This is a genomic window from Ectothiorhodospira marina, assembly GCF_900109495.1.
Lineage (GTDB): Bacteria > Pseudomonadota > Gammaproteobacteria > Ectothiorhodospirales > Ectothiorhodospiraceae > Ectothiorhodospira > Ectothiorhodospira marina.
The window spans coordinates 115344-173014 of sequence record NZ_FOAA01000004.1 but is presented as its reverse complement, the minus strand read 5'-3'; the positions used below and the strand labels follow the sequence as shown (position 1 = coordinate 173014).

Sequence of the window (57671 nt, the reverse complement as noted above, 5' to 3'; positions counted from 1 at the left end):
GTACTCCAGGCGCCTGAGGCCTTCGATGAGGATGGGTTGGACGTCACGTTGGGCGATGGCGCCGATGATTCCGCACATGGTGAATCCTTCTGTTTATGTCATGAGGGCGAGTATCTGGGCCGGGGCTTCGTGCCCGCCGCGCCCCTCATCCCCGGCCCTTCTCCCCCGAGGGGAGAAGGGAGCTGTAGCCCCTGTGCCCTGGGGTAGAAGAGTATTGAGCCCCTCTCCCGCCAGCGGGAGAGGGGTTGGGGTGAGGGCCCGTATGGCACCCCACGTCCCTCAACCGCCTTTCTTCGTCGGTCGCTGCCAGTCCGCGCGGGTTTCCAGCGGCGCGCGGGTCAGCGTGAGTTGCCCTGCCGGGGCATCGGCGTTGATGGTGGAACCGGCACCGATGGTGGCACCCTCCCCTACCGTGACCGGGGCCACCAGGGCCGTGTTGGAGCCGATGAAGGCCCCATCGCCGATCACGGTGAGGTGCTTGTTGGCACCATCATAGTTACAGGTGATGGTCCCGGCGCCCACGTTCACACCTCGGCCTACCTGGCTGTCGCCCAGGTAGCTCAGGTGATTCACCTTGGAGCCTTCACCCACCCGGCTCTTCTTGATCTCGACAAAGTTGCCCACGTGCACCCCAGCGGCCAGTTCCGTACCGGGCCGGATGCGGGCAAAGGGCCCGATTCGGGCATCGGCGCCGATGGTGGCGTCCTCCAGGATGCAATGGGGCTGGATGATCGTGCCCGGTCCCACGCTGACGTTGCGCAGCACGCAATGGGCACCCACCGAAACGCCCTCCCCTAGAGTGACATCGCCTTCCAGGATCACGTTCACGTCCAGGGTGACGTCCTGCCCGGCGGTGACAGCACCACGGATATCCAGACGCGCCGGATCACGCACCGAGACGCCAGCACGCATCAGGATTTCCGCCTGGCGACGCTGATAGGCACGCTCCAAAGCCGCCAGTTGAACCCGGTCGTTGACACCCTGGAACTGTTCGGGATCATCGGCTACCACCGCAGCCACACGGGCACCATCCCCGGCGGCCAGCGCGATGCAGTCGGTGAGGTAATACTCGCCCTGGGCATTGTTACGGTCCACGCGCCCCAGCCAGTCTTCCAGATGGCGCCGATGGGCGGCCATGAAGCCGGTGTTCACCTCGCGAATGGCCCGTTCTTCGGTGGACGCATCCTTCTGTTCCACGATGCGTTGCGGTTGTCCCTTTGGATCGCGCAGGATGCGACCGTAGCCAGTGGGATCCTCCAGCATCATGGTCTGCACGGACAGATCATGGTCATCCAGGGCCTGCAGCAGGCGCTCCAGGCTCTCTTTGCCCACCAGGGGCACATCTCCATACAGCACCAGGACGCGGTCGTCGGGTCCGGCCTCAGGCAATGCCTGAGTGACGGCGTGGCCTGTACCCAGTTGCTCGGTCTGCTCTACCCACATGACCGGGGCCTGGGACAAGGCCGCGCGGACCTGATCGCCGCCATGTCCGTGGACGACAATGATCCGATCAGGTGACAGTGTCTGTGCGGTCTGGATGACATGGGCCAGCAGAGGTTGCCCGCCCAGGGGATGCAGGACCTTGGGCAAGGCGGAGCGCATGCGCGTTCCCTGGCCGGCGGCGAGGATGATGACAGTGGTTGGGGTGCTCACCTGGGGGCCTTCCCGATCTATGTTCCAATGAAGGGGAAAGTCTACCGGAATGGAGCGCGGCGAGGGAACCGACGGCGCCCCGGAGCCAGGTACCACGACTGGCGCAGAACGACAAAAGGCCCCTCTCCCGAAGGCGAGGGGCCCTTGTCTCGAACAGGAATCTCTCCCCGTTCGGCCTGACTACCTGTTACTGCTGTTGCGCAGCTTCTGGATCATGCGCAGGCGGGCAGCCGCCTCGATGAGTTCCGACTGGGCCTTGGCGTAGTCGAAATCCGCCCTGCTGTTGGCCAGGGCATCCTCGGCGCGCTGCTTCGCTTCCAGGGCCTCGGCCTCGTCCAGATCCTTGGCCCGGATGGCGGTATCCGCCAGCACGGTCACTACATGGGGCTGCACTTCCAGCAGACCACCGGAGATGAAGATGTTGTGCTCCTCACCGGAGTCCGACACCCTCACCCGGATCTCGCCCGGCTTGAGCAGCGAGATGTACTGGGAGTGACGCGGCATGATCCCTACCTCGCCATGCTCTGCCGGTGCCACCAGCATGTGAGCTGTACCGGAGTAGATAGACTCCTCCGCGCTCACAATATCGACGTGAAACGTCATGGACATGGTTGCTCCCGCTTACTTGTTGAGCTTCTCCGCCTTTTCAGCGGCCTCGTCAATACTCCCCACCATGTAGAAAGCCTGCTCGGGCAGGTGATCGTACTCGCCGTCGACGATGGCCTGGAAGCCGTTGATCGTGTCCTTGAGAGACACGTACTTGCCGGGGGCACCGGTGAACACTTCCGCCACGAAGAAGGGCTGGGACAGGAAGCGCTGGATCTTACGCGCACGGGACACAGCCAGCTTGTCATCCTCGGACAGTTCGTCCATCCCAAGGATCGCGATGATGTCCTTGAGCTCCTTATAGCGCTGCAGGGTATTCTGCACGGCGCGGGCCGTGTCGTAGTGCTCCTGACCGATGATCAGCGGGTCCAACTGACGGGACGTGGAATCCAGGGGATCCACAGCCGGGTAGATGCCCAGCTCGGCAATCTGACGGGACAGCACCACCGTGGCATCCAGGTGAGCAAAGGTGGTGGCCGGAGAGGGGTCGGTCAAGTCATCCGCGGGCACGTACACGGCCTGGATGGAGGTGATCGAACCCTTCTTGGTGGAGGTGATGCGTTCCTGCAGCACACCCATTTCCTCGGCCAGGGTGGGCTGGTAGCCCACTGCGGAGGGCATACGGCCCAGCAGTGCGGATACCTCGGTACCGGCCAGGGTGTAACGGTAGATGTTGTCGATGAACATCAGCACGTCGCGGCCTTCGTCGCGGAAGTATTCCGCCATGGTCAGGCCGGTCAGGGCCACGCGCAGACGGTTACCCGGGGGCTCGTTCATCTGGCCATAGACCAAGGCCACCTTGTCCAGCACGTTGGAGTCCTTCATCTCGTGGTAAAAGTCGTTGCCCTCACGGGTACGCTCCCCCACACCCGCAAACACGGAGTAACCGGAGTGCTCGATGGCGATGTTGCGGATCAGTTCCATCATGTTCACGGTCTTGCCCACGCCGGCACCACCGAACAGACCCACCTTACCGCCCTTGGCGAACGGGCACAGCAGGTCAATCACCTTGATGCCGGTCTCCAGCAGTTCGGTGGAGCCCGCCTGCTCCTCGTAGCTGGGAGCCGGACGGTGGATGGACCAGGTCTCCTCGGCCTTCACGTCGCCGGCGTTGTCCACCGGCTTGCCCAGCACGTCCATGATGCGACCCAGCGTGGCCTTGCCCACAGGGACGGAGATGGGCTTGCCATTGTTGGACACCTTGATCCCACGGCGCAGGCCGTCGGAAGAACCCATGGCGATGGTCCGCACCACACCGTCACCCAGCTGCTGCTGAACTTCCAGGGTGAGGCCGACCTCTTCCACCATGAGGGCATCGTAGATCTTGGGCACGGCATCACGGGGGAACTCTACGTCCACCACCGCGCCGATAATTTCAACGATGTTTCCAGCACTCATGTTGATAATCCTCTAGTCTTCGAATCTTGAACCGGGGTCGGCCTAGACCGCGGCGGCGCCGCCGACGATCTCGGAGATCTCCTGGGTGATGGCCGCCTGACGGGCCTTGTTGTAGACCAGCTGCAGTTCATCGATGAGGTCCCCGGCGTTGTCGGAGGCGGATTTCATCGCCACCATCCGGGCAGCCATCTCGCACGCGACGTTCTCGACCACCGCCTGATAGATCACCGACTCGATGTAGCGGGTCAGCAGGGTGTCCAGCACGGGCACGGTGTCCGGCTCGTAGATGTAGTCCCAGTGGTGCTTGAGCTGATCCTCGCCAGTGGGCTCGATCGGTAACAGGGTCGTCACCTTGGGCGTCTGGCTCATGGTGTTGACGAACTCGTTTTCCACCAGCAACAGCCGGTCGATACGCCCCTCGTCATAGGCCTCCAGCATCACCTTGATGGTGCCGATCAGGTCATTGAGTCGAGGCTTATCGCCCAGATTGGCCGTATTGGCCACCACATTGCCACCCATGCGGCGGAAGAACCCGAGGGCCTTGCTGCCGATCAGGCACAAATCGATCTCCACGCCCTGTTCCTGCCACTCGCGCATGTTCTGCACGGTCTTTTTGAACAGATTCATGTTCAGACCACCGCACAGCCCCCGGTCGGTGGACACCACGATGATGCCCACCCGCTTGACGTCCCGTTCTTCCAGATACGGGTGCCGGTATTCCGCGTTGGCCATGGCCACATGACCGATCACCTGCCGGATCTTTTCCGCGTAGGGGCGGGTTTCCAGCATGCGATCCTGCGCCTTGCGCATCTTGCTGGCGGCCACCATTTCCATGGCTTTGGTGATCTTCTGAGTATTCTTGATACTCTTGATCTGGCCGCGGATCTCTTTTGCGCCTGCCATAAGTCAGCCCCCGATTACCAGCTGTGATTTGCCTTGAAGTCATCAAGGGCGGACTTCATGCCGGCCTTGATCTCGTCGCCGAAATCACCCGTCTCGTTGATCTTGTCCAGCAGTTCCTTCTGGCTCGAGCGCAGGTAATCGTGCAGGGCGTGTTCAAAATCCACGACCTTCTTCTCTTCCACGTCGTCCAGGTAACCCTCTTCGGCGGCAAACAGCGAGAAGGCCATTTCCCCGATGGAAAGCGGCGCGTACTGCTTCTGCTTCATGAGTTCCATGACGCGCTGGCCACGTTCCAGCTGCTTGCGGGTGGCCTCGTCCAGGTCGGAAGCAAACTGGGAGAAGGCTGCCAATTCGCGATACTGAGCCAGGGCCAGACGCACACCACCACCGAGCTTCTTGATGATCTTGGTCTGGGCCGCACCACCCACACGAGACACCGACAGACCGGCATTGATGGCCGGACGGATACCCGAGTTGAACAGGTCGGTTTCCAGGAAGATCTGACCGTCGGTGATGGAGATCACGTTGGTGGGCACGAAGGCGGACACGTCACCGGCCTGTGTCTCGATGATGGGCAGGGCGGTCAGCGAGCCGGTCTGGCCCTTTACCTTGCCATTGGTGAATTTCTCCACGTAGTCGGCATTCACGCGGGAAGCGCGCTCCAGCAGACGGGAATGCAGGTAGAAGACATCACCAGGATAGGCTTCACGACCCGGCGGACGACGCAGCAACAGGGAAACCTGGCGATAGGCCCAGGCCTGCTTGGTGAGGTCGTCATAGATGATCAGGGCGTCCTGACCGCGGTCACGGAAGTACTCACCCATGGCGCAACCGGCATAGGGGGCGATGTACTGCATGGCAGCGGATTCGGAGGCGGTCGCGGCAACGATGATGGTGTGTTCCAGCGCACCATGCTCTTCCAGCTTGCGTACCACGCTGGCAATGGAAGAGGCCTTCTGCCCCACGGCCACGTAGACACACTTAATGCCGGTGCCCTTCTGGTTGATGATGGCGTCCACGGCCACGGCGGTCTTGCCGGTCTGGCGGTCGCCGATGATCAGCTCACGCTGACCACGACCGATCGGCACCATGGCGTCCACAGCCTTCAGACCGGTCTGCACCGGCTGATCCACGGACTGACGCTCGATCACGCCCGGGGCGATTTTCTCGATGGGAGCGGTCCCATCGGAGTCGATGGCGCCCTTGCCATCGATCGGCATGCCCAGGGAGTTGACCACACGGCCCAGCAGGGCCTCGCCCACGGGCACTTCCAGGATGCGACCGGTGCACTTGGCGGTATCGCCTTCCGTGATGTGCTTGTAATCACCCAGGATCACGGCGCCGACGGAATCACGCTCCAGGTTGAGCGCCAGCCCATAGGTATCACCGGGGAATTCGATCATTTCGCCCTGCATGACATCGTCCAGACCGTGCAGTCGGCAGATACCATCGGACAGACTGACCACGGTGCCCTCGGTGCGTGCCTCGGCCGCCGATTCGTAGCTTTTGATACGCTGGCTGATCAGTTCACTGATTTCAGATGGGTTGAGTTGCATAGTTCGAAATCCTCTTAGCTCGAATCCTCTTAGCGGCTCAGACTACTGGCCAGGCGCGTTAGACGCCCTCGGACCGAGCCATCGATGACCAGGTCTCCCGCGCGGATGATGGCGCCGCCGATGAGGCTGTCGTCCACCTTGCAGATCAGATCCACGTCCAGGCCGAGGCGCTTTTTGAGCGCGTCGGCGATCGCTTTCTTCTGATCCGCGTCCACGTCCTGCGCGGAGAACACCGTGGCTTCCACCTTGCGTTCAGCTTCCGCCTTCATGCCCTCGAAGAGCCGGGCGATCTCGGGCAGTAGCGGCAACCTGTCATTATCCGCCAACAGGCGAATGAAGTTGCGTCCACCATCATCCACCTTGCCTTCGCAGGTCTCGAGGAAGGCCTTGGCCATCGTCTCGCGGGTGACTTTGGGGCTATCGAGAAACTCGTCCATCCTCGCGTCGCTGGCGACTGCGGACATGAAAGCGAGTTGATCGGACCAACCGGCCAGATTGCCGGCGTCCTTTGCGACCTCGAACGCCGCCTTGGCGTAGGGCCTTGCGGCCGTGGTTTGTTCAGACATGGCGGCTCACCTAGATCTGGCTCACCAGGTCTTTGATCACCTGATTGTGAGCTTTGGCGTCGACTTCCTTCTTCAGGATTCGCTCGGCACCGTTGACCGCCAACGTCCCCACCTGCTTGCGCAGTTCCTCGCGGGCACGGTTGACTTCCTGCTCGATCTCGGACTGAGCGGATGCCTTGATACGGTCGGCTTCCTGGCGAGCGGTATCCTTGGAGGATTCAACGATTTCGTTGGCGCGCTTCTGAGCCGTGGCGACGATCTCCGCGGCCTGCTGCTTGGCTTCCTGAAGGACCTTCTTGGCCTTCTCTTCGGCAAGCTGCTGTTCATGCTTGCCCCGCTCGGCGGCCGCCAGGCCATCGGCGATCTCTTTCTGACGCTCTTTCATCGCCTTGATGATGGGGGGCCACACATACTTCATGGTGACCCACACCAACAGGGCGAAGGTGATCATCTGACCGAGCAGCGTGAGATTGATATTCACGTTGCTACCTCCCCTAGAGACGGTTGTATCGGGTGAACTGCGCGGGAATGCATCCGCGCCTTAACCGGTCACCGCGCCCAGGAAGGGGTTAGCAAAGGTGAAGAACAGGGCCAGACCCACACCGATCATGGTCACGGCGTCAAGCAGACCAGCAACAATGAACATCTTCACCTGCAGCATGGGGACCATCTCGGGCTGACGCGCGGCGCCTTCCAGGAAACGGCCGCCCAGCAGGCCGAAGCCGATGGCGGTACCAAGAGCGCCCAGACCCAGAATCAGGCCGACAGCAATGGCGGTCATGCCCTGAACGTTAGCGATGGCGAGTTCCATAACTTCCTCCAGAAAGTTGAAAAGTCAAAGGTTACAAAGAACAGCTTGGGGTGAATCCATCCCGGGCCGCCAACGGCGACCGGGATGCCGTTCGTCAATGATCTTCGTGGGCCATGCTCAGGTACACGATGGTGAGCACCATGAAGATGAACGCCTGCAAGGTGATGATCAGCAACTTGAACAGCGACCAGGGTAACCCCAGCGACCACTGGATGTACCAGGGCAGCAGGGCGATCAGGGTGAAGATCAGGCCACCGGCATACATATTGCCGAAGAGTCGCAGTGAGAGCGAGACCGGCTTGGCGATCTCTTCCACCACCTTGAGGACCAGATTGAAGGGCATCAGCCATTTGCCGAAGGGGTGAAGGAGCATTTCCTTGGCGAAACCGGCACCCCCCTTGATGTGGATGCTGTAGAAGATGATCAGACCGAACACTGCCAGGGACATGCCGAAGGTGGCATTGATGTCCGAGGTGGGGTTGATGCGCATGTACTCGATCCCCACCGAATGGGCCAGATAGGGGATCAGATCATAGGGGAGCAGCTTGAGCAGGTTCATGAGGAAGATCCACACGAACAGGGTCAGCGCCAGCGGCGCGATCAGATTGCTGCGACCATGGAAGGTGTCCTTCACCTGTTGATCCACGAAGCCTACGATGATCTCCACGAGATTCTGCAGGTTGCCCGGCACGCCCTGAGTGACATATTTGGCGGCTTGCATGAAGATGAAGAGGAACAAACCACCCATGGCCAGGGAGAAGAACATGGTATCCAGATGGATGGACCAGAACGATTCCGGGTTGCCCAGAGTCAAATGACTCAGGTGGTGTTTGATGTAGTCTCCAGCAGACTCGTATTCCATTGACATGGTGTTCGCTCGCTTTTACTCGTTTGCGCCGGACATCACCGGCAGCAGGGCCAGCCAAAAGGCCATGAGTCCGGCCATGTAAGTCAGAAACATGGGCAGGAACTCAACCTCCAGCCACACGATTGCGACCACAAACAGGGCCACAGTCAGGAAGATTTTCTGGGTCTCCCCGACATAGAAACTTCTTACGATGGTTTTCGCCGGCCGCCCCCTGCGGCCAGAAAAGACGCGGAACGCAAAATACGCTGTCGAGATGAAACTGATCAAGCCACCCATCAGGGCCGCCCACGCCGTCTCCGGCCCGCCTGCCAAGTATCCCCCCAGGTAACCCAGGGCCGCGACCAGCAATTGCAGGCCAAGGATGAACTTGGTCGCCCGGTTCCAGAGTCTTGCCTGGGCGAGCGGGTGTTGGGTCATGTCGTCGATCGGTGCTTCACCTTGTTTTTTCGGCGCTCCGGAAGACCGCTGCACCGATGACAGCAGCGCGGCATTATAAGAGTCCGCTAACGGGTGGTCAACGCTGGAATTGACAAACACGAGGTTTGATGACCCACTAATTGATGTGGCCAAGGATGCCATCCAGCTCATCCAGGCTATTGTACTGGATGACGAGCTTGCCCCGCCCGCGGGTGTTGTACTGGATGTTCACCCGCGCCCCGAGGCGGTCGGAAAGCTCGGATTCCAGGCGCTCCACGTCCGGGTTGCGCGGGGGGTTGGCGGTCTCGGGGGGCTTTTCCTGCGCATTGAGCAGGGACTGCACCAGACGCTCGGTCTCGCGCACGGACAGCCCCTTATCGGCCACGCGGCGTGCGGCGTCCACCTGCACCGACCCCATCAGGGAGAGCAGCGCCCGGGCGTGCCCCATCTCCAGACGCCCCTCATCCACCAGGGTCTTGACCGGATCCTCCAGTTCCTGCAGGCGCAGCAGGTTGGTGACACTGGTGCGGGAACGCCCTACGGAGTCTGCCGCCTGCTGGTGCGTGAGGCCGAACTCCTCGATAAGACGATGCAGTGCATTGGCCTCTTCCAGGGGATTGAGGTCTTCCCGCTGGATATTCTCGATCAGCGCCATGGCCGCGGCGGCCCGGTCGGGCACATCGCGCACCACGGCGGGGATCTCGTGCAGACCCACCATCTGCGCGGCCCGCCAGCGACGCTCACCGGCCACCAGTTCAAACCCCTCCCCCACCGGCCGAATGACCACCGGCTGCACCATGCCCTGGGCACGGATGGAGCTGGCCAACTCCTCCAGCGCCTCCGGCTGGATGTTCACACGAGGCTGATAGCGCCCACGGCGAATCTGCTCCACCGGCACCTGCCGCAGATCGGAAGGGTCATCCCGTTCATGTCCGGCCTGGCTGGCGCTGGAAAGCAACACGTCCAGGCCGCGACCCAGTCCCGATTTTCTTCTTGCCATGATGCTGTTTACCCGAAAGTAAGGGGCTGCAAAGCGGATGGGGCGCGCCGCGGGACGGGCAACCCAGTCGCGGTCGGCGAATGGACTCAGGCCACGCCCGGGACATTCTCAGGGGTCGTGGCCCGGCCTTCGCGACGCAGGATCTCGCCGGCCAGGGCCAGGTAGGCCAGAGCACCGCGGGAAGACTTATCATACAGGATGACCGGCAGCCCATGGCTGGGGGCTTCCGCCAGACGGATATTGCGCGGAATCACAGTGCGATAGACCCGCTCCCCGAAGTGCTGGGTGAGCTGTTCGCTCACCTCGGTGGACAGGTTGTTGCGCGGATCGAACATGGTGCGCAACAAACCGTGAATCTGCAATTCATGATTGACCGACTCACGGATGCTGTCGATGGTCTGCACCAGCGCCGAGAGCCCCTCCAGGGCGTAATACTCGCACTGCATGGGGATGATGACCCCATGGGCCGCCACCAGGGCATTGACGGTCAGCATGTTCAGTGCGGGCGGACAATCGATGATGATGAAGTCGTAGTCTTCCTGGACACCAGCCAGCGCCTCCTGCAGACGGTATTCCCGGCGCAGGGCAGTCATCAGGTTCACCTCGGCCACAGTGAGGTCGCTGTTGGCGGGCATCAGACTGTAACCCACGGCCTCCATTTTCATAATGGTGTCGGCGGCCGTGGTGCGCTTCATGAGTACGTCACAGGCGCTGTGTTCCAGGTCGTACTTGTCGGCACCACTGCCCATGGTGGCGTTGCCCTGCGGGTCCAGGTCGATCAGGAGCACGCGCCGCCGGGCAGCCGCCAGGGAGGCGGCCAGGTTAATGCTGGTGGTGGTCTTGCCGACTCCACCCTTCTGGTTGGCCACGGCGATGATTCTGACCATGTCTCAGGAATCCTTTGTGATTTCGACCAGGTGGCGCACGGCGGATAGGCCGGGCACCCGGAGCGAATGGGTCGCCACCACGGACCAGCCGGCAGGCAGCCCTTCGGGGTCGTTGTCGGCGTCACGGCCCTTCATGGCGAGCAACTGCCCGCTGGGGCCGCACAGGTGGCCGGCCACACGCGTGAATGTGCCGGTGGCGGAGAATGCGCGGCTGATGACTGTATCAAAGCCCTGCTCCATACGGTAGTTTTCCACCCGGGCATGGACCACTTCAACGTTCTCGAGACCCAACTCCATGGCCACCTGACGCAGAAACCGGGTCTTCTTGATCCCTGAGTCCAGCAGCACAAACTGCCACTCGGGCCTGGCCAGGGCCAGGGGGATGCCCGGCAGACCCGGCCCGGTCCCTACATCCAGGATACGCGGACCCCGCACATGGGGCAGTGCGGCCAGCGAATCCAGCAGGTGGACATTGACCATGTCCCGAGGATCGCGCACGGCGGTGAGGTTGTAGGCCTTATTCCAGCGGGAGAGCAGGGAGACGTAGGCCAGCAGCGGCGCCTTCAGTTCGGCGTTGAGCCCCAGCTGGCCCAGTCCCCGGGCCAGGCGCTCACCCACGTGGGGCGGAAAGGGATGAGGGGCATCGGACAGGTGGGTGGAATCAGGCACTGCGCTTGAGACTCATGGATTGTTTCTTCAGATGCACCAGCAGCAGGGAGACGGCCGCCGGCGTCACACCGGGGATACGCGACGCCTGCCCCACGGTGGCTGGACGGTGTTCGGCCAGTTTCTGGCGTACTTCATGGGACAGACCGGCCACGGCGTGGTAGTCCAGGTGATCAGGCAAACCGGCATCCTCCAGGCGACGGGCGCGTTCCACGTCGTCCTTCTGGCGCTGGATATAGCCGGCGTATTTGACCTGGATCTCCACCTGCTCGGCCACCCGCGGGTCAGCCACCGGCGGCCCGGCATCCGGCAGGGCGGTGAGTTCGGCGTAGCCAACGCCGGGACGGCGCAAAAGCTCCAGCAGTGAGCAGTCCCGGGTCAGTGGCCCATCGAACAGGGCCCGTGCCTGGTCCTCGGGCACGCGTCCAGGCTTGAGCATCACACTGTCCAGCCGGGCAGTTTCCCGCTCGATGGCCTCACGCTTGGCGGTGAAGGCTGCCCAGCGTGCGTCGTCCACCACGCCCAGCTCACGCCCCGCCGGGGTGAGTCGCAGATCGGCGTTGTCCTCACGCAGGGTGAGCCGGTACTCGGCGCGACTGGTGAACATGCGATAGGGCTCGCCGGTACCGCGGGTGATGAGGTCGTCGATCATCACGCCGATGTAGGCCTCGTCCCGGCGCGGGCACCAGGCGTCCTGGTCCTGCACGCGCCGGGCGGCGTTGATACCGGCCACCAGCCCCTGGGCTCCGGCCTCTTCGTAGCCGGTGGTGCCGTTGATCTGGCCCGCGAAGAACAGCCCCGGCACGGCCCGGGTTTCCAGGCTCGGCTTGAGGTCGCGGGGATCGAAGAAGTCATATTCGATGGCATAGCCAGGCCGGGTGATATGGGCCTGCTCGAAGCCTTCGATGGAGCGCACCACCTGGACCTGCACATCGAACGGCAGGCTGGTGGAGATGCCATTGGGATAGATCTCGTGGGTGTCCAGGCCTTCGGGCTCGATGAAGATCTGGTGGCGTTCCTTGTCGGCGAAGCGGACGACCTTGTCCTCGATGGACGGGCAGTAGCGTGGGCCGACGCCCTCGATCAGACCGCTGTACAAGGGGGAACGGTGCAGGTTCTCGCGGATGATCTCCAGGGTGCGTGGTGTGGTCCAGCTGATGTGGCAGCTGATCTGGCGCGGGTGCTCGGCGACACTCCCCATATAGGAGAACACGGGCGTGGGGCTGTCGCCAGGCTGTTCGCTGACCCGGTCGAAGTCGATGCTGCGGGCGTCCAGGCGTGGCGGGGTGCCGGTCTTGAGGCGACCCACCCGCGGTGCCAGTTCCCGGAGGCGTTCGGCCAGGCGGATGGCTGGGGGGTCGCCGGCGCGGCCTCCTGCGTGGTTGGCCTCGCCCACGTGGATGCGGCCAGCCAGGAAGGTGCCCACGGTGAGCACGACGGCGGGGGCCATGAAGTGCAGGCCGGCCTGGGTGATGACGCCGGTGACGCGTTCGCCTTCGATGATGAGGTCATCCACGGCCTGCTGGAAGAGTTGCAGGTGGGGCTGGTTCTCCACGGCATGGCGCACGGCGGCCTTGTAGAGGCTGCGGTCGGCCTGAGCCCGGGTGGCGCGCACGGCGGGGCCCTTGCGGCTGTTGAGGGTGCGGAACTGGATGCCGCCCCGGTCGGCGGCCCGGGCCATGAGGCCGCCCAGGGCGTCGATTTCCTTGACCAAATGGCCTTTGCCGATGCCGCCGATGGCGGGATTGCAGCTCATCTGGCCGATGGTGTCGATGTTGTGGGTGAGCAGCAGGGTGTTGCAGCCCATGCGCGCGGCCGCCAGGGCCGCCTCGGTCCCGGCATGTCCGCCGCCGACGACGATGACGTCGTAGTGAGCCTGGTAGTGCATGGTGTGGGCCGGGGTTGGAATATCTCAGTAGTTTAACCGGTTAAGGGACGGGTTGCAGGGGGATCGTGAGAGGGTTGCTTGGGCATCGGTTGGTATCTTTTGGCACCGCCCCCTGGCTTGGCATCGGGAGAAACCCCTCTGGGAGAGATGGGCAGGGTGTCAGCGTCGGTTGCCATGGGTGAGTACCGCTCCCTGGGCTTGGCATTGGAGGGAACCCCTTTGGGGCGGGTAAGCCTGTCCGCGGGACGCCGTGAATACCTCCCTGTAGGCTTGGGCGCCGCTTCCATGCGGCGCACACCCGCGCACAGGCTTCCCCTCCCCAAAGGGGCTTGGATGCATTCGTGGCTTCGCGCTGAATGTGTCCTCCGCAGGTGATCGCCGGCCTTGATGTGAAAGAACCCTGGTTCAGCTACAAACCCTCCCTTCTCCCCCTCGGGGGAGAAGGGTCGGGGATGAGGGGGTGAAACAGGCACGGTGCCGGCCCTTTCCCCTCACCCCAACCCCTCTCCCCTTGGGGAGAGGGGCTTGTCACTTTCGTCATCGGGGATGACTCACCACCGTGATGCATCCGGGTTGGTATGCGTGTCGGGTCTCAGTTGTCGCCTTCGCTTTGCAGGATGCGGATGTCCAGGCCGTCGAGGCCCCGTTGGCCTACCTTGTGGCCGGCCAGGCGGGTGGCATTGGCGAGGGCCTCGGGGACGGTGCCGCCGTTGGCGAAGGTATGGATGAGGCCGGCGTTGTAGGTGTCGCCGGCGCCCAGGGTGTCGATGACTTCGGGGGGTGGGCAGGCGGGGGCGTGGTAGAGGCCGTCGCGGCTGGCCCAGGCCCAGGAGCCTTGATCGCCCCAGGTGCAGATGAGGATGGCCCCGGGTACGCGCTTGTGGATACCGCGCAGGAAGGCTTCGGGTTCGTCGTAGCCGCGGCCGAGGACGAAGGGGCGGGAGAAGACGATGACGTCGGGTTGGCCGAAGAGCATGTCGATGCCGTCGCGGTCTTTTTCCACTTCCAGGGAGATGGGGCGGTGGGTGGGCTGGCGGCTGCGCAGGGTTTGCAGTATGCGGCTGGTGGCGTGGGTCTCGCGTGCCTGGAGGTGGACCCAGTCGTAGCGGTCCAGGGATAGGCCGGCGACGTGGCGGGCGTCCAGTTCTGGCAGGTCGCGGTGGTGGATGATGGTGCGGGAGCCGTTGGTGGTGTTGAGGGTGATGTAGGAGGTGGGGGTGCGGCCGCTGCGGCGTTGGCAGGTGTCGACGCCGATGCCGCGCTGGGCCAGGAGGCTTTGCAGGCGGTCGCCGTCGGGTTCGTCGGCCAGGACGGTGGCCAGGTCGCAGTGGTGGCCCAGTTGTTTGAGGACGTGGAGGGTGTTGGCGGCGTTGCCGCCGGGGCAGGCGCGTTGTTGGAGGGCGCGGATTTCTTCGTCTTCCGCGGGGTAGTGGTCGACGATGTTGATGATGTCCAGCGTGGCAACGCCGATGCCGAGGATGTGGGCCATGGTGGGGTGCCTGTGGGCGGGTGAAGGCGGGTGGGGATAGGATAGAGGGTGGGGGTGTGGGGGTAAAGGAACCCCGCTTGGGCTACGCCCTCTCTGCACCCGTACGGGTCGTTCGCGAACGACCCCGGCGAAAGGATCAGGCGCCACGGGCCTATCGGGCAAGGCAGGGGGATGCGGAGGCAAACCACCCCCGTTTGGGATACGCCCCCTCTGCACCCGTACGGGTCGTTCGCGAACGACCCGGCGATAAGGATCAGGCACCACGGGCCTATCGGGCAAGGCAGGGGAATGCGGAGGAAACCACCCCCGTTTGGGATACGCCCCCTCTGCACCCGTACGGGTCGTTCGCGAACGACCCGGCGATAAGGATCAGGCACCACGGGCCTATCGGGCAAGGCAGGGGAATGCGGAGGCAAGCCACCCCCGTTTGGGATACGCCCCCCCTCTGCACCCGTACGGGTCGTTCGCGAACGACCCGGCGATAGGATCAGGCGCCACGGGCCTACCGGGTAAGGCAGGGGGATGCGGAGGAAACCACCCCCGTTTGGGATACGCCCCCTCTGCACCCGTACGGGTCGTTCGCGAACGACCCGGCGATAGGATCAGGCGCCACGGGCCTATCGGGTAAGGCAGGGGGATGCGGAGGCAGCGGCGGGGCCGTTCGCGAACGGCCCGTACGGGTGACCCGGCGGGTAGCGCCACCCTGACACGACAAAGGGGGCCAACGGCCCCCTTTGTCTCTTAGGCATCGGCGCCCCGACTGGAGAGCCGTGCCAGATCACGCGATCGACTTAGAAGTCGTAGCGCACGCCGGCGGTGAAGACTTGGCCACCCTCGTAGTCGCCAGTAACATCGTCAGGCTTGGCGCCACGCTCACTATCGATAGCCGCGGTCTCTTCCTCGTTGTAATACTCAGCGAACAGCATCAGCGCATCAGTCATCTGGTAGTCGTACCCAAGATGAACCACCGTTTCACCGTAGCCCTCCACTTCTGCCACCATGGCCTTGAAGGTGTTGTTACCCATGGAATAAGCCGCATAGGCATTGATAGCCGTATTACCGTCCACGGCGTTGTCATCGCTGGAACGGCGCTCGTACTTGGCGCCGATGTATAGATTGCCCATGGTATGAGCCAGCGAAGCACCAACACTTGTATCGTCGTTTGCGCCACGGCGATCGTCCATACCCAAGGCCAAAGTGGTATTGCCGAAGCTGTAGCTACCGGTCAGCTGAACCCGGTTGTCAGCTGAACCGGAGGATTTTTCCGCACCACCGCCATCGGACCAGGAGAATCCCATGGAGAATCCGTTCATGTCAGGGCTGTAGTAGGCAACCGTATCACTGATGCGGAAAGCGGACTGGGTCGCGAAGCCACTGTAGTAAGAACTGAACATGTCCACCGGATAGGCGATGGCATTGTAGTAAGGGACCCACATCTGCCCCACAGTCAGGGTACCCATATCACCCTGCACGCCGATCTTGGCGACGCGGATGTCTTCATCCTGATCCCAAGGATCCTGCACCGCCTTGTTGGCGATATCGAAGGGCACTTCGAACTTACCGATCAGGGTCAGGCCTTCAGCGAGCGGGTAGTCGGCATTGAAGCCGATGCGGGAGTACGCATCGCGAACGCCGGTGTAGGAATCCAGCACATCGTCGTTATCCGGGTGCACGGATTCCACCCCAACCCGAGCGGAGCCGTAGAAATCAAAGTTCAGGTCATTGGCCTGAGCGTAAGCCGGCACGGCCAGGGCGGCGGTGACGGCGGTGGCGATCAAGGTCTTTCTGTTCATGGCGTGTGTGTTCACTCTTTTCCCGTCTGAGCGGGGTTTGATCGAGAGCACGTTCAGACCCGCTGAGCGTGCCGGTTTTGAAGGTTTTGCACGGCTAAGGTGATGCCTTGGGCCCCGCCAGGGCCTTCGGCATCAGCGGGTGCCCGGCATGATGCCGGGCACCCCAGGGACTTACGGCAGCCAGGTGTCCACCAGGTCGCGGTTCTGTTCGACCCAGCGCTTGGCGTTGTCGTAAGGATCGCCCCCCTCTTCGTTCATCACCATGACCGCGGCCATGTCTGCCGGGGTCCAGTTGAAGTTGTCGAGGATGGCGTAGGCTTCGGGCATGTCGTCCTTGAGTCCGGCCCGAACGATGGTGTGGATGGATTCTTCACCACCGTAGATGCCCTTGGGATCTTCCAGGTACTTGAGATCCCAGCGGGCTTCCTTCCAGTGAGGGGTCCAGCCGGTGACCACCACCCAGTCGTTGCTGCGGATGGCGTTGGCCAGTACGCCGGTCATGGTGGCACCGGAGCCTTCCACCAGGCGCAGGTTGAGGTCATATTCTTCGATGGCTTCCTCGGTGGTGCTCATGATGCCGGCACCCGGGTCGATGCCGATGATCTGACGCCCGAACTTCCGGCGATGATCATTGAGCTCTTCAATGGAGTCGATCTCCACGTAGGCGGGCACGACCAGGCCGATGCGGGTGCCTTCCAGATTAGGGCCCAGGTCTTCCACGCTGCCCTCGACTCGTTCCAGATAATGGCCGTGGGTGGTGGGCAACCAGGCGGCGACGAAGGCGTCCTGGTCGCCGGTGGCGACGGACTGCCACATGGCGGCGGCACTCACCGAGACCATACGCACGTCGTAGCCGGCCTCTTCCAGCACCACGCGCAACACATTGGTGCTGGCCACTTCGCTTGCCCATTCCACGTAGGGCAGTTTGATACGACCCTTGTCATCAGCGGTTGCGCTCATGGGGAGCACCACCAGTGCGACGATCATGATGATGCCCACCCAACGGGCGGCTCGTGTCTGTTGTCTGCTATTCATCGGCATGTCTCCGGTTAGGGGGCTACTGCTGCTTCTTTTTGGGCTGCCCGATCTTCTGGGTCACCCGGTCGAGGATCATGGCGAGGATCACGATGGCGATGCCGGCCTCGAAGCCGTTGCCCGGCTGCAGGCGCTGGATGGCCCGCCAGACTTCGCCGCCCAGGCCGCCGGCACCGATCATGGCGGCGATCACCACCATGGAAAGCGCGAGCATGATGGTCTGGTTGATGCCCGCCATGATGGTGGGTATGGCCAGGGGCATCTGCACCTTGAAAAGCTTTTGTCGCCAATTGGCACCAAAGGCGTCCGAGGCCTCCACGAGTTCCGCGGGCACCTGGCGGATGCCCAGGATGGTCAGGCGGATGGCCGGGGGCATGGAGAAGATGACGGTAGCAAACATGGCAGACACCTGCCCCAATCCGAAGAAGGGAATGGCCGGGATCAGGTAGACGAAGGCCGGCATGGTCTGCATGAAGTCCAGCACTGGCATCACTGCCGTCTTGAAGCGATCCGAAAGTCCGCCGAGTATCCCCAGCGGTAAGGCGATGGCCACGGCCACGGCGGTGGCAAACAGCACCAGGGTGAAGGTTTCAACGGTGGCCTCCCACAGCTGCAGATTCCACAGGAACAACAGGCCGGCCGCCGTACCAATGCCCACACGCCGTCCAGCCAGATACCAGGCGAGGGCAGCGAAACAGAGGATGACCACCCAGGGGGGCGGGAAGCTGAGGGCGGTCACCACGGCTTCCACGCCGGTGCCGAGCACATTACTGATCGCACGGGTGACACCCGAGAAGGCGTTGGTCAGCCAGTCCAGGCCGTCGTCGATGTAATCCGATAACGGGAACTTGCCTACAAAGGGAAAATCCTGACTCATGATAGTGTGATCCGGGCTTGAACGGGGGTCATGGGAGTGGCCGTGCCATCCGGGCGTGGAGCCACGGAGGCTCGCGCCGGAGGACGAATGCCGTTAGGCGCCGACCTTGGCATCGGGGGCCTCCTGGGTCTGGGCGGGCTCACCCTCCTCTTCGTTGGTATTCTCCCTGTCCGGTTGGGCATCCGCGAGTGCGGCCAGCACCTGGGTCTTGACGATGGTGCCCAGCAACTTGCCATGATCATCCACGACGGCAAGCGGAATGCGCGTGTCCACCAACATCTGGAACAGCGTGCCCAGACTCTCGTCGGGCTTGACTGCGTAGTGGTCGCGCTGGATGAGACCTTCCAGGGTCTTTTCCTTACGCTTGACCGCCTCGGCGGCATCTTCGGCCCAGACGTAACCTTCCAGAGTGCCATCGCGCTGGGTGACGAACACGCTGTAGAAACTCTCCTGGTCCATCTTGTGCAGGGCAGTGCGCGGCCCATCGTTGGGCGTGACCCGAATCTTGGGGTCATGCATGAGGGCGCCCGCCGTGAGCACCTGGGTCTTGTCCACATCCTCGACGAACCGCTCCACATAGCGCGTGGCGGGGGACGTAAGGATGTCTTCGGGAGTGCCGATCTGCACCACGTAGCCATCCTTCATGAGCACGATGCGATCCCCCAGCCTCAGGGCCTCATCCAGATCGTGGGTGATGAAGACAATGGTCTTTTTCACGCGGGACTGAAGGGCCAGCAACTCATCCTGCATGTCGCGACGGATCAAGGGGTCCAGGGCGCTGAAGGCCTCATCCATGAGCAGGATATCCGGATCCACCGCCAGTGCACGGGCCAGGCCTACACGCTGCTGCATGCCGCCGGAGAGCTGTGAGGGATAGGACTGTTCCCAGCCATCCAGGCCCACCAACTTCAGCGCCTCGGTGGCCTTGGCGTCGCGAGTGGCCTTGTCGGCACCCCCAATTTCCAGGCCGAATCCGGCGTTATCAAGGATGGTGCGGTGGGGAAACAGGGCGAAGTTCTGGAACACCATGCCGAACTTGCGCCGCCGCCGCTCCAGCACTTTTTCGTTGGACAGCTTGAGGATGTCTTCACCGTCGATCACCACCTCTCCGGAGGTGGGTTCGATGAGGCGATTGAGGCATCGAATGAGGGTGGACTTACCGCAGCCACTGAGCCCCATGACCACGAGGATCTCGCCCTGTGCCACATCGAAACAGACATTCTGAATCCCCACCGTCTGCCCGGTGCGCTGGAGGATTTCCTTTCTGCCCAAGCCCTCATCCAGGAGTTCCAAGGCGCGTTCGGGATGGTCACCAAACACCTTGGTGACATTCTTTACCTGGATTTTCGGTTGCAAGGTCTTGTCCTGCCTGGGCCCGGCGATGGGCCCGTGAAAGTTCGGAAAAACGAAAACACCGCGCCCCAGTCCCTGTTCAGGTTTGGGGCGCAGTGAGCTTCAAGACCGGACCCGGCGCTACAAGGCGCCCCGGTCCGGTGTCATACCATGACCTCAACGCACGGCGTCGAGGAAGTGCATGTGCCGCTCGTAATGCTCCAGCACATCGTTGATGAGCGCTTCCTGGCTCCAGCCCACCACGTCGTAGTCCTGACCACCCTCGCTCAGGTGCACCTCGGCCCGGAAGTATTTGAGGGACTCAGCCCGCTTCGAACCCGTGTCACGCATGACGAAGGTGGGGGGGTCATAGGCCCGGGGACGCACGGAGTAGAAGAAATCGATCTCCTCACCGTGTCGTACTTCCACCCAGCAACGACCATCCTCATGCTCCCCAACCACGGCATCCAGGTTCTGCTTGCGCAGCTCCTCGGACACCGCATTCAGTGCGGGCTTGACCGTCTCCTGAATATAGCGGATCACCTCATTGCGCCGTGGCTGATGCACGATGGACCGCAGACGCCGCTGCCAGCTCACCGCCGCGTGCGGACCCACCGGCGACACCCGGGCCTCCAGCAGGCTGACCTTCTTCATCCGGTCGATGCGCAGTGCCTTGAGCAGGCCCCAGCACATGATGATCATGATGATGGTGAAGGGCAGTGCACTGGCAATGGTGGCCGTCTGGAGGGCCGTCAGACCACCGGCCAGCAGCAGGGCCGCCGCGATCACCCCTTCAAGAGTGGCCCAGAAAATACGTTGCCATGTGGGGGAGTCCTCTTTACCCCCGGAGGTGAGGATATCCACCACCAGTGAACCGGAGTCTGAGGAAGTGACAAAAAAGGTCACGATCAGGATGGTGGCCAGCAAAGCGGTAATGGTGGAAAACGGCAGGTGCTCAAAGAACTGGAACAGCGCCACGGAGGTATCCGCCGACACCTGCTCTGCCAGGTCGCTGATGCCCTGCTCCCTGATCATGTTCAGGGCGGTGTTACCAAAGAAGGTCATCCACATGATGGTGAAGCCTACCGGCACCAACAGCACACCAAAAGTGAACTCACGAATGGTGCGCCCCCGGGAAACACGGGCGATGAACATGCCCACAAAGGGTGCCCAGGCGATCCACCAGCCCCAGTAGAACAGCGTCCAGCCACCGATCCAGTCCGTGGGTTCGTAGGCATAGAGGTTGAAAGTCATGCTGAACACACTGGAGATGTAATTCCCCGTGTTCTGTACCACCGTCTGAAGGAGATAAACGGTGGGGCCAGCCACCAGCACGAAGACCAACAGGGCCACCGCCAGGATGATGTTGAACTCGGAGACCCTGCGGATGCCCCCATCCAAACCCAGCACCACGGAGACCGTGGCCATCATGGTCACGATGGCGATCAGAACCACCTGCACAATGGGTGTATTGGGTACACCAAACAGGTATTCCAGACCGGAGTTTATCTGCATGGCCCCAAGCCCCAGGGAGGTGGCCACGCCGAACAGCGTGCCCAACACGGCGAAAGTATCCACCGTATGGCCAATACTGCCATGGATGCGGTCACCGATCAGGGGGTAAAGAGAGGAACGAATGGTCAGGGGAAGGCCCTGACGGAAGGCGAAATAGGCCAGTGTAAGCGCCACCACCCCATAGATGGCCCAGGCATGCAGCCCCCAATGGAAGAACGTGATGCTCATGGCATCGCGCGCGGCCTGAACCGTTTCCGGGTCACCGGTGGGCGGGGATACGTAGTGCATCACCGGCTCGGCCACACCGAAAAACATCAGGCCAATCCCCATGCCCGCGGAGAACAGCATGGCGAACCAGGAAATATAGCTGTAATCCGGCTCACTATGGTCGGGCCCGAGCTTGATCCCTCCGTAACTGGATATGGCCACGGCGAACATGAACACCACAAACCCGGCCACCGCCAGCACATAGAACCAGCCCACCTTGTCAGTGATCCAGCCCAGCACGGCACTGAATACATCCCCTGCCACATCGGTGAACACCGTGGCGAACACCACCAGGAAAAAGGCCATCAAGGCCGAGGCGATGAACACCGGCGGATTGATCTGTATCCGCGGCGGGCGCGTTGAGGCATCATTTTTTTCGGCCATGGACCCTCCTGTTGCACTTGGCTCTGCACACCGGCCATCAGGCCGGACATTCATACCAGATGGTAGCCCAGCCACGGGAGATGATCGGAAAACGCCGCCCGATCCGGGCGCTACGCGCTGACCATTCCGACCACGATACGCCGCAGGGAATACCACTCATCATCTGGCCCCAAACCCCTGCCCGACGGCCGTTCTAGTCGTGATGTCATTGCCGGCGCCTTGAGGCGAACTCAGCGCTTTCGGGAGGGTCATGAAAGGATATTAGCCCAGGAACCTAACATAAATGCCCCCACTCAGGCGACCCGGTAGCCTTCAGCAGGAGGCGGGCCACTCATAGTCCATGATCACCGGGGCGTGATCGGAAAAACGATCTTCACGGTGCACGCTGGCTGCGCGCACGCTGCCCGCCACCCCCGGTGTCGCTACCTGGTAATCCAGGCGCCAACCCACGTTCTTGGCCCAGGCCTGACCCCGATGCGACCACCAGGTGTATTCATCGGGCTGCAAATTCACCCGTCGAAAGGTATCCACCCAGCCCACCGTGTCGAAGAGTTGATCCAGCCAGGCCCGCTCCTCGGGGAGAAAACCGGAGTTCTTCTGGTTGCTGCGCCAGTTGCGCAGGTCGATGGCCTTGTGGGCAATGTTCCAGTCGCCGCACAGGATGTACTCGCGGCCATCCTGACGGGCCGCCCGCAGACGCGCCATGAAGGCATCCATGAAACGATACTTGGCCTGCTGCCGGGCCTCGCCGGAGGACCCGGATGGCAAATACACGGAGGCCACCGACAGGCCGCCAAAACGCGCCTCGATATAGCGGGCTTCCGGATCGAACTCCTTCGAATCCATGCCGATCACCACTCTGTCGGGCGCCTGGCGAGTGTACAGGGCCACCCCACTGTAGCCCTTCTTCTCGGCATCGAAGTAGTGGCAGTGATAACCCCGGGGATGAAAGGTCTCATCAGTGAGCTGATGCACCTGGGCCTTGGTCTCCTGAATGCACACCACATCCGCCTCGCGGGCTTCGAGCCATTGGAAAAAACCCTTGCGAGCGGCGGAACGGATACCATTGGCGTTAAAATTGATAATGCGCATCACTGAGTCAGGTCGATGAGGTTTCGGGCCGGACCGACGAACTTACCACAGCGGCCGCCCATCGGCCTTGTGAAGCCCAGGGGAACCTTGTAACTTCAAGCCCATGAACACATTCCGCACTGAATTCCTGCAATTTTGCCTGGAGCGAGGCGTACTGCGCTTTGGCGAGTTCACCCTCAAGTCCGGGCGAATCAGCCCCTACTTCTTCAATGCCGGCCTGTTCAGTACCGGCCGGGACCTGTCACGGCTGGGGGCGTTCTATGCCCGCACCCTGGTGGATGCCGGCGCCCAGATCGACATGCTCTTCGGTCCCGCCTACAAGGGTATCCCGCTGGCGGCCGCCACGACCATCGCGCTGGCGCAGCAGCATGACCGGGATTACCCCTACTGCTTCAATCGCAAGGAGGCCAAGGACCATGGCGAGGGGGGCAATCTGGTAGGCGCACCACTGCAGGGCCGCGTGCTCATTGTGGATGACGTGATCACTGCCGGCACCGCCATTCGTGAGTCCGTGGAGGTCATCCGCGCCGCCGGCGCCGAACCTGCCGGCGTGCTGATCGCGCTCGACCGTCAGGAACGGGGCCAGGGCGAACTGTCTGCCATCCAGGAGGTGGAGCGTGATTTCGGTCTCAAGGTACACGCCATTGCCACCCTCTCGGATCTGGTGGAATTTCTGCACGAACTGCCCGACATGACCAGACACCGGGATGCTGTCGAAGCCTATCGAAAGGAATTCGGGATCCGGACTTAAGGACGGACGAGCGTCGTGATCCGCCTCACCACGCGATGGTCGCCCCGCCTGCTGGCGAGTGCCCTGCTGTTGGTCTTGGCCGCGGGAGCCGGGGCACAGATGTACCGATGGGTGGACGAAGACGGTCAGGTCCACTTCAGCGACACGCCTCCCGCAGATGCGGGCCGCTATGACCGGGAGGTCCTGGACCGGCGCGGACTGGTGGTGGAGCGGTTGGAGCGGGCCCCGACCGCCGAGGAACGACGGCAGGCGCAGACCCGCGAGGCCGAAGAGGCGGAAAAGGCACACCGCGAGGCCGAGCAGGCACGCGCGGATCGTATCCTGCTGCAGTCCTTCGGCTCGGAACGGGAGTTGCTGCACGCCCGGGATGACCGCCTGGACATCGTGGACGGCAATCTGAACCTGATGCGTAACAAGCTCTCATCCCTGCAGGAGCAGCACCAGGAAGCCCTGGGCCGAGCACAGCGCCTGGCGGCTCAGGATCGCGAACTGCCGGAAAACCTGCAGCGACGCCTGGACTCCCTGGAAAGGCAGATCCTTCTCCAGGAAGAGCAACTGGCCACACGCAGCCAGGAACGCGAGGCCCTGGTGGAGCGTTTCAACCGCGATTTGCAGCGGCTGCGGGAATTGCGCCAGGCGCAATGAGCCCCGAGCCGGTCACCCTCGGATCAGCGTTCCCACCCCCTTGTCGGTCAGCAATTCCAGCATCACCGCATGAGCCACGCGCCCATCAATGATATGGGCGCTCTTGACCCCCGACTTGACCGCATCCAGCGCACATTGAATCTTGGGAATCATGCCCCCGTGGATGACACCCGAGCCAATCAACTCATCCACCTCACGCGCCGTCAGCCCGGTCAGCAGATTGCCCGCGTCATCCAGCACGCCCGGGGTGTTCGTGAGCAGGATCAGTTTTTCGGCCGCCAGCACCGAGGCCATCTTGCCCGCCACCAGATCCGCGTTGATGTTGTAGGCCACGCCATCCTCGCCCACCCCCACCGGCGCGATCACCGGGATGAAGTCACCGGAATCCAGCATGTGCACCACCGCCGGATCAATGGAGGCCACCTCCCCCACATGCCCAAGATCAATGATCTCCGAGGCATCGGGATCGGCCTTCACGCGCCGATGGTGCAAGCGCTTGGCCCGGATCAAGCCGCCATCCTTGCCGGTCAGACCCACGGCGCGCCCGCCGAACTGGTTGATGAGGCTGACGATCTCCTTGTTCACCAACCCCCCCAGGACCATCTGCACCACATCCATGGTCTCTCGATCCGTCACCCGCAGGCCGTCGATGAAGCGGGACTCCTTGCCCAGCTGGTCCAGCATCTTGCCGATCTGCGGCCCCCCCCCATGGACCACCACCGGATTCATGCCCACCTGCTTGAGCAGGACGATATCCCGGGCGAACCCCCGCTTGAGTTCCTCGTCCACCATGGCGTTGCCGCCGTACTTGATCACCAGGGTCTTGCGGGAAAACCGCTGGATGTAGGGCAGCGCCTCGGTCAGCACCCGGGCAATGGTGTGCACACTGATTTGGTCCATGGCGGTGGACTCGGACATGGGGCATTTCTCCGGTTTTACAGATCAGGACAATACGATGAATCATGGCATCAGAATGGTCGCCCGTTTCAGAACGGCAATCCCAGCGCGGCATCCACCTGATGCACCAGCGCACGGAATCGGGCCTGAATCCGGGCCAGGGCCTCGGGGGTATCTCCCTCAAAGCGCAGGGTCAGGCAGGGGGTGGTATTGGAGGCGCGCACCAAGCCCCACCCATCGGGAAAATCCACCCGCAGGCCATCAATGCGGGTGATCGCGCCGCCGTCCAGCGTGTCCCGACCCTCCACCGCCTCCAGCAGGCGGGCCATGAACACATCATGGGCCTCTTCAACGCCCTCGGGGCTCACCAGGATTTCCGGGGTATGGCACCCCTGGGGCAGGTCATCCAGCACCCGTGCCGGTGGACGCTCATCCCGCGACAGCCATTCCAGTAGGCGGGCTCCGGCGTAGAGGGCATCATCCACCCCCAGCCAGCGATCCCGAAAGAATATATGGCCGCTCATCTCTCCCGCCAGCAGCGCTCCTGTCTCTTCCATGCGCGCCTTGAGTAGCGAGTGCCCGGTACACCACATCTCCGGCACCCCCCCCAGGCGCCGCACCTCATCGGTCAGGTGACGGGTGCATTTCACATCAAACACCACGCCGGCACCGGGGTGACAGGCCAGGACATCATCGGCAAAACACATCATCAGACGATCCGGCCAGTGGATGCGTCCCTCACCGTCCACCACACCCAGGCGATCCCCGTCACCGTCAAAGGCCAGCCCCAGGTCCAGCCCCTGGCGCTGCACGATATCAGCCAGGTGGGCCAGGTTCTCGGGGCGCGAGGGGTCCGGATGATGATTGGGAAAATGCCCGTCCACCCGGCAAAACAGGGGTTCCACGCGGCAGCCCAGGCGCCGATAAACCTCCGGGGCCACATCCGAGGCGGCGCCGTTACCACAATCCACGGCAACAGCCAGGGGGCGCTGCAGATGAATATCCTTGCACAGCCGTTGCAGGTAGGCCTGGGTCACCTCCGCCCCGGAACAGCGACCACCCGGACCTTTGGGCAAGCGATCATCAGCAATGCGGCGGCGCAGCCGTTGCACGGTTTCCCGGTGCAGGGTGCGCCCCCCCAGCATGAGCTTGAAGCCATTATAACGGGGCGGATTATGACTCCCGGTCACCATCACGCCATTGCCATCGGCACGCTCCAGCGCAGCGAAATAAGTCACCGGCGTGGGCACGCAGCCCAGCAGGATCACTTCCAGCCCGGCAGCCATCAGCCCTTCCACCAAGGCAGCCTCCAGTGCCGGGCTGGAGAGACGACCATCACGGCCCACGGCCACCCGCGTGCCGCCTTGCTCACGGGCCTCCGCCCCGTAGGCCCGCCCCACCGCCCTGGCCACGCCCGGGTCCAGGCCAGCCTCCACCACCCCGCGGATATCGTAGGCCCGGAAGATGGAAGGCGACACCTGAAAACTCATGTGGGTACTCCCTGTTAACTCTCATGCATCACGGTGGTGAGTCACCCCAGATGATGAAAGATACGTTACAAGCCTCAGGTTCGCCCCGAGGAGCCAAAACCTCCGGTTCCCCGTTGCGTGGCCTCGAACGCCTCCACCACCTGGAAGTGGGGCTGCACCACGGGCACTACCACCATCTGGGCAATGCGCTCCCCCGGAGAGATCACAAAGGGCTCTTCTCCCCGATTCCAGCAGGAGACCATCAGCGGCCCCTGGTAATCGGAGTCGATCAAGCCGACAAGATTGCCCAGCACAATCCCCTGTTTATGGCCCAACCCCGAGCGGGGCAGGATCATGGCGGCCAGGCCCGGATCGGCGATGTGCATGGCCAGGCCCGTGGGGATGAGTTCAGCCTGACCGGCAAGCAGCGTTAACGGCTCGTCCAGGCAGGCGCGCAGATCCACCCCGGCGGAGCCCTCCGTGGCCGGAGTGGGCAGGGGAAACTCTCGACCCAGGCGGGCATCGAGGATCTTGATCTGTACGGTCTGCATGTTCGGCTCAGTCCTGTTCTCGTGCCATTTCAAAACGGTCTGCGATCACCCGCACCAGCGCCCGCGCCAGGGTGACCTTGGATTGTCGCGGCAGCGAACAGTCTCCATCGACCCAGAATACCCTCAGGGCATTGTCGTCCACATCGAACCCCTGGCCGCCGGACACGTCATTGGCGGCGATCATGTCCAGGTGCTTGTTCTCCAGCTTGGCGCGGGCATGCGACTCCAGGGAGTCGGTCTCGGCGGCAAACCCCACGGTGAAGGGGCGATCCCCGGAGGCGGCCACCTCGGCGAGGATGTCCGGGTTCTTCACCAGTTGCAGGTCCAGGGTGTCACCCTGTTTCTTGATCTTTTGCTGCGCCGGTTGCGCCACGCGGTAATCGGCCACGGCAGCGGTGGCGATGAAGATGTCGGCATCCGGCAAGTGGGTCATCACTGACTCGCGCATCTGCCCTGCGGTCTCGACCATCAGGCGTTCGACGCCTGCGGGCGCCTCCAGAGCGACCGGGCCGCTCACCAGGGTGACCCGGGCGCCCGCCAGGGCAGCCGCAGCGGCCACGGCATACCCCATGCGTCCGGAACTGCGGTTGGTGATGTAACGCACGGGGTCCATGGGCTCCCGGGTGGGGCCGGCGGTGATCAGCACATGGCGCCCGTCAAGACGCGGGGCTTCGAACAGGGACTGAAGTGCCTGCACCAGCTCGGCGGGCTCAAGCATGCGCCCTGCCCCGGTCTCTCCGCAGGCCTGTCCGCCGGTGCCCGGCCCGAAGAGGTATACGCCGTGGGAGGCCAGCAGGCGGGCATTCTCCTGAGTGGCCTCATGACCCCACATCACCCGGTTCATGGCCGGGGCCAGGCAGACGGGGGCCTCGGTGGCCAGGCACAGGGTGCTGAGCAGGTCGTCTGCCATGCCGTGGGCGAGGCGGGCCATGACATCCGCCGTGGCCGGCGCCACCAGGATGGCGTCGGCCCAGCGGGCCAGGCTGATATGGTCCATTCCGGCCTCTGCCTCGGCGTCGAACACTGCCGTGCGCACAGGATGCCCGGACAGGGCCTGGAAGGTGAGTGGCGCGACAAATTCCGTGGCTCGGGGGGTCATCACCACCCGCACCCGAGCCCCGGCCCCGGTGAGCAGGCGCACCAGTTCGCAACTCTTGTAAGCGGCAATGCCGGCGCTGACGCCCAGCAGGATGTTTTTTTGCGTGAGTGACATGGGGGGATTCTACCTTGTCGGCAAGGGCAAGTCCTGCAAGGAGGGCAGTATCTCCCTGCCCTGTGCCCGCCCCCCCCTCACCCCAACCCCTCTCCCCTTGATGAGTGGGGCACAATGCGTGACGTCCACCCCACGGGGACGGTAACGTAACACCCTGGATGAACCCTCCCAGACCAAGGACTCCCCATGCCCCAAGCCTACGACCCCGCCCGCTTCGAACGGGCACGCTGGACCATCTACAGCGTGCTCATCGCCGCCTACATGCTGGTGTTCTTCCACCGCTTCGCGCCAGCCATGGTCTCTGGTGAACTCACCGAGGCCTTCGGAATCACCGCGGCGGCGCTGGGCTCGCTATCCGCCATGTATTTCTACATCTACACCGCCATGCAGATGCCTGCGGGTGTGCTGGCGGATACCCTGGGCTCGCGCTTTGCCGTGATGCTGGGCAACGCGGTGGCCGGTTGCGGCTCCATCGTCTTTGGCCTGGCCGAGACCCTGGCCACCGCCAGTATCGGGCGCTTTCTGGTGGGCCTGGGGGTTTCGGTGGTGTTTGTGGGGCTCATGAAGAGCAACTCCGTGTGGTTCAGCGCCAAGCGCTACGGCACCATCAGCGGCCTGACCCTGCTGCTGGGCAATCTGGGCGCCATCGCCGCCACCGGCCCCCTGGCACTGATGCTGTTGCTGGTGGACTGGCGCAGCCTGTTCGTGGCCCTGGGGCTGATCGCCATTGGCCTGGCCCTGCTCTCCTGGTGGCTGGTGCGTGACAAGCCCGAACAGATGGGCTTTCCCTCGGTGCGTGCGATGGAAGGCCTGCCGCCATCGACACCGCGCCAGCAGCACTGGATCCAGGATCTCAAATTGGTGATGAAGAACCGGCGCCTCTGGCCCGGCTTCATCTACGACTTCGGTATCACCGGCAGCCTGTTCGGCATGCTGGGGCTCTGGGCCATCCCCCTGCTGCGGGATGTGCATGATCTGAGCCGGGGCGACGCCTCCCTGTACACCACCCTGGCCACCGTGGCCTTTGCCATCGGCTGCCTGGTCGCGGGCAATGTCTCCGACCGCCTGGGTCGACGCCGCCCGGTCTTGCAGGCCGGTGCCCTGGCCTACCTGGCCATGTGTCTGGGCCTGTTGTGGCTACCCTGGGGGCCGGGGGTACTGGGGATGAGCCTGTTCATCCTGCTGGGCCTCAGCGCCGGCTGTTTCGTGGTGGCCTATGCCCATGCCAAAGAGGTGGCGCCACCCGCCCTTTCGGGCATGGCCATCGCCCTGGTGAACACCGGGCTGTTCTTGGGCGCGGCCCTGTTCCAACCGCTGTTTGGCTGGGTGATGGATCTGGGCTGGGATGGCACCCTCAGCGCCACCGGCATCCCTGTTTATGATGCCGGGGACTACCAGCGCGGGCTGTGGCTGCTCACCGGCTTTGCGGCGCTGGCCACGGTGGCGTCGTGGCGGCTGGTGGAGACCCGGGGGAGGAATGTTGTGGAGGATTGAGAGGGGAAAGGGGCTCAGGAGTCTTGCCTCCCCTTTGGGGAGATGGGCTGTTACTCCCTTCTCCCCCCTTGGGGGAGAAGGGTTGGGGATGAGGGGCGCATCAGCACCTGAGCCCCCGGCATCATTATTTCTCCAGCCGCGCCGCCAGAGGCCGATACTGGAGGGCATAGAACATCTCCAGATAACGCCGGGTCTCCGCCCGCTCCAGGTTGGTGACGTACTTCCAGAATCCGTAGATACGGGACAGGGTCATCATGCGTTCGGCGTAGAGCTTCCAGGTGTAGCGGGCCTCCACCCGGTCCATACCGGCCTGGGAGATACGGTTCCAGTGGCCCGGGTCGCGCTCGCAACGGGCGAAGAAGTCCACCAGAATCTCTGCGGCCTCGTCCCCATGGTTGGGGTCGATGTGATACCCGGAATGCCCGTGCTCGATGATCTCCAGCGGCCCCCCATAGAGGGTGGCGAAGGTGGGCAGCCCGGAGACCATGGCCTCGATCACCGTCAGACCGAAAGCCTCGAACAGGGCCGGCTGCACGAACACGCCGCGGTGATCCGCCACATAGCGGTAGAGTTCGCCGCACAGCACCTTGTCCAGGCGCACCCCCAGCCAGCGAACCTGATCCTCCAGGCCATGCTCATCAAAGAGCTGATGCATGTGTGCGATCTGTTCCTGTTCCTCCCGATCGGAGGAACGGGAGGCGTCGGTGTAACCGGCCACCACCACCAGGTTGGCCCGCTGGCGCAACTCCGGATTGGCCGCGTACCAGGACACCAGACCGGTGATGTTCTTGATGCGGTCCAGACGGGCCATGGTGAAGATGATGGGCTTGTCCGGCTCCGCCAGCACGCCGCGCCCCTCCGGGTGATGGCCGCCGAAGATCATCTCATGCAATTCTTCGTGCAACCCCTTGATACGCCGATCCCCTTCCTGGTGGGAGAAATACACCTCGGAATCCGCCCCCGGCGACACGATATTGAATCGAGGATCGAAGACATCGATCCCATTCACCACCCGATAAAGATCCGGCATGCTGAAGGAGCCATAACTCTCATACTGGCCGATGGCATGATCGGTACCGGCGATCTCCTGATAGGTACTGGTAATGATGAAATCCGCCGCGTTCATGGCAATCAGATCCGCCGTGAACTGGCAGGAAAAATGGTAGTGCTCCTCGTTTTCCTTCCAGTAGAGATCCGAGTAGAGGTACTTGGTCTTCTCCAGGGCGTGAGCGATGTTGCACTGGGTGACATGCATGCGTGCCGACAACAGGGTAGCCACCAGATTGCCGTCGGAATAGTTGCCCACGATCAGATCGGGGCGCCCCCCCAGTTCCGCGCGCACCCGGGTCTCCACATCATTGGTGAAACGCTCCAGATAAGGCCAGATCTCGAAACGGGAGGTCCAGTGGGGTACCACTTCGCCGTCGCGACCACGAAACGGCACGCGCAGGATCTTGGCGTTCTGGGTGCCGGAGATCATCTCCTCGGGCTGATCGCAGGTGGTGCCCCGGGCCTCGGGGATGAGGCGGGTGACCACCAGGATGCGGGGCTGGATGTCCAGGCCCTGCTCCGCCAGGCGCGCATGCATCTCCCGCTCCAATGCTCGGACCTGGTCCAGGATGTATACCACCTGCCCACCGGTATCGGGCAGGCCGAGCACATTGGATTGCCCGAAGAACCCGTGGGGCGAGAGGATCAGCATGCTGAAGATCATGGGAATCCTGGCCAGAAAATGCTCCAGGGTCTTGGGTGAAGGCGCCTCCAGCAATTCAGAAAGCAACTGCAGGCTCTCCAGTACCCGACCCACATCCTTGCCCCAGCCGGCCTCCAGACCCAGGTCCTGGAGTGCATGGGCCACATCAACCCAGGGGGTCTGACGATCCTTGCGGGTGAGCTTTTTCTCGGCGGAGCGGATGGCGGTACGCAGGCCATCCACATCTCGCACTCGATCGTTGATCATCAATTGCTGGCCGTTGCAGCGATGCTCCCGCAGGAACTGAAACAGCTTGTCGAAGCCCTGGCCCTGGCCATCGAACAACTGGCTGGACAGTTTGCGGTTAAGGAACTCCACCCCCTGGCCGATGGAACGGGACTCCCGCATGTTGGGAAAGTTGCGCTGGAAAGCGCCAATATCGAACTCCAGGGGGCGGTCTTCCTCCAGGTGCGGGGCAACCATGCGCTCCTTGGAGGCCAGGAACTCACCCACGCTCAGCGACTCCACCGCCAGTTCATCTGCGTGGATACGCAGGTACACCCAGCGCCCCACGCGCGGACGCACGGAGAAGGCAATCCAGGGCGGGGTGATCACCGCCTCCTGCACGTCCTCAACCATTTGCGCCAGGGCCGAGGTATCGGGGGGCGGGGCATCATGCTCCGCCTCCAGGTCCTGGAAGGCGTCCTGTATGTCCGAGCGCAACACGAAGGCGCGCCCCAGATTCTGATAACGACGCAGCAGCAGATAGGTGAATTCCCGGTGCTGGGCGATGTTTTCCCGCAAGGCTTCCAACATGCAATGTCCCCTCTGGTGCTCATGGGATGGCAGGTACGGCGTGGCTTGAGAGTGTAGCAAGGCCGACCTGCAAGCCCATTTGTGGCCCGTTCAGCTTGATGCTATTGTACAAAAAGAATTTGTGCAAAAAGAAATCTCATGGCCAGCCTCCGGACCCGAATCCATTCCAGTCCCGCCTTGCGGCATGGCAGCGCTCGTCACGCCGACGAGGCGCGCGTCCAGGCCATCATCCAGCAGCTACGGGTGCTGTTCCGGTCCCTGCAGGGACACTCAAGGCGCATCCAGGAGGACTGCGGCGTGAGTGCCGCTCAGCTATGGGCCCTCTGGGAGGTTCAACTGGAGCCGGGATTGAGCGTGGGGGATCTCTCCCAACGACTTTCCATCCACGTATCGACGGCCTCCAACATGCTCGACAAACTGGAACGCAAAGGGTTGCTGGAACGCCAGCGCGCTGGCCGTGACCAGCGCGTCGTCCGGCTGTTCACCACGCCCGCGGGCCAAAGCCTGCTGGACCACGCCCCGGCACCGGCTCAAGGGGAACTCAACCGGGCCCTGCAGGCCCTGCCTGCCGACAGCCTCGCGGCCCTGGAGGCCGGTCTGGGTGATCTGCTGGACATCATGGAAACCCCGGACGAGAAAGCGGCGCTGAAGCCCATCGCCGACGATTGACAGACCCGCTCCCGCGCCCGGGTCATCGCTGGCCTTGCAGCCACCCGGCCTAGTAGTATCCAAGGTCATATGCATAGCAGAGAGGGGACTGAATGACGCCCACCCGCATCAACTTCCAACGCCTGCAGCAGGATATCGAGGCGCTATCGGCCATCGGCCGGGATGCCGACCGCGGCATTCACCGCATGGCTTTCAGCGAGGGGGATCTTGCCGGGCGTCAGTGGTTCCGGGAGCGCATCCTCGAAGCCGACCTGGACTTCTACGAGGACGGCGCTGCCAACCTGCACGGACGCCTGGACTGGGATGGTCAGCGGCCCAGTGTGATGATGGGATCCCATCTGGACACCGTGCCAAGCGGCGGCCCACTGGATGGGGCCCTGGGCGTCCTCATCGGTCTGGAGGTCCTGCGTACCGTGAAGGAGTCGGGACTGCCCCTGAGCCACCCCCTTGAGGTGGTGAACTTCACCGACGAAGAGGGGCGGTTCGGCGGCCTGTTTGGCTCTCAGGCCGTGGCCGGTCAACTGACACCGGCCATGATTCATGCCGCCCGGGATCTGGAGGGGGTCACCCTCACCGAGGCCATGGCCGCCTGGGGGCTGGACGCCAATGCGGCCCTGTTCGCCCGCCGGCCCAAGGATTCCATCCACGCCTATCTGGAGCTGCACATCGAGCAGGGTCCGGTACTGGACCGGGGGGACATCAGCGTGGGCGTGGTGGAGGCCATCACAGGACTGTTCAAGTGGGATGTGCAACTCAAGGGTCAGACCAACCACGCCGGCACCACGCCCATGGATATGCGCAATGACACTTTCCAGGGGCTGGCCGAGTTCGCTGGCGAGATCGAGCGGATTCTCGAGGAGCACGGCAGCCCTCACAGTCGAGCCACCATCGGCCGCGTTGAACTCAGACCCGGCGCCGCCAATACCGTGCCCGGCTATACCAGCTTCTCCCTGGATGTGCGGGACACGGATCCAGACACCCTGAGCAATCTGGCCGATGCGTTCCGGCGTACCCTGTCGACCATGGCCCGACGGCGCTCGCTGATGTTCGAATTCGAGGTGCTCTCGGAGCTGCCGCCACAACGCTGCGATCCGGCCCTGGTGCAACTGCTTGAGGACAAGGCCCGCACCCTGGACCTGAAGCATCTGCGCCTGCCCAGCGGCGCCGCTCACGATGCCCAGATCATGGCGTCGCTCACCCGCACGGGCATGATCTTCGTGCCCAGCCTGGAGGGGCGCAGCCATTCAGCCGCTGAGTGGACCAACTGGGAAGATATCGAACGCGGTGCCAACCTGATGCTACAGGCCATTCTGTCCCTGGCCACCGAAAACGGGGAGGCAGTCAAGTGAACGACAAAACCCAAGAGATGGCGAGCGGCCCCGTCTACGACAACGTGGATCCGCTGCGTGAGCAGTACCGGGAGACCCTGATCACCAACCGGGCCCTGACCCGGGCCCTGGGAACCCATCATGCGGCGATGCTGTGCATCGACCTGCAATACCTGGATGCGGCACGCGGCTGGGGGGTGTTTGCCGATGCGGAACGCTCCGGCCTCCCCCCCGAGGCCCAGGACTATTACTTCGATCGTCTGGAGAATACCGTCCTGCCTAACGTTCGCCGCCTGCAGGACGGCTTTCGCTCCCTGAGCCTGGAGGTGATCCACACACGCATCCAGTCCCTTACTCAGGATGGCCGCGATCGGGGGCCCGGCCACAAGCGTCTGGGCCTGCACGCGGCCCCAGGCTCCAAGGAGGCGGACTTTCTGGAGATCGTGGCGCCTCGGGACGACGAAATCGTCATCAACAAGACGGCCAGCGGTGTCTTCACCGCCACCAACCTGGAATACGTGCTGCGTAACCTGAATGTGACGGCCCTGTTCGTGGTGGGTGTATATAGCAACGAATGCGTCTCCACCGCCATCCGGGATGCCTGCGACCTGGGTTTTTACGTCACCCTGATCGAGGACGCCTGCGCCACGGTCACGCCCGAGTTACAGCGGGCCACCATGCTCACCATGAAGGACCGCTACGCCCGGGTGATGAGCACCGAACAGGCCCTGGCAGAGATCTCCAAGGTGGAGGAGATCGCCGAGTGAACCGTTGTCTTCCCCAGTCAAAGAGGCCTTAGCCATGGTAGTCGACTCGCAGCTTCAAAAGCCGCTTCGCCCCAAGGACGGTACCGCCGGCATCGAGCGGCCCCGCGCCCTGGCGGAGAGCATCCCCGAAGATCCCAGTCCACTGCTGGCCCTGGCAAGTCGGCATGTGGTGTCCTCGCGGCAATTTGACCGGGAGACGCTCACCCAGCTTTTCCGCCTCTCGGCCCAGTACGAAAGCACGCCGGCGCTGATGCATCTGCCGCTGCAGGGCAAGATCCTGATCAGCGCCTTCTACGAGCCCAGCACCCGAACCCGGCTCTCCTTCGAGAGCGCCTGGCACCGCCTGGGGGGGGACATCATGTCCATCACCGACCCCAAGAGCACGGGCATGGCCAAGGGGGAATCCATCCAGGACATCGCCGAGATGTTCAACAACTACGGGGATGTGATCGTCCTGCGCAACAACGAGGACCGCTCCGTCTACGACATGCTGGATGCCCTGCGCATCCCCATCGTCAATGCCGGCAATGGCATCGACGAGCACCCCACCCAGGCGATGGCGGACGTGTACACCATCTTCAAGTGGCGCCCGGAACTGCTGGACCCTGACCTGCCCCGGGACAAGCGGATCCGTGTGGGCATCATTGGTGTGCCCAACCGCATGCGCACCGTGCGCAGCCTGCTGCTGCTGCTGGCGCGCTTCCCCACCGCCATCGAGGAAGTGGTGATCTTCACGGACCAGGACAGTCCCTTCGACGAAGGGCAGGCAGAGGAGTTGAACCAGGCCGGGCTGTCGGTACGCGTGTCCAAGCGACTGGAGCCTGAGCTTCCCGATCTCGATGTGGTGTACATCAATGCCATTGCCTGGGTGGGTGACAGCTACGAGCAGATGGGCGCGGAACTGAAACTTTCCACCCACTCGCCACTGAAGAAAGACTCCATCATCCTGCATCCCCTGGCCCGCGGTGAAGAACTGGATACGGACCTGGACCCCACGCTCCACAACTGGTACTTCGCCCAGGCGCGGGGCGCGGTCTTCGTGCGTATGGCCCTGCTCACCTGCATGGTGCGCCGGGTGAGCGAAGTGATGGACACCTGAGCCCGCTTCCTGCCCGCTTGATCCCAGGCACCTGCTGATACGAATTCATTCACGAGGAGTTCCCTATGTGCGGCATCGCCGGCGTCATGCACGCCGATCCCCATCAACCGGTGGATCCGGAAACCCTGGTGGCCATGGCGGCCATCCAGTATCACCGTGGCCCCGACGGCTTCGGCTACAAGGTGCAGGACGACCGCGGCGTGGGCTTCTCCCATGCCCGTCTGACCATCATCGACCTGGATGAGAACCGCGGCCGCCAGCCCTTCATGTCACCGGACAACAACCTGATGCTGGCGGTGAACGGCGAGCTTTATGATTACAAGCGCATCCGCGCCGATCTCACCTCCCGGGGTGCCAAGTTCCGCACCAAGAGCGACTCGGAGATGGTGCTGCACATGTACAAGGATCTGGGGCTGGAGGATATGCTGCCGCACCTGAGGGGTGAGTTCGGCATCGCCCTGTACGACCGTCAGCACGACCGCCTCATGCTCATCCGCGATCGCTTCGGCGTGAAGCCCCTGTACTGGACCGAGGTCGGCGGCAAGCTGGTGTTCGGCTCGGAACTCAAGGTGCTGTTCGCCCACCCGGACGTCCCCCGCCGTTTCGAGGCCCAGGGCCTGTACCACCAGCTGATGCAGACCATGGTGCCCGGGCAAACCGCCTTCGAGGGCATCCACCAGGTGAAGCCCGGCCACGTGGTCACCATCGAGCGGCGCCACGGCAAGTTCGAGATCCGCGACGACCGCTACTGGGACATGGACTTTCCGCTCATGTCCGAGCGGGGCGAGGAGAAGGACGAGTCGTTCTATATCGAGGGCGTGCGCGACAAGCTCATGGAGGCGGTGCAACTGCGCCTGGAAGCCGACGTGCCGGTGGCCTGCTATCTCTCCGGCGGCATCGACTCCTGCATCACTCTGGGCCTGGCTGCGGCCACTCAGCAATCCCCGGTGAAGGCCTTCACCATCGGCTTTGATAATGCCGACTACGACGAGACCGCCATTGCCACGGAGATGGCCGAAAGCGTGGGTGCCGACCAGGACGTGATGACGCTGAACGCAGATCATCTCTATGACAACCTGGTGGAGACGCTATGGCACGCGGAGCGCACCATCTACAACACCCTGGGCGTGGCCAAGCTGCTCATGAGCCGTCACGTGAACAAGGCCGGCTACCGAGTGGTGGTGACTGGCGAGGGCTCCGATGAACTGTTCGGGGGTTACCCCTCCTTCCGCCGGGACATGTTCCTGCATGGCCTGGACACCCTTTCCCCCGCCGAGCGGGCCAGCTGGCAACAGATGCTCTCGGAGAGCAATCAACTTTTCCAGGGGGCCATGCTGGCGGAGAACGAGCTCCATGACCCGGCCCTGGACGCCTTGGTGGGCTTCACCCCCTCCTGCCTGCAGCCCTGGCTGGCCAGCGCCGAACACGCCCCGGGTCTGATGGCCCCGCATCTGCGTGAGCAGGTGAAGGGTTATGAGCCGGGTCGCGCCATCGCCAACGCCCTGGATGCAGACATGATCGAAGGCCGTCATCCCCTGGACAAGGCCCAGTACGTCTGGATCAAGACCATGCTGGAAGGGCAGATCCTCACCTGGGGAGGCGACCGCGTGGACATGGCCAATTCCATGGAGGCCCGTCCACCGTTCCTGGATCATCACCTGGCGGAGTTCGCAACCCAACTGCCTCCGTCCATGCGCATCAAGGGGCGCACGGAAAAGTACGTGCTGCGCGAGTCCATGAAGGGATTACTCCCCAAGGTGCTGTACGAGCGCGAGAAGTTCGCCTTCATGGCGCCGCCGGCCCATACCGACCCCAAGAAGTGGGCGGCGATGAAAGCCCTGGCGGATCAGTACCTGTCGGACGATGCCGTCAAGGAAGCGGGCCTGCTGGATCCTGCCGGCGTGAAGGCCCTGTTTGACCTGCATGACGCACCGGACACCACCACCTCCACCCAGGTGCAGCTGGATGCGGTGATCAACCACATGATCGGCGTGCAGGTGCTGCACAGTCACTTCGTGGCCCAGGACATCCCGCGACTGGCCCGCAAGCGGGCCGAAGCCCTGGGGTGGCGCCCCTGAGGTGACAAGCCCTATCCCTCTCCCCAAGGGGAGAGGAGAGGGTCGGAAAGAGGCGTCGACACTCACTGAGTCCCCTCCCCCTGGGGAGAGAGGTCAGGGTGTCGATACTCACCGAGCCCCTCTCCCCCCTGGGGAGAGAGGTCAGGGTGTCGATACTCACCGAGCCCCTCTCCCCCCTGGGGAGAGGGGTTGGGGTGAGGGGCGCGCGGAGTTCCAGGCGTCATGAGCCGACGCATAGAACCCCGGATCCTCCGTGGTGGCCCCATGCAGGGTACAGACCCTGGCGGCAAATTCGGCGGCGCGATGCAGGATCACCTCCCACGGCCATCCCTCCAGCAACCCCAGCAAGGTAACCGCACTGAAGGCATCCCCTGCCCCCACGGTGTCCTTGAGCCCAGCCACCGCCGGGGCATTCATGGCATGCACGGCCCCCTCGCGTGTGAGCACCATGGCCCCCTGCGAAGCGCGGGTAACGATCATCGCCTCCAGATCAAAACACGCCAGCGTCAGGCGCGCCTGGACCTCCGGGTCGGCGGCGGGCTCCGGCGCCAGCGCCGAGAGTTCGTCCTGATTCAGCTTGACCCAGGTGGCATGGGCCATCAGGTCGTGCACCTCCTCACGCTTCCACCACGGCGCACGCAGGTTCACATCCATGAACACACGGGCATCCATGTGATCCCTCAGGCGCTCCAGGCCATGGCGTGCGGATGCCTCACGCAGAGCCAGGCTGCCGTGATACAGGATGCCGTGATCGGGCAACGCGTCCAGGGCGCCTGCCACCTCCACATGATCATAGGCCTGATCCGCCAGGATCTCGTATTGAGGCTCGCCGCCACTCAAGGTGACCTGGACCTGACCCGTGGGGTGATGCGGGTCTAGCTGCAAGCCTTCGGGGCGCATGCCCCAAGCAGACAAGGCCTGCTGTACCCGCGCGCCCAGTGCATCGTCGCCCACAGCCCCCATGAACAGCGGATCGCGGCCCAGTCCCTTGAGATTCCAGGCGACGTTGAAGGGCGCGCCCCCCAGCACGGAACGCTCCTCGAAGCAGTCGAAGAGCACTTCCCCGAAAATCACGGGTTCGGGATTCGCTGTCACGTCGGCCTCCTGCGATGATAGGAAAGGCTTCGAGGTTACCCAGCGCGAAAAGGCCTTGGCAAGCCGCGGGGGCGACCGATCATCCCTGGACGCAGCAGTTACGCCCACGGTGCTTGGCCTGATAAAGCGCCTTGTCGGCGCGGTCGAACAGGGATGAAGGGGTATCTCCCCCCCTCACCTCGGCCACGCCGGCAGACAGGGTGATGTCCACCGGATCGCCGTCAAAATGAAACCCCAGGCCAGCCACAGCCTCGCGCAGAGAGTCACAGAACGCCAACGCATCGGCGGCGGGCGTGCCCACCAGGATCATGACAAATTCCTCCCCCCCATAGCGGGCCACCATGTCGGTGCACCGGGAGCGCTCTTTCAGGCACTGGGCCACGGTGGTGATCACCCGGTCCCCGGCACTGTGACCATAGGTGTCGTTCACCCGCTTGAAGTGATCAATGTCCCAGACCACCAGACTCAGGGGCGTGCCGAGACGTACCCAGCGGCTCAACTCATCACGGATGCGTTCATCGAAAGCCTCGCGGTTGGGCAGGCCGGAGAGGCTATCCTGATGGGCACGGTTCTGTTGCCACAGGAAGGCTTCGCGCAGCTGTGCGGAGTGTCGTTCCAGATCCGCCACCCGCTGGCGCAGGCGCTCGGTCTCGAGGCGGGCCTCTTGGTCTCGCAGGGCCTCCTGTCCGCGATAGGTCTCCATGTGCTGGCCAATGGCCCGAATACGCCCCCTCACCAATTCCTTGAGATGACTCAGTTCCAGATCCCGATCCGATAGACCGGAATTCAGAAGGGACATCTCCTGTGCAAGATGATCGCGAAATGTCTCGCGGTTGCGTTGGGAATCACGCAGGTGGTCACCCTGACCTGCCAGGTAATCATCAAAGCTGGCCAATTCCCGAGTAATATCTTGCAGAAAGTCTTCCATCTCCTCCCGCTGATTGTGAAGGTCACTCAAGCACTGATGCACTGCCTGGGCCACGCGGGAGACCCATTCCGACCAGGGGGGCACACGCTCGCTGACGTGCAATTCCTGGCGCAGGCGGTCCATGGCATCCTGCAAACGGGGCAATGAGGCCAGTTCCATCAGCAGTTGCAGGCCCAAGGAGCGAATCTCCGCCGCATCCCCGGAACGGCCGTGAGCGGCGGGGTGCGCACCTCGACCGCGATCATGCAGCAAGTCGGAGAGTTCGCTCAGGTAGGCCTCCAGCTGGGTGGGGGTCAGTGTCTCCTGGGATGACACATCCATTTGCAGGCGGTTGAGGATCGGATCCAGATGCGGGTATGCCCCCTCGGCGGCCATGCACAAACGATTCAGCAAACGCCTCAGGTTGGCCTCCAGCGCGGCCCGATCATCCAGTGCCTGTTCCAGCTCCCGAATGGTATCCAGACACCTGCGGCGTACCTCGTCAGTGCTCACCCATGGCGCCTCTTCTGACGTGCCCTCCCACCTGCCCCCCGGCATGAAACTGGGCCAGCTTCACGGACTCCGGAATGACCAGTTCCACGCCTACAGGCAGGTGGTCGGAATAATTCAGATTGTAGACATGCACCTGTTCCAGCCCCAGACCCGGGGTGACCAGAATATGGTCAAAAGCATGCATGGGGCGCCAACTCGGATAAGTCTTGGCACTGTCCAGGGGCTCCTGCAGACGTGTGTTGCGCACCAGTCTGCGTACTTCCGCCGAATGGGTCGGGGTGTTGAGATCCCCCATCACCACCACATGCTCATGATCCCGCAGCACTTCGCCGATGTACTGCATCTGACGCATGCGGGTCTTTCGCCCCAGGGAGAGGTGTACCAGCATGATCACCAGAGAATCCTCGCCGCTTTCGGCCCCGAAATGCGCCTCCAGTGCCCCACGTCCCGGGATGCGGCTGGGCAGGCGATGCTCCATCACGGAGTGAGGCTGATAACGGGATAGCAAACCCAGGCTGTGCTTGGCGAACTTGCCCAGATTCCGGTTGGTCTGGCTGTACCAATAGGGCAACTGGCTCTGACGAGAGAGGTACTCGGCCAGATTCACGAAGTTGCTGCGCAGGCTGCCGGCGTCCAGCTCCTGCAGGCCCACCATGTCGAAGCCGGCGATGAATCGGGCGATGCTGTCCAGATTGCCCATGCGCCCCCCATAGGGCAGCACGTGCTTCCAGCTGTTGGTCAGGTAATGGTGAAATCGCCCCGAAGCGATCCCGACCTGGACGTTATAGCTGAGGATGCGCAGGCGCTGGCCCCGCACCGGCGGTGTGCTCGGACCCACGGAGAGGCTGGAGGCCAAAGGCCCCTCCAGGGTCATCCCCGCCTCGTCCCGATGATTCAGTCCCAACCGGTCAAAGTACGGCTCGGCGAGCACCGGCGCCATGGATCACATTTCCCCGTAGGAGTGCAGCCCACCGAGGAACATGTTCACCCCAACGAAGGCAAAGGTGGTCACAAACAGGCCCACAATGGACCACCAGGCCATGGGCACACCACGCCACCCCTTGGTGAAGCGCATGTGCAGCCAGGCCGCGTAATTAAGCCAGACAATGAGAGCCCACACCTCCTTGGGATCCCATGACCAGTAGCCGCCCCAGGCCTCGGCGGCCCACATGGCCCCCAGCACCGTAGCGATGGTGAAGAAGGCAAAACCGATGGCGATGGTCTTGTACATGACATCATCAAGGACCTGTCGCCCGGGCAGACGGGTTGCCAGCAGGCCATTGGGGCGATGCCGTTCGCCGTGGGCCCGCATGAGATAGGCCACGCCCACCATGGCGGCGATGGCAAACCCCCCATAGCCGATGAAATTGGCCGGCACATGTACCTTCATCCACCAGCTCTGCAGGGCCGGCACCAGAGGCTGCACCTCGTGGGCCTGGCGGTCCAGGGTATAAAACAGCAGGAAGGCCACCGCGCTACTCACCAGCAGCAGGACGAACCCGCCCATGCCCCGATTACGACTCCGGCCCTCGTAATAGAGATACATCAGCACCGTGATCACGCAGAACAGGACAAAGACTTCCCAGAGGTTACTCACCGGGATGTAGCCCCAGGCGGGATCATGCAGGTAGGTTTCGCGCCAGCGCACGAACAAACCCACGAGGCCGAACGTCGCTGCGGTCCAGGCCAGTGCGCCTCCCACCTGAGCACTGAATTCAGTGCGGCTCAGCGGACCGGTCAGCGCGCCCACGGCCACCAGAAAGGCCAGTGGGCTGACCCATTCCAGACCCGGAATGATCCCCCCCTGACCCAGCCAGAGCAGGCCACCGCCCAGCACGGTGGCACCCCCGGCGATGACCAGGGCCGGAACCACACCCGCTGTGCCCGTGGCTTCGCGGCGGAACAAATAGGCGATATAGGCGGCTGTGGACATGAACAACAAGGCGCACATCCACATGACGGCAGACTGCCCGGAAACCAGATACTTGAGGAAGAAGTTGGTTTCGGCCCTCGCCAGGGAGTCGCCGTAACTGAGCACGCCGAGCACACTGAGCAGGCCTACGGCCAGGGCATAGCCCCTGAAAGGCTTCCAGTACCAGCCCAACCAGATCCCCGCAACCGCGTGGATGATCAACGTGATCACCTGGTAGATGTCCATGTAACCACCGAACATGGCCAGGACAAATACGGTGGATACCGTCACCAGGGCGGCCCACAACCAGTCGGTGAGGGACAGGCGTTTGAAAAAGCCGGGGTATTCGGCCCCGATGGTGTCATGCGGGACGGACATGGTTCTTACCTCCCGTCGTGCTAAACCGGATTGGGTTCATGAGGATCACCGGGGACTGTTTTCCGACCTTGCCGGGTCGGAACCGGTGGCATCGCTGGGGATCTCCTGACCCAGCACATAACGACTGAGCGTGTCAAACTCTTCATTGAATTCCAGCATATTCCGGTTGCTGGTGCCAGCGAAAACCAGCTGACTGCCCTGCCCCGCAGGGCGGACCATCAACCAGCAGCGACGATGGCTCATGTACAACATGAGGAAGACGCCCAGAATCAGCATCAGGCTGCCAAAATAAACCACATTCTGACCCGGCGCCTTGCTGATCATCAGGCCTGATGCTTGAACCTGTTCAAAATCGTTGAAGGTGATCAGGAAGTCCGAACCAAAATGGGGCAACGCATCCAGGGCCACCAGGGCGTCGTCCAGGTAGGCCGCATTCTCGCCGCTCATGGAATCGATACCTTCTTCTTCCAGAACCTGGATGTAAAGCTCGCGCAGGGTCATATTCACCACCCGACCGAACAGGTCCATGAGCGCGTCCCATTGATGCTGAGGGGCTCGCTGCTCGATGTCCGCCACGATGGCGTCGTATCCCCCCTGAACAAACAGGTCCATCAGGCGAATCATGATGGATTCAACCACCTCCAGCGGGACGTCTCCCTGACTGCCGTGGAACTGGCGAGCCGCGGAAGCGGCCACCTCTCCCACCACATCGGCCACCCGTTGATCATCATGGATCGCGGAGACCATGCGCATGAAACGATCCACACCGCGACCGTCCGGATCCTGGGGCACATACAGATACTGGAACGGTTCGGCCATGCTGTGACGCACGCCGGTGAGCATGAAATTCGTGCCATCCCGCTCCATGGGGTTTTTCATGGCCCGGTAGAATGTGCCCGCACCGCTGGGATCGCGAATCGTGTAGTCCAGGCTCGGCCCCATGTCGCGGCGCTCCGGATTTCCGTCCGTGTCCACCACCGTACCCATATTGTGGGTTTGCAGGCCAGTGAACTCGAAGGTATAGCGATTGCCGTCGGTCAATTCCTGAACGTGGTTGCCGTAGACCCTGACATCCAGCGGCAGGGGTTCCCGGGCACCTCGCCCCAGATGATGCAGGTCCAGATCCAGGAAGGAACCGCCATCCCGGAAGCTGGCCTGGTAGATGGCATGACCCCGGTGGACCAGGGGCTCGTTCACGCGGACGGTACGCGCCAGGGGTTCATCCAGGGTATCGTCATGGATGACCAGGTCGGACTCATAGGCGCGCTCCTGCCCGGTCTCGTGCCGCTGCACACGGAAATCCTTGACTTCGATGCGAAACGGCAGATCCTGCACCACATAGCCATCACGGATCGTAATGAAGGCCACGTCTGCACTATGCCCCTCAGGAATCTCGACGCTGCCCCGGAACGACAGATTGGAATCCCCGAGGCGACTTTGCTCGGGGACCTGGGAAGCGGGAATCTCGCGTGTCTCCAGTTCCAGCCGGCCTGTCATCTCCGCCAGCTTCAGGGGCACGCTGCCATCGATCAGGCCACCCACGCAGATGATGACGATGGCCCCATGGGCGAAGAAGTAGCCCAGGCGATTGCCGCTGCCGCGCATGGCCGAGAGCAGGCGTGTGCCGTCGGACTGCTCCACCTGGCGAATCCGATAGCCTCGCGAACCCAGCACCTTGCCAGCGCGCTCCAGCACCTGTTCGGGCGGCTCGGGATGCGCCTCGCTTTGCACGTTGTGGGCAAAACCGCGCAGGGACTTCTCGCGCACGCCCAGGCGGAAGCTGCGCATGTCGCGTAGCATGGTCGGCGTGGTGCGGTAGATGCAAACGGCCGTGGAAATCACCAGGAAGGCCAGGACAAAGAGAAACCAGCCCGCCGCGTAGACATTGTAGAGGTTCAGAGTGCGAAACAACTCATGCCAGAAGGGCCCGAAATTCATCAGGTAGTTCTGGAAGGGCTGGTTCTGCTCCAGCAACGTGCCCACCACGGAAGCCACCGCCAGAACCACCAGAAGGGTGATGGCCAGGTTCATGGACCCCAGGAAACTCACCAGGATGGCAAGCCGGGAGGGGCGACGCGGGGAGGCTGAATCCTGCGGGGAACGACTCATGCGGTAGGTAAAGATCCGTTGGGATGCCGGTGGGACCACAAAAACCCGGAAAAGATCCGGTTATGCGATGACACCGGACATCATCGAGATGGGTCCCAAGGAAAAAAGGGTGGCCGAGGCCACCCTTTCTCTGACGGACTGACTACTGCCCCATGGGCGATCGAACGTCGCTCACTTGGGGTCCAGGGTCGCGATGTACTCGGACACGGCCTTCATCTCTTCCTCTGACATGCGCGAGGCAATGGTGCGCATCATCCGGCCAGGATCGTTGTGGCGCTGGCCACTACTGAACTGATTGAGCTGGTCCAGATTATAAGCACCATGCTGGGCGGCCAGCTTGGGGAACACGGCGGCGGGATTGCCCTTGCCGCCAGGACCATGACAGGCCACGCAGGCAGCCACGCCGTCGCTCACATTGCCACCGAAATAGACCTGCTCACCAAGGGCCAGGGTCTCCTCGTCGGCGCTGGTGCGGCCAGGCGCGGTTTCCTGCATGGAAAAATAGGCGGCCAGGTCACGCATGTCCTGCTCATCCAGGCGCGCCACCTGAGGATTCATCAACGGGTGGCTGCGTTCACCCGACTTGTAATCCATCAATTGTTTGAAAAGATAACCCGCATCTTTGCCTGCAGTCTTTGGCCACGCAGGGTTCACGCTGTTGCCATCGGCCTGGTGGCAGGCGATGCATGGGGTGGAGAGTTCCTTGCCGCGCTCGGGATCGCCCGACTCGGCGTGCAACGATGCCGACAGACTCATTCCCAGGGTGGCGGCGGCAATAACGACAAATTTTTTCATTGTGGGTTGACTCCTGAACCTGAAACAGTGTGCGCTTTTCTTTGGTAACCTGTGGCACCCGGACGCGACCGGCGCAACCTCAAAATAGCCGCAATGTATATCACACTCACCCCCCCGCCGCAAAAACGGGCAGGGGCGGACCTCAACCATCGCTAGAGAGAATTAGACACTCAATGAACCCGGTTTACTCCCGGGCCGAGTTCCTGACCAGTGCCGCCAGCCTCAAGGGCTTGCCACCGGAAACAGGGCGCGAAGTCGCCTTCGCCGGCCGCTCCAACTCTGGCAAGTCCAGCGCGATCAACACATTGTGCCAGCAAAAGGCGCTGGCGCGTACCAGTAAGACGCCTGGTCGGACTCAGCTCATCAATTTCTTCGCCCTGGACGAGGACCATCGCCTGGTGGACCTGCCCGGCTACGGTTACGCCAAGGTTCCCGAGGCCGTACGCCGCCGCTGGGGACGTCTGATGGAAGAATACCTGGCGGGACGCGAGTGCCTGCGCGGGTTGATCCTGGTGATGGATATCCGCCACCCCCTCACGGAACACGACTGGCAAATGGTGGGCTGGGCCCACCAGCGACAACTGCCCCTGCATGTCCTGCTGACCAAGGCTGACAAGCTCAAGCGGGGCCCTGCCCTGGACACGGTGCGTCAAGTGGCCTCCGCCCTGGGCGCCGAAGACGTGGAAGCCACGGTACAACCCTTCTCATCCCTGAAGAGGCAGGGCGTGGATGATGCCCACTCGGTGCTGGATCACTGGCTCTTCGCCGCCCATCATCCCGAGGCAGAAGCCCCGGAAGTGCTCTGAACGCAGCAGGCGCGCAAAAAAAAGCCCCGGGGCCATTGGGGGTTGGCTGATCCGGGGCAGAGGTTGGCTCGACTTGGGGGAGTTCGAGCCATCCCGCTCAGGGAGGTAAGCGGGAAGCGCCGGGCTGCAGCGCTTAATTCCTGTGACTGTCTGACGGGCTAATGGTTCACTGTTTTTCTCGGGTAAAAGCGCAAAAAAAGCCCCGCATCGCAATGGCGAGGCGGGGCCAGGCTTGGGCTCGACTTGGGGGAGTCAGAGCATCCCGCTCAGGGGGCTAAGCGGGGAGCGCCCCATCCGGGACGCTTAACCCGATGGACAGGGTCTTCAGGGGAAAGTTCTGGTCCCGAAGACCAACGGAACATGGATGTGCCAAAACGTGAAACACATCTCACTGGAGTCGCGGTAGACCTCAGTGCGCATCGTCCCAATTGGTGCCTACCCCCACGTCCACCACCAGCGGCACCTCCAGCTCGGCTGCCTGACACATGAGGCGGTCAAGTGCCTCACGCACCGTGTCCACGGCCCCCTCATCCACCTCGAACACCAGTTCATCATGCACCTGCATGATCATGGTCAGTGGCTGCCCGGAGGACTGGATCCAGGCATCCACTGCCAGCATGGCTCGCTTGATGATATCCGCCGCCGTACCCTGCATGGGGGCGTTGATGGCCAGACGCTCCGCCTGATTACGCACCTGGGCATTGCGGGCCTTGATCTCCGGCAGATACAGACGACGACCGAAGGCCGTCTCCACATACCCCTGCTCCCGGGCCCGGTCCCGGGTGTCGTCCATGTAGGCCTTCACTCCCGGATAGCGGGCAAAGTATCGATCCACATACTCCTGGGCAGCCCCGCGCTCGATGCCCAGTTGCCGGGCCAGTCCGAAGGCTGACATGCCGTAGATCAGACCAAAATTGATGGCCTTGGCAGCCCGCCGCTGCTCCCCGGTGACCTGATCCAGGCCCAGGGACCAGACCTCGGCGGCCGTGGCCTGGTGGATGTCCATGCCCTGATTGAAGGCCTCCACCAGGCCTTTGTCGCCAGACAGATGGGCCATGATGCGTAATTCAATCTGCGAGTAGTCGGCAGCCATGAGCACCCGGCCCGGCGGCGCCACGAAGGCCTGGCGGATGCGCCGTCCCTCAGGCGTGCGCACGGGGATGTTCTGCAGATTGGGCTCCGAGGATGACAGGCGCCCGGTGCTGGTCACCGCCTGATGGTAGGACGTATGCACCCGCCCTGTGTCGGGGTCGATACGGCCCGGCAGCTTGTCGGTATAGGTGGACTTGAGCTTGGAGAGCCCGCGATGCTCCAGGATCAGCCGGGGCAGCGGGTAATCTGCGGCCAGCTGTTCCAGAACATCCTCCGCCGTGGAGGGTTGACCCTTTGGGGTCTTGCGCACCACCGGCAGTTTCTGGCGTTCGAACAGGATCTCCTGAATCTGCTTCGGAGAGCCCAGATTGAAACTGCCACCGGCCACCTCGTGGGCCTCGCGCTCGATCTCTCCCATGCGGTCGGACAGTTCGTGGCTCTGGGTGAAGAGCAGATCCGCGTCCACCCGTACTCCGGCCCGCTCCATGCGCGAGAGCACGGGCACCAGAGGGATCTCCAACTCCTCGTAGATGCGCCGCTGTCCCGTCTCGCCCTGGAGCCGCCCCCAGAGATACTCATGCAGGCGCAGTGTCACGTCCGCATCCTCGGCTGCATAGGGAGCGGCCTCGTCCAGGCGCACCTGGGAGAAGGGAATCTGCTTGGCTCCCTTGCCGGCAACCTCTTCGTAATGGGTTGTGCGGATCCCCAAGTGCCGATCAGCCAGGGTATCCATATCGTGGCGGCTGGCAGTGCTGTTCAGCACATAGGACGAGAGCATGGTGTCGTGGGTGATGCCACGCAACTCGATCCCGTGATTGAGCAGCACATTGCGATCGTACTTGAGATGATGACCCAACTTGGGCCGGCTATCGTCCTCCAGCAGCGGCTTCAACCGGGCCAGGGTCTCCTCAAGGGGCATCTGCCGGGGGGCATCGGCATAATCATGGGCCAGGGGCAGATAGGCGGCCTCACCCGGGCGTACCGAGAACGACACACCCACCACCCGGGCCTGCATGTAATCCAGGCTGGTGGTCTCGGTATCGAAGGCGAACAACTCCGCCGTTTGCAGCCGCTCAAGCCAACGATCCAGCTGTTCCTGTTCGAGCAGAGTCTCGTACTCCACAGGCGCTCCTTCGGTAGCCGCCTGCTCAAGCTGTGCCTGCCCACTCGGCTGATTGCCCTCCAACTCCTTGAGCCAATGGCGGAATTCAAAGCGTTCCAGCAAGCCGCGCAAGGTTTCCGACTCAGGTGGTTGCAGATTCAGCCCCGCAGGGGTCAGATCCAGGTCCAGGTCACAGCGCACCGTGACCAGTTCCCGCGACAAGGGAAGGCTGTCCAGGCTGGCGCGCAGGTTCTCGCCCACCTTGCCCTTGATGCCGTCGGCATGGGCCATGATGGCATCCAGATCCCCATGGGCCTCAAGCCATTTCACTGCCGTTTTGGGGCCCACCTTGTCCACCCCGGGCACATTGTCCGAGGTATCCCCCACCAGGGTCAGGTAATCCACAATCAACGAGGGGGGCACACCAAAGCGCTCCTTCACGCCAGCCTCGTCCAGCGTCGTGCCGGTCATGGTGTTCACCAGGGTCACGCCGGGTTCCACCAGTTGTGCCAGGTCCTTGTCCCCCGTGGAGATCACCACATCCATGCCCCGTCGCCGGGCCTGACGGGCCAGGGTGCCGATCACGTCATCCGCCTCCACCCCTGGCACCACCAGGAGGGGGATACCCATGGCCCGCACCAGTTCATGCAGCGGATCCACCTGCGCCACCAGCTCGTCGGGCATGGGCGGACGATTGGCCTTGTACTGCTCGTAGAGATCATCGCGGAAAGTGCGCCCCTTGGCATCGAAGACCACAACCATGTGCTCGGGCTGATAGTCACTCATCAGCCGCCGCAACATATTGGCCACCCCCAGCACGGCCCCGGTGGGCTCCCCCCGGGAATTGGACAAGGGCGGCAGGGCATGGAAGGCGCGGTACAGGTAGGATGAGCCGTCCACCAGGACCAGGGGCTTGCTGTCAGTCACGGGTTGTTCTCTTGCTTTGGGTACGAGGTCGATGGGGGCCGGCATCGCCGGAAAACCCCATTGTGGCCCGATGCGGAAAAATGACCAAACAATGCGGTTTGCCAAGGCCTGGGAACACGATATGCTTCGATCAAACAATGGAACATCGAGCACATCATGAAGCGTGACCAGCGAGCCGCCCATCCAGGCCTGCAACCCATGGATGACACCATGCTCACCCGAGAGAGCTGGAAGATATTCCAGATCATGGGCGAATTCGTGGAAGGCTTCGAGCGCCTGGCTCGAATCAAGCCCTCGGTGAGCATCTTCGGCTCCGCTCGCATCCCACCGCAAAGCCCCACCTACCAACTGGCCGAGAAGATCGCCCGGGACCTGTCCGATGCCGGTTTTGCCGTGGTCAGCGGCGGCGGCCCCGGCATCATGGAAGCCGCCAACAAGGGGGCTTTTGCGGGCAAGTCACCGAGCATTGGCCTGAACATCAACCTGCCCCATGAGCAAACCGCCAATGCCTATCAGGACGTCTCCCTGGACTTCAGGCACTTCTTCTCCCGCAAGGTGATGTTCGTCAAATACGCATCGGCCTATGTGGTCCTGCCCGGCGGTTTCGGCACACTGGATGAGATGGCGGAGATCCTCACACTGGTCCAGACGGACAAGACCCGCCGTATCCCGATCATCCTGGTGGGCTCGGACTTCTGGAAGGGACTGCTGGACTGGTTTGAGAACACCCTGGTGGCACAGGGGACCATCAACCAGGAGGACCTGAATCTTTACACCGTGGTGGACGATGCCAAATCCGTGGTCGACGCCATCTTCAACTTCTACGAATACGGCGGCCTGGAACCCACCAGCGAAGAGCGCGAGAGGCTCATGGACCTATGAACACGCGTCACGCCCTCACCGCCCTGGCCCTGACCACCTGCCTGGCCACGCCCCTGTCAGCCCAGGAGCAGGCCGCACCGCCCCCCCGCCCCTGCTGGACGATTCGGCCCGGGTCACTCGGGAACTGATGGAACCCCAGGTCACCATCACCGAGCGCGAGGGAGAGCGCATCGAGGAATACCGACTTCAGGGCGAGCTGTACATGATTCGCGTACAACCAGACAATGCACCGGCCTATTACCTGGTGGACACGGACGGCGACGGCCACCTGGAAACCCGGATGGATGAACTGGACCCCAAGATCCTCATCCCAGCCTGGGTGATCTTCAGTTTTTGAAAAACACAACGCCCCCTGGCATTCCGACACCGCCCACCTTTCAGCCCGCCGACGGATCCAGGTTCGTCAACTCACGCCAGCGCGCCAACTGAGACTGGAAATCCTGGTAGGAACGGATCACCCGCCCAGCGGTGCTGTCCTCGTCGGCCATCTCTTCCAGTACCTCATCCGTCAGGCGTCGCAACGAGGCCAGCACCGGATCAGGAAAACGCTGCACGGGCACATCGTACACACTGACGAGCTCATCCAGGGCCTGCTGGTTGCGGGCTGTAAACTCCATGAGCATGTGGTCACTGGCCACCCGACAGGCATGTGTTACCGCCTGTTGAAGCCCGGATGGCAACGCCTCGTAGGCCTCACGGTTAATCAGCGCCTCCACCAGCGAGCTGGGCTGCTGCCAGCCCGGATAGTAGTAATGCCAACCCCAGCGGTGCAGCCCCAGATCCCTGTCCCCATAGGGCCCCACCCACTCGGCCGCGTCGAGGCGCCCCCCTCGCATGGCCTCCGGAATGTCATCACCCGCCATGGACACCACCCGGGCACCGGCGCGACGCATGACCTCCCCACCCAGCCCGGACATGCGAATCGACAACCCTTCCAGATCCGACAACTCGTGAATCTCCTGCTTGAACCACCCCCCCATCTGGGCACCGGTATTCCCACACGGAAAGGGAATCACATCGAAGTGCCGGTAAAGATCCCGCCACAACGCCAGACCCCCACCCTGATACAGCCAGGCATGGGTCTCCTGAGCATTCATGCCAAAGGGCACCGACGTGAACAACTGAGCCGCAGGGCCCACATCCTCCCAGTAATGGGCCGCCCCATGGCCGATCTCCGCCGAGCCACGCGCCACGGCATCAAACACCTCCAGCGCCGGCACCAGATCATCGGCCCCGAAGACCCGTACCGAGATACGCCCCCCGGAGAGCTCATTGATGGCGCGGGCCAGGTACTCGGCGCCCGCTCCCAGTCCCGGCGAACCATGAGGCCAGGCAGTCACCATGCGCCAGTGAAACCGCAACCCCGTATCCCGCACCCCGGTACTCTCACCATTAGCCTCCGGCGAACCGCAGCCCGCCAACGCCCCCGCCGAAGCCAGGGCCGCCAGACCACCCGCCTTACCCAGAAATTCCCTTCGCCGCATGAAAGACCTCACTGGATGTCTTCTTGATCGAATCTCTGAAGCCAATACCACCACGATGCAGGCCGCTGGTGGGTGGTATCCCTGAAAGCGGGCGTTCGCCGCATGGATGCGGCGGTCGAGCCTACAAGGACGTATTCACGGCGTCCCGCGGCCAGGGATAGCGCCCACCAGCGGCCGGGAAAGCACCACCGGCCTCATGACAAGGGCTCCAGCTTGGCATATCCCACCACCAACCACTTGGTGCCCTCGCCATCAAAACGTACCTGCACCCGCGCCGACGACCCCTGACCCTCGCAATCCAGAATCACTCCCTCGCCGAACTTCTTGTGCCGCACCCGCGCCCCCAGGGCCAATCCCTCCGCCGGCGGTTCCTTGACCCGCTGGGTCCGCACCGGCTCTGCCACCGGCCGCCGCAGCGTCGCCCGCGGACGCACATCCTCCAGCAGCCCCTCCGGCAACTCCGCGATGAACCGCGAAGGCGCGTTATAACTCTCCCGCCCGTGCAAACGCCGGCTCTCCGCATGGGTCAGCACCAGACGACGACAGGCCCGAGTGATCCCCACATAGGCCAGACGCCGCTCCTCCTCCAGCCGACCCGGCTCCTCCAGCGACATCCGGTGCGGGAACAAACCCTCCTCCATCCCCACCAGAAACACCAGCGGGAACTCCAGGCCCTTGGCCGAATGCAGTGTCATCAACTGAACACAATCCTCCCAGGCATCTGCCTCCCCCTCACCGGCCTCCAGGGCCGCGTGGGACAGGAACGCGGTCAGCGGGTTCATGTCCTCATGCCGCTCCGGATCATGGACAAACCCCCGGGCCGCGCTGACCAACTCATCCAGGTTGTCCAGCCGCCCCTGGGCCTTCTCCCCCTTCTCCGCCGCATAGTGGGCCTTGAGACCGGAATGCTCGATCACATGTTCCACCTGCTCGTGCAGATCCAGATCCGCGCAGGCAGCAGCCATGTCATCCACCAGCGTCCTGAATCCCCTCAGTGCATGACCCGCCCGAGCCGTGAGGGCGCCCTGCTCCAGCAGGCTGCCAGCGGCATCCCAGAGAGACACACCCTGCTCCCGGGCCTGTTGACGAATCATCGCCACACTGCGCTCTCCCAAGCCTCGCGTGGGTTGATTGATGACCCGCTCCAGGGCTGTGTCATCGCCGCGCGACGCCACCAGTCGCATGTAGCCCAGGGCATCCTTGATCTCGGCACGCTCGAAAAACCGCAACCCCCCATACACCCGGTAGGGGACGCCCGCCTGAATGAGCGTCTCCTCCAGCACCCGCGACTGAGCGTTGGAGCGGTAGAGAATGGCCACCTCACGACAGGCCCCACCCGCCTCCCGCCAGCCGCGGAGTTGGTCGGCGACAAACCGGGCCTCGTCATACTCGTTGAAGGCACCATAGAGGGTGATGGGGTCCCCCTCCAGCCCATCGGTCCACAACTCCTTGCCCAGGCGCGAGCCATTCTGACGGATCAGGGTGTTGGCCGCTCCGAGAATGGTGGCGGTGGAGCGGTAATTCTGCTCCAGTCGCACCGTCAGGGCACCGGGGAAGTCTCGGGTGAACTGCTGGATGTGCTCGATACGGGCACCGCGCCAGCCATAGATGGATTGGTCATCATCACCCACGGCGAACACCGGGGTCTGCTCCCCGGCCAGGAGGCGCAGCCAGGCATACTGGATATCGTTGGTGTCCTGGAACTCATCCACCAGCAAGTGGCGAAAGCGGCTGCGGTAATGCTCCAGCAGCGTCGGGTTGTCACGCAGCAACTCCAGGCTGCGCAGCATGAGCTCGGCGAAGTCCACCACCCCGGCCCGCTGGCAGGCCTGCTCATAGGCCGTGTAGAAGCGGATCATCTGCCGGTTCACCGGGTCACCGGTGTCCTGCATGTGCGCCGAGCGCACCCCCTCATCCTTGCGGCCATTGACGAACCACTGCATCTTGCGTGGTGGCCAATGGGCCTCGTCCAGCTCCAGGGACTTGAGCACGCGCTTCACCAGGCGGTACTGATCGTCCGAGTCCAGGATCTGAAAGTTCTCCGGCAACCTGGCCTCGCGCCAGTGGGCCCGCAGCAGGCGATGGCACAGGCCATGGAAGGTCCCCACCCAAAGCCCCCGGGGCGGCATCCCCAGCAGCGCTTCCAGACGCCCACGCATCTCGTTGGCCGCCTTGTTGGTGAAGGTCACGGCCAGAATGCTGTGAGGCGAGAGGCCCTCCGCCTGGATCAACCAGGCGATGCGGTGCACCAGCACACGGGTCTTGCCGCTGCCGGCGCCGGCCAGCACCAGGATCGGACCAGAGGGGCTGCCCACCGCTTGGCGTTGGGCCTCGTTCAGGGAATCAAACACAGGGGAAACATCCATGGGCGAATCTTATCAAAACCTCGACTCCCGGAACGCACCACTTGCCAGTTCGCCGTTTAGGGTCGAGACTTGATCCTGAGCACAACGCAAGACAGGCATCCCACACCCCACAGCGCCCACAGACAGACACGCCCATGACCAAGCCCAGCCAAGCCCGCGACATGCAGTCCCAATGGGACTCCTCCTTCCTGGACGCGGGCAACGCCGCCTATCTGGAACAACTCTTCGAGGCCTATCAGCAGGACCCTGCCCGGGTCCCGGAGATCTGGCGACAGCACTTCGACGACATCACCCACGGCGGACGCGACACCTCGGTACTCCACAGCCAGGTGCGGGAGGAATTTCGCGAGCTGGCCGAGGCCGGCCCCGGACGTGGCCTGCCCATGGGCAGCCTGGAACACGAACGCAAGCAGGTTCGGGTGTTGCAGTACATCAATGCCTACCGGTTCCTCGGACACCTGCAGGCGGATCTGGACCCGCTGGGTCTGGCCCAGCCGACGTCGCTTCCGGAACTCACCCTGGAACACCATGAACTGTCCGAGCAGGATCTGGGCACCGTGTTCAATACCGGCTCCCTGGTAGGCCCCGACGAGGCCCAGCTCAGGGAGATCACGCGCATCCTCACCGGCACCTACTGCAAGACCCTCGGTGCCGAATACATGCATATCACCGACACCGGGGAAAAGCGCTGGCTGCAGCAAAAGCTGGAATCGGTGCGCGGCGAACCCCAGTTCAGCGACGAGCGTCGGCGCTATATCCTGGATCGCCTGACCGCTGCCGAGGGCCTGGAGCGCTACCTGCACAGCCGCTACGTGGGCCAGAAGCGCTTCTCTCTCGAGGGCGGGGAGAGCCTGATCCCACTGCTGGACGAAATCATTCACCGGGCGGGCGAGCAAGGCGTCAAGGAGACCGTCATGGGCCTGGCCCACCGCGGCCGCCTCAATGTGCTGGTGAACATCCTCGGCAAATCCCCGGCTGAACTCTTCCAGGAATTCGAGGGCACGGGGCGCCGCCACCCGGGCACCGGCGACGTGAAATACCACCTGGGCTTCTCCTCGGATCTACAGACGCCGGGAGGCTCCATGCACGTAGCCCTGGCCTTCAACCCATCTCATCTGGAGATCGTCGGGCCCGTGGTGGAGGGATCGGTGCGGGCGCGCCAGAACCGGCGGGGAGACAAGGAGGGTGATCAGGTTCTGCCCCTGGTGATCCATGGTGACGCCGCCTTTGCCGGCCAGGGCGTGGTCATGGAAACCCTGAACATGTCCCAGACCCGAGGTTTTGCCACCAAGGGCACGGTGCATGTGGTGATCAACAACCAGATCGGCTTCACCACCAGCACCCTCAAGGATGCTCGCTCCACACCCTACTGCACCGATGTGGCCAAGATGGTGAACGCCCCCATCCTGCACGTGAACGGCGACGATCCGGAGATGGTGATGTTCGCCGCCCAGATCGCCCTGGACTACCGCATGACCTTCAAGAAGGATGTGGTCATCGACCTGGTCTGCTACCGGCGACAGGGTCACAACGAGGCGGATGAGCCCGCGGTGACGCAACCGGCCATGTACCAGTGCATCAAGGAGAGCCCCACCACCCGGGCCCGTTATGCCCGGCGCCTGGAACAAGCGGGGGTCATCGATGATGACGAGGCCCGCTCGATGGAGACCTCCCTGCGCACCCGACTGGATACCGGCGAGGGCATCATGCCCTACCTGCTGGAGGACAACGATCAAAGCTATGACAAATCGGTGGACTGGAAGCCCTTCCTGGATCAGGACTGGCGTCAAACGGCCCAGACCCGGGTGGGAAAGGACACGCTGAGGGATCTATGGAAGCGCATCGGCGACATCCCCGAAGGATTCGATATCCATCCCCGGGTCGCCAAGATCATGGACGATCGCCGCAAGATGGCTGCCGGATCCCTGCCCCTGGACTGGGGCTTTGCCGAAACCAGCGCCTATGCCGCGCTGCTGGCCGAGGGGTATCCGGTCAGACTCACCGGCCAGGACAGTGGTCGGGGCACCTTCTTCCACCGACATGCGGTGCTGTTCAATCAGAAGGACGGAGACCGCTGGATCCCGCTGCGGCATGTGTCGGATCGGCAGGCGGATTTTCTGGTGATCGACTCACTGCTCTCCGAGGAAGCGGTACTGGCCTTCGAATATGGCTATGCCACCGCCACACCCAACACCCTCACCCTGTGGGAGGCCCAGTTTGGAGACTTTGCCAACGGCGCCCAGGTGGTCATTGACCAGTTCATCAGTTCCGGTGAACAGAAATGGGGCCGCCTGTGCGGCCTGGTGATGCTGCTGCCCCACGGCTACGAAGGCCAGGGTCCGGAGCACTCTTCGGCGCGCCTGGAGCGCTACATGCAACTGTGCGCACAGAACAACATGCAGGTATGCGTCCCCACCACGCCCGCGCAGATCTTCCATCTGCTACGCCGGCAGATGGTGCGCCCGTACCGCAAGCCCCTGGTGGTCATGACGCCCAAGAGCCTGCTGCGCCACAAGCTGGCGGTCAGCAGCCTGGAAGATCTCACCGAGGGTCGTTTCCACAATGTGATCGGCGAGATCGATGATCTGGATCCGAAGGGCGTGACCCGGGTGGTCATGTGCTCCGGCAAGGTCTATTACGACCTGCTCGAACGCCGCCGCAAGGAAGAGAAGCACTCGATCGCCGTGCTGCGTATCGAGCAGCTCTATCCCTTCCCGGAGGAAGATCTGTCCCGTGCCCTGGATGTCTTCCCCAACGCCAAGGAGTTCTACTGGGTGCAGGAAGAACCGCTCAATCAGGGTGCGTGGTATTCCAGCCAGCATCACATGCG

The 57671-nt window shown here is 63.0% G+C and carries 48 protein-coding genes (2 of these 48 cut by a window edge); 12 read left to right on the top strand and 36 right to left on the bottom strand.

Annotation, left to right across the window (positions count from 1 at the left end; translation table 11 throughout):
* The 22 genes from glmS to BMY52_RS05505 all read right to left on the bottom strand — a co-directional run.
* A protein-coding gene (glmS, locus tag BMY52_RS05610; RefSeq protein WP_090251967.1) for a glutamine--fructose-6-phosphate transaminase (isomerizing) crosses the window boundary here: on the bottom strand, positions 1-78 show its 5' end (the start). The gene continues 1755 nt to the left of window position 1, outside the view; only the first 78 of its 1833 coding nucleotides appear in the window; its start codon is at positions 76-78; its stop codon lies beyond the left edge, outside the window.
* Between the two features lie 201 nt (positions 79-279).
* Positions 280-1653 (bottom strand): bifunctional UDP-N-acetylglucosamine diphosphorylase/glucosamine-1-phosphate N-acetyltransferase GlmU, encoded by a 1374-nt coding sequence (gene glmU, locus BMY52_RS05605; RefSeq protein WP_090251964.1) that lies wholly within the window; start codon positions 1651-1653, stop codon positions 280-282.
* 180 nt (positions 1654-1833) lie between these two features.
* On the bottom strand, positions 1834-2262 hold the full coding sequence (locus BMY52_RS05600; RefSeq protein ID WP_090251961.1) for a F0F1 ATP synthase subunit epsilon: 429 nt from the start codon (positions 2260-2262) through the stop codon (positions 1834-1836).
* A 12-nt stretch (positions 2263-2274) separates the two neighbouring features.
* Positions 2275-3657 (bottom strand): F0F1 ATP synthase subunit beta, encoded by a 1383-nt coding sequence (gene atpD, locus BMY52_RS05595; protein WP_090251958.1) that lies wholly within the window; start codon positions 3655-3657, stop codon positions 2275-2277.
* 42 nt (positions 3658-3699) lie between these two features.
* Positions 3700-4560: a F0F1 ATP synthase subunit gamma gene (gene atpG, locus BMY52_RS05590; RefSeq protein WP_090251956.1), complete on the bottom strand. Its 861-nt coding sequence runs from the start codon at positions 4558-4560 to the stop codon at positions 3700-3702.
* A gap of 14 nt (positions 4561-4574) precedes the next feature.
* Positions 4575-6116, bottom strand: a complete 1542-nt coding sequence (gene atpA / locus BMY52_RS05585) for a F0F1 ATP synthase subunit alpha (protein WP_090251952.1) — start codon at positions 6114-6116, stop codon at positions 4575-4577.
* A gap of 29 nt (positions 6117-6145) precedes the next feature.
* Positions 6146-6682, bottom strand: coding sequence for a F0F1 ATP synthase subunit delta (locus BMY52_RS05580; RefSeq protein WP_090251949.1), 537 nt, complete (start codon positions 6680-6682; stop codon positions 6146-6148).
* Between the two features lie 10 nt (positions 6683-6692).
* Positions 6693-7163 (bottom strand): F0F1 ATP synthase subunit B, encoded by a 471-nt coding sequence (locus tag BMY52_RS05575; RefSeq protein WP_090251947.1) that lies wholly within the window; start codon positions 7161-7163, stop codon positions 6693-6695.
* Positions 7164-7223: 60 nt separating this feature from the next.
* Positions 7224-7493 carry a F0F1 ATP synthase subunit C gene (atpE, locus tag BMY52_RS05570; RefSeq protein ID WP_025283074.1) on the bottom strand — a complete coding sequence of 90 codons (270 nt, stop codon included), beginning with the start codon at positions 7491-7493 and terminating at the stop codon, positions 7224-7226.
* 94 nt (positions 7494-7587) lie between these two features.
* Positions 7588-8361: a F0F1 ATP synthase subunit A gene (atpB, locus tag BMY52_RS05565; protein WP_090251944.1), complete on the bottom strand. Its 774-nt coding sequence runs from the start codon at positions 8359-8361 to the stop codon at positions 7588-7590.
* Between the two features lie 15 nt (positions 8362-8376).
* Positions 8377-8898, bottom strand: a complete 522-nt coding sequence (locus tag BMY52_RS05560; protein WP_245740631.1) for an ATP synthase subunit I — start codon at positions 8896-8898, stop codon at positions 8377-8379.
* Between the two features lie 16 nt (positions 8899-8914).
* Positions 8915-9778 carry a ParB/RepB/Spo0J family partition protein gene (locus tag BMY52_RS05555; RefSeq protein ID WP_090251939.1) on the bottom strand — a complete coding sequence of 288 codons (864 nt, stop codon included), beginning with the start codon at positions 9776-9778 and terminating at the stop codon, positions 8915-8917.
* A gap of 86 nt (positions 9779-9864) precedes the next feature.
* Positions 9865-10665, bottom strand: a complete 801-nt coding sequence (locus BMY52_RS05550; RefSeq protein ID WP_090251936.1) for a ParA family protein — start codon at positions 10663-10665, stop codon at positions 9865-9867.
* A 3-nt stretch (positions 10666-10668) separates the two neighbouring features.
* On the bottom strand, positions 10669-11283 hold the full coding sequence (gene rsmG, locus BMY52_RS05545; RefSeq protein ID WP_090252080.1) for a 16S rRNA (guanine(527)-N(7))-methyltransferase RsmG: 615 nt from the start codon (positions 11281-11283) through the stop codon (positions 10669-10671).
* 43 nt (positions 11284-11326) lie between these two features.
* Positions 11327-13219 (bottom strand): tRNA uridine-5-carboxymethylaminomethyl(34) synthesis enzyme MnmG, encoded by a 1893-nt coding sequence (gene mnmG / locus BMY52_RS05540; protein WP_090251934.1) that lies wholly within the window; start codon positions 13217-13219, stop codon positions 11327-11329.
* Positions 13220-13811: 592 nt separating this feature from the next.
* A complete protein-coding gene (locus BMY52_RS05535; protein ID WP_090251932.1) occupies positions 13812-14708 on the bottom strand; it encodes a PfkB family carbohydrate kinase in 897 nt (298 codons plus the stop codon).
* Positions 14709-15499: 791 nt separating this feature from the next.
* Complete coding sequence (locus BMY52_RS05530) at positions 15500-16501, bottom strand: porin (protein WP_090251930.1); 1002 nt, start codon at positions 16499-16501, stop codon at positions 15500-15502.
* Between the two features lie 171 nt (positions 16502-16672).
* Complete coding sequence (locus BMY52_RS05525; RefSeq protein ID WP_090252078.1) at positions 16673-17488, bottom strand: glycine betaine ABC transporter substrate-binding protein; 816 nt, start codon at positions 17486-17488, stop codon at positions 16673-16675.
* Between the two features lie 70 nt (positions 17489-17558).
* A complete protein-coding gene (locus BMY52_RS05520) occupies positions 17559-18413 on the bottom strand; it encodes an ABC transporter permease (RefSeq protein WP_090251928.1) in 855 nt (284 codons plus the stop codon).
* Between the two features lie 93 nt (positions 18414-18506).
* Entirely contained in the window at positions 18507-19769 is a 1263-nt protein-coding gene (locus tag BMY52_RS05515; protein ID WP_245740629.1) for a quaternary amine ABC transporter ATP-binding protein, read from the bottom strand.
* A 153-nt stretch (positions 19770-19922) separates the two neighbouring features.
* Complete coding sequence (locus tag BMY52_RS05510) at positions 19923-21911, bottom strand: BCCT family transporter (RefSeq protein ID WP_090251926.1); 1989 nt, start codon at positions 21909-21911, stop codon at positions 19923-19925.
* A gap of 312 nt (positions 21912-22223) precedes the next feature.
* Positions 22224-23003: an exodeoxyribonuclease III gene (locus tag BMY52_RS05505; protein ID WP_090251923.1), complete on the bottom strand. Its 780-nt coding sequence runs from the start codon at positions 23001-23003 to the stop codon at positions 22224-22226.
* Between the two features lie 103 nt (positions 23004-23106).
* Here BMY52_RS05505 and pyrE point away from each other — a divergent pair, with 103 nt between their 5' ends.
* Together pyrE and BMY52_RS05495 are read left to right on the top strand one after the other, a co-directional pair.
* Entirely contained in the window at positions 23107-23754 is a 648-nt protein-coding gene (gene pyrE, locus BMY52_RS05500; RefSeq protein ID WP_090251921.1) for an orotate phosphoribosyltransferase, read from the top strand.
* Positions 23755-23769: 15 nt separating this feature from the next.
* Positions 23770-24399, top strand: coding sequence for a DUF4124 domain-containing protein (locus BMY52_RS05495; RefSeq protein WP_245740627.1), 630 nt, complete (start codon positions 23770-23772; stop codon positions 24397-24399).
* A gap of 12 nt (positions 24400-24411) precedes the next feature.
* Here BMY52_RS05495 and argB read toward each other — a convergent pair whose 3' ends face one another.
* The 4 genes from argB to coaBC form a co-directional block, all read right to left on the bottom strand.
* Entirely contained in the window at positions 24412-25317 is a 906-nt protein-coding gene (gene argB / locus BMY52_RS05490) for an acetylglutamate kinase (protein ID WP_245740618.1), read from the bottom strand.
* Between the two features lie 68 nt (positions 25318-25385).
* Positions 25386-26786, bottom strand: coding sequence for a phosphomannomutase/phosphoglucomutase (locus BMY52_RS05485; protein WP_090251918.1), 1401 nt, complete (start codon positions 26784-26786; stop codon positions 25386-25388).
* 74 nt (positions 26787-26860) lie between these two features.
* A complete protein-coding gene (dut, locus tag BMY52_RS05480; RefSeq protein ID WP_090251915.1) occupies positions 26861-27316 on the bottom strand; it encodes a dUTP diphosphatase in 456 nt (151 codons plus the stop codon).
* Positions 27317-27323: 7 nt separating this feature from the next.
* Entirely contained in the window at positions 27324-28529 is a 1206-nt protein-coding gene (coaBC, locus tag BMY52_RS05475; RefSeq protein WP_090251913.1) for a bifunctional phosphopantothenoylcysteine decarboxylase/phosphopantothenate--cysteine ligase CoaBC, read from the bottom strand.
* Positions 28530-28715: 186 nt separating this feature from the next.
* On the opposite strand from coaBC, the gene BMY52_RS05470 reads away from it, so the two are divergent.
* Positions 28716-30023 carry an MFS transporter gene (locus BMY52_RS05470; RefSeq protein WP_090251910.1) on the top strand — a complete coding sequence of 436 codons (1308 nt, stop codon included), beginning with the start codon at positions 28716-28718 and terminating at the stop codon, positions 30021-30023.
* 124 nt (positions 30024-30147) lie between these two features.
* On the opposite strand, the gene BMY52_RS05465 is transcribed toward BMY52_RS05470, so the two are convergent.
* Positions 30148-32532, bottom strand: a complete 2385-nt coding sequence (locus BMY52_RS05465) for a sucrose synthase (RefSeq protein ID WP_090251906.1) — start codon at positions 32530-32532, stop codon at positions 30148-30150.
* Between the two features lie 138 nt (positions 32533-32670).
* Between BMY52_RS05465 and BMY52_RS05460 the strand changes: the two genes are divergently transcribed.
* The 5 genes from BMY52_RS05460 (at position 32671) to asnB (ending at position 38473) form a co-directional block, all read left to right on the top strand.
* Positions 32671-33201, top strand: a complete 531-nt coding sequence (locus BMY52_RS05460) for a MarR family winged helix-turn-helix transcriptional regulator (RefSeq protein WP_090251905.1) — start codon at positions 32671-32673, stop codon at positions 33199-33201.
* A gap of 92 nt (positions 33202-33293) precedes the next feature.
* Positions 33294-34550, top strand: a complete 1257-nt coding sequence (locus BMY52_RS05455) for a Zn-dependent hydrolase (protein WP_090251903.1) — start codon at positions 33294-33296, stop codon at positions 34548-34550.
* A gap of 17 nt (positions 34551-34567) precedes the next feature.
* Complete coding sequence (locus tag BMY52_RS05450; protein ID WP_090252066.1) at positions 34568-35296, top strand: cysteine hydrolase family protein; 729 nt, start codon at positions 34568-34570, stop codon at positions 35294-35296.
* 34 nt (positions 35297-35330) lie between these two features.
* Positions 35331-36395 carry an aspartate/ornithine carbamoyltransferase family protein gene (locus tag BMY52_RS05445; RefSeq protein ID WP_090251899.1) on the top strand — a complete coding sequence of 355 codons (1065 nt, stop codon included), beginning with the start codon at positions 35331-35333 and terminating at the stop codon, positions 36393-36395.
* A 65-nt stretch (positions 36396-36460) separates the two neighbouring features.
* Positions 36461-38473, top strand: a complete 2013-nt coding sequence (gene asnB, locus BMY52_RS05440) for an asparagine synthase (glutamine-hydrolyzing) (protein ID WP_090251896.1) — start codon at positions 36461-36463, stop codon at positions 38471-38473.
* A 156-nt stretch (positions 38474-38629) separates the two neighbouring features.
* Here asnB and BMY52_RS05435 read toward each other — a convergent pair whose 3' ends face one another.
* From BMY52_RS05435 to BMY52_RS05410, 6 genes are all read right to left on the bottom strand, one after another.
* Positions 38630-39568 (bottom strand): carbohydrate kinase family protein, encoded by a 939-nt coding sequence (locus BMY52_RS05435; RefSeq protein ID WP_090251895.1) that lies wholly within the window; start codon positions 39566-39568, stop codon positions 38630-38632.
* Between the two features lie 79 nt (positions 39569-39647).
* Positions 39648-40988: a GGDEF domain-containing protein gene (locus BMY52_RS05430; RefSeq protein WP_177169858.1), complete on the bottom strand. Its 1341-nt coding sequence runs from the start codon at positions 40986-40988 to the stop codon at positions 39648-39650.
* Positions 40978-41862, bottom strand: coding sequence for an endonuclease/exonuclease/phosphatase family protein (locus tag BMY52_RS05425; RefSeq protein ID WP_090252063.1), 885 nt, complete (start codon positions 41860-41862; stop codon positions 40978-40980). Before BMY52_RS05425 ends, BMY52_RS05430 begins: the two co-directional genes overlap by 11 nt.
* A 69-nt stretch (positions 41863-41931) precedes the next feature.
* Positions 41932-43278: a c-type cytochrome biogenesis protein CcsB gene (gene ccsB / locus BMY52_RS05420; RefSeq protein ID WP_090251891.1), complete on the bottom strand. Its 1347-nt coding sequence runs from the start codon at positions 43276-43278 to the stop codon at positions 41932-41934.
* 45 nt (positions 43279-43323) lie between these two features.
* A complete protein-coding gene (locus BMY52_RS05415; protein ID WP_090251888.1) occupies positions 43324-45387 on the bottom strand; it encodes a cytochrome c biogenesis protein ResB in 2064 nt (687 codons plus the stop codon).
* 171 nt (positions 45388-45558) lie between these two features.
* Entirely contained in the window at positions 45559-46182 is a 624-nt protein-coding gene (locus BMY52_RS05410; protein WP_090251885.1) for a c-type cytochrome, read from the bottom strand.
* 173 nt (positions 46183-46355) lie between these two features.
* On the opposite strand from BMY52_RS05410, the gene yihA reads away from it, so the two are divergent.
* Entirely contained in the window at positions 46356-46988 is a 633-nt protein-coding gene (gene yihA, locus BMY52_RS05405; RefSeq protein WP_090251883.1) for a ribosome biogenesis GTP-binding protein YihA/YsxC, read from the top strand.
* Between the two features lie 409 nt (positions 46989-47397).
* Here the strand turns inward: yihA and polA are convergent, their stop codons facing one another.
* Complete coding sequence (gene polA, locus BMY52_RS05400; protein ID WP_218140397.1) at positions 47398-50154, bottom strand: DNA polymerase I; 2757 nt, start codon at positions 50152-50154, stop codon at positions 47398-47400.
* A 111-nt stretch (positions 50155-50265) separates the two neighbouring features.
* Between polA and BMY52_RS05395 the strand changes: the two genes are divergently transcribed.
* Positions 50266-50991 (top strand): LOG family protein, encoded by a 726-nt coding sequence (locus BMY52_RS05395; protein ID WP_090251879.1) that lies wholly within the window; start codon positions 50266-50268, stop codon positions 50989-50991.
* A gap of 127 nt (positions 50992-51118) precedes the next feature.
* Positions 51119-51328 (top strand): DUF2782 domain-containing protein, encoded by a 210-nt coding sequence (locus tag BMY52_RS15605; RefSeq protein WP_245740616.1) that lies wholly within the window; start codon positions 51119-51121, stop codon positions 51326-51328.
* A 40-nt stretch (positions 51329-51368) separates the two neighbouring features.
* Here the strand turns inward: BMY52_RS15605 and BMY52_RS05385 are convergent, their stop codons facing one another.
* Positions 51369-52475 (bottom strand): TRAP transporter substrate-binding protein, encoded by a 1107-nt coding sequence (locus BMY52_RS05385; protein ID WP_090251874.1) that lies wholly within the window; start codon positions 52473-52475, stop codon positions 51369-51371.
* Between the two features lie 194 nt (positions 52476-52669).
* Positions 52670-54841 carry a DNA helicase II gene (gene uvrD, locus BMY52_RS05380; protein WP_090251871.1) on the bottom strand — a complete coding sequence of 724 codons (2172 nt, stop codon included), beginning with the start codon at positions 54839-54841 and terminating at the stop codon, positions 52670-52672.
* Positions 54842-54975: 134 nt separating this feature from the next.
* Here uvrD and BMY52_RS05375 point away from each other — a divergent pair, with 134 nt between their 5' ends.
* Positions 54976-57671: the 5' portion of a 2-oxoglutarate dehydrogenase E1 component gene (locus BMY52_RS05375; RefSeq protein WP_090251868.1), read on the top strand. 133 nt of this gene lie beyond the right edge of the window; the window shows 2696 of its 2829 coding nt (coding positions 1-2696); it begins with the start codon at positions 54976-54978; its stop codon lies beyond the right edge, outside the window.

Excerpts from the sequence above, each read along its gene's own strand:
- polA (WP_218140397.1), bottom strand. The coding sequence starts at position 50,154 with ATGCCGGCCCCCATCGACCTCGTACCCAAAGCAAGAGAACAACCCGTG.
- mnmG (WP_090251934.1), bottom strand. The coding sequence starts at position 13,219 with ATGCACTACCAGGCTCACTACGACGTCATCGTCGTCGGCGGCGGACAT.
- argB (WP_245740618.1), bottom strand. The coding sequence starts at position 25,317 with ATGTCCGAGTCCACCGCCATGGACCAAATCAGTGTGCACACCATTGCC.
- BMY52_RS05580 (WP_090251949.1), bottom strand. The coding sequence starts at position 6,682 with ATGTCTGAACAAACCACGGCCGCAAGGCCCTACGCCAAGGCGGCGTTC.
- BMY52_RS05460 (WP_090251905.1), top strand. The coding sequence starts at position 32,671 with ATGGCCAGCCTCCGGACCCGAATCCATTCCAGTCCCGCCTTGCGGCAT.
- BMY52_RS05520 (WP_090251928.1), bottom strand. The coding sequence starts at position 18,413 with ATGAGTCAGGATTTTCCCTTTGTAGGCAAGTTCCCGTTATCGGATTAC.
- BMY52_RS05425 (WP_090252063.1), bottom strand. The coding sequence starts at position 41,862 with ATGACCCTGGAGGGGCCTTTGGCCTCCAGCCTCTCCGTGGGTCCGAGC.
- asnB (WP_090251896.1), top strand. The coding sequence starts at position 36,461 with ATGTGCGGCATCGCCGGCGTCATGCACGCCGATCCCCATCAACCGGTG.
- yihA (WP_090251883.1), top strand. The coding sequence starts at position 46,356 with ATGAACCCGGTTTACTCCCGGGCCGAGTTCCTGACCAGTGCCGCCAGC.
- BMY52_RS05465 (WP_090251906.1), bottom strand. The coding sequence starts at position 32,532 with ATGTTGGAAGCCTTGCGGGAAAACATCGCCCAGCACCGGGAATTCACC.
- BMY52_RS05555 (WP_090251939.1), bottom strand. The coding sequence starts at position 9,778 with ATGGCAAGAAGAAAATCGGGACTGGGTCGCGGCCTGGACGTGTTGCTT.
- BMY52_RS05455 (WP_090251903.1), top strand. The coding sequence starts at position 33,294 with ATGACGCCCACCCGCATCAACTTCCAACGCCTGCAGCAGGATATCGAG.
- BMY52_RS05505 (WP_090251923.1), bottom strand. The coding sequence starts at position 23,003 with ATGCGCATTATCAATTTTAACGCCAATGGTATCCGTTCCGCCGCTCGC.
- ccsB (WP_090251891.1), bottom strand. The coding sequence starts at position 43,278 with ATGTCCGTCCCGCATGACACCATCGGGGCCGAATACCCCGGCTTTTTC.
- BMY52_RS05470 (WP_090251910.1), top strand. The coding sequence starts at position 28,716 with ATGCCCCAAGCCTACGACCCCGCCCGCTTCGAACGGGCACGCTGGACC.
- pyrE (WP_090251921.1), top strand. The coding sequence starts at position 23,107 with ATGAACACATTCCGCACTGAATTCCTGCAATTTTGCCTGGAGCGAGGC.
- atpG (WP_090251956.1), bottom strand. The coding sequence starts at position 4,560 with ATGGCAGGCGCAAAAGAGATCCGCGGCCAGATCAAGAGTATCAAGAAT.
- BMY52_RS05535 (WP_090251932.1), bottom strand. The coding sequence starts at position 14,708 with ATGGCCCACATCCTCGGCATCGGCGTTGCCACGCTGGACATCATCAAC.
- BMY52_RS05410 (WP_090251885.1), bottom strand. The coding sequence starts at position 46,182 with ATGAAAAAATTTGTCGTTATTGCCGCCGCCACCCTGGGAATGAGTCTG.
- BMY52_RS05510 (WP_090251926.1), bottom strand. The coding sequence starts at position 21,911 with ATGGCCGAAAAAAATGATGCCTCAACGCGCCCGCCGCGGATACAGATC.
- BMY52_RS05415 (WP_090251888.1), bottom strand. The coding sequence starts at position 45,387 with ATGAGTCGTTCCCCGCAGGATTCAGCCTCCCCGCGTCGCCCCTCCCGG.
- BMY52_RS05450 (WP_090252066.1), top strand. The coding sequence starts at position 34,568 with ATGGCGAGCGGCCCCGTCTACGACAACGTGGATCCGCTGCGTGAGCAG.
- uvrD (WP_090251871.1), bottom strand. The coding sequence starts at position 54,841 with ATGGATGTTTCCCCTGTGTTTGATTCCCTGAACGAGGCCCAACGCCAA.
- BMY52_RS05530 (WP_090251930.1), bottom strand. The coding sequence starts at position 16,501 with ATGAACAGAAAGACCTTGATCGCCACCGCCGTCACCGCCGCCCTGGCC.
- atpD (WP_090251958.1), bottom strand. The coding sequence starts at position 3,657 with ATGAGTGCTGGAAACATCGTTGAAATTATCGGCGCGGTGGTGGACGTA.
- coaBC (WP_090251913.1), bottom strand. The coding sequence starts at position 28,529 with ATGTCACTCACGCAAAAAAACATCCTGCTGGGCGTCAGCGCCGGCATT.
- atpA (WP_090251952.1), bottom strand. The coding sequence starts at position 6,116 with ATGCAACTCAACCCATCTGAAATCAGTGAACTGATCAGCCAGCGTATC.
- atpB (WP_090251944.1), bottom strand. The coding sequence starts at position 8,361 with ATGTCAATGGAATACGAGTCTGCTGGAGACTACATCAAACACCACCTG.
- BMY52_RS05395 (WP_090251879.1), top strand. The coding sequence starts at position 50,266 with ATGAAGCGTGACCAGCGAGCCGCCCATCCAGGCCTGCAACCCATGGAT.
- BMY52_RS05550 (WP_090251936.1), bottom strand. The coding sequence starts at position 10,665 with ATGGTCAGAATCATCGCCGTGGCCAACCAGAAGGGTGGAGTCGGCAAG.
- BMY52_RS15605 (WP_245740616.1), top strand. The coding sequence starts at position 51,119 with ATGGAACCCCAGGTCACCATCACCGAGCGCGAGGGAGAGCGCATCGAG.
- BMY52_RS05445 (WP_090251899.1), top strand. The coding sequence starts at position 35,331 with ATGGTAGTCGACTCGCAGCTTCAAAAGCCGCTTCGCCCCAAGGACGGT.
- BMY52_RS05485 (WP_090251918.1), bottom strand. The coding sequence starts at position 26,786 with ATGAGTTTTCAGGTGTCGCCTTCCATCTTCCGGGCCTACGATATCCGC.
- atpE (WP_025283074.1), bottom strand. The coding sequence starts at position 7,493 with ATGGAACTCGCCATCGCTAACGTTCAGGGCATGACCGCCATTGCTGTC.
- BMY52_RS05525 (WP_090252078.1), bottom strand. The coding sequence starts at position 17,488 with ATGATCGTCGCACTGGTGGTGCTCCCCATGAGCGCAACCGCTGATGAC.
- BMY52_RS05600 (WP_090251961.1), bottom strand. The coding sequence starts at position 2,262 with ATGTCCATGACGTTTCACGTCGATATTGTGAGCGCGGAGGAGTCTATC.
- BMY52_RS05385 (WP_090251874.1), bottom strand. The coding sequence starts at position 52,475 with ATGCGGCGAAGGGAATTTCTGGGTAAGGCGGGTGGTCTGGCGGCCCTG.
- dut (WP_090251915.1), bottom strand. The coding sequence starts at position 27,316 with ATGCAGACCGTACAGATCAAGATCCTCGATGCCCGCCTGGGTCGAGAG.